Annotated in this window: 46 protein-coding genes; 31 read left to right on the top strand and 15 right to left on the bottom strand. The window is 72.3% G+C overall.

The genetic code is table 11. The annotated features are described in order from the left end of the window. The first annotated feature begins 146 nt into the window (after positions 1-146). The 6 genes from ACFWRV_RS13050 (at position 147) to ACFWRV_RS13025 (ending at position 6,932) form a co-directional block, all read left to right on the top strand. Positions 147-1,817, top strand: coding sequence for a sugar ABC transporter ATP-binding protein (locus ACFWRV_RS13050; protein ID WP_384332726.1), 1,671 nt, complete (start codon positions 147-149; stop codon positions 1,815-1,817). Continuing rightward, positions 1,814-2,788 carry an ABC transporter permease gene (locus ACFWRV_RS13045; protein WP_384332723.1) on the top strand — a complete coding sequence of 325 codons (975 nt, stop codon included), beginning with the start codon at positions 1,814-1,816 and terminating at the stop codon, positions 2,786-2,788. Before ACFWRV_RS13050 ends, ACFWRV_RS13045 begins: the two co-directional genes overlap by 4 nt. Further along, positions 2,785-3,834, top strand: coding sequence for an ABC transporter permease (locus ACFWRV_RS13040; protein WP_384332720.1), 1,050 nt, complete (start codon positions 2,785-2,787; stop codon positions 3,832-3,834). The genes ACFWRV_RS13045 and ACFWRV_RS13040 overlap by 4 nt, the downstream gene beginning before the upstream one ends. Before the next feature lie 43 nt (positions 3,835-3,877). Further along, on the top strand, positions 3,878-4,909 hold the full coding sequence (locus ACFWRV_RS13035; protein WP_384332717.1) for a LacI family DNA-binding transcriptional regulator: 1,032 nt from the start codon (positions 3,878-3,880) through the stop codon (positions 4,907-4,909). A gap of 81 nt (positions 4,910-4,990) precedes the next feature. Then, positions 4,991-6,055, top strand: coding sequence for an aldose epimerase family protein (locus ACFWRV_RS13030; protein ID WP_384332714.1), 1,065 nt, complete (start codon positions 4,991-4,993; stop codon positions 6,053-6,055). A 73-nt stretch (positions 6,056-6,128) separates the two neighbouring features. Beyond that, the gene (locus ACFWRV_RS13025; protein ID WP_384332711.1) at positions 6,129-6,932 is read left to right on the top strand and encodes a hypothetical protein; all 804 of its coding nucleotides are present in this window, start codon (positions 6,129-6,131) and stop codon (positions 6,930-6,932) included. A 69-nt stretch (positions 6,933-7,001) separates the two neighbouring features. Here ACFWRV_RS13025 and ACFWRV_RS13020 read toward each other — a convergent pair whose 3' ends face one another. Then, a complete protein-coding gene (locus tag ACFWRV_RS13020; RefSeq protein WP_384332708.1) occupies positions 7,002-10,031 on the bottom strand; it encodes a carbohydrate binding domain-containing protein in 3,030 nt (1,009 codons plus the stop codon). A gap of 197 nt (positions 10,032-10,228) precedes the next feature. Here ACFWRV_RS13020 and ACFWRV_RS13015 point away from each other — a divergent pair, with 197 nt between their 5' ends. Further along, positions 10,229-10,645 (top strand): acyl-CoA thioesterase, encoded by a 417-nt coding sequence (locus ACFWRV_RS13015; RefSeq protein WP_384332705.1) that lies wholly within the window; start codon positions 10,229-10,231, stop codon positions 10,643-10,645. 67 nt (positions 10,646-10,712) lie between these two features. On the opposite strand, the gene ACFWRV_RS13010 is transcribed toward ACFWRV_RS13015, so the two are convergent. After that, the gene (locus ACFWRV_RS13010) at positions 10,713-11,246 is read right to left on the bottom strand and encodes an EF-hand domain-containing protein (RefSeq protein WP_384332702.1); all 534 of its coding nucleotides are present in this window, start codon (positions 11,244-11,246) and stop codon (positions 10,713-10,715) included. A 291-nt stretch (positions 11,247-11,537) separates the two neighbouring features. Between ACFWRV_RS13010 and ACFWRV_RS13005 the strand changes: the two genes are divergently transcribed. Then, the gene (locus ACFWRV_RS13005; protein ID WP_384332736.1) at positions 11,538-12,311 is read left to right on the top strand and encodes an AraC family transcriptional regulator; all 774 of its coding nucleotides are present in this window, start codon (positions 11,538-11,540) and stop codon (positions 12,309-12,311) included. A 17-nt stretch (positions 12,312-12,328) separates the two neighbouring features. Here ACFWRV_RS13005 and ACFWRV_RS13000 read toward each other — a convergent pair whose 3' ends face one another. Continuing rightward, the gene (locus ACFWRV_RS13000; protein ID WP_384332699.1) at positions 12,329-13,270 is read right to left on the bottom strand and encodes an AraC family transcriptional regulator; all 942 of its coding nucleotides are present in this window, start codon (positions 13,268-13,270) and stop codon (positions 12,329-12,331) included. A gap of 81 nt (positions 13,271-13,351) precedes the next feature. Between ACFWRV_RS13000 and ACFWRV_RS12995 the strand changes: the two genes are divergently transcribed. The 5 genes from ACFWRV_RS12995 to ACFWRV_RS12975 all read left to right on the top strand — a co-directional run bounded on the left by ACFWRV_RS12995 (position 13,352) and on the right by ACFWRV_RS12975 (position 18,377). Further along, positions 13,352-14,185, top strand: a complete 834-nt coding sequence (locus tag ACFWRV_RS12995) for an NmrA family transcriptional regulator (protein ID WP_384332696.1) — start codon at positions 13,352-13,354, stop codon at positions 14,183-14,185. Positions 14,186-14,420: 235 nt separating this feature from the next. Next, entirely contained in the window at positions 14,421-15,452 is a 1,032-nt protein-coding gene (locus tag ACFWRV_RS12990; RefSeq protein WP_384332693.1) for an iron-siderophore ABC transporter substrate-binding protein, read from the top strand. Then, a complete protein-coding gene (locus ACFWRV_RS12985) occupies positions 15,449-16,492 on the top strand; it encodes a FecCD family ABC transporter permease (protein WP_384332690.1) in 1,044 nt (347 codons plus the stop codon). Before ACFWRV_RS12990 ends, ACFWRV_RS12985 begins: the two co-directional genes overlap by 4 nt. Further along, a complete protein-coding gene (locus ACFWRV_RS12980) occupies positions 16,489-17,541 on the top strand; it encodes a FecCD family ABC transporter permease (protein WP_384332687.1) in 1,053 nt (350 codons plus the stop codon). Before ACFWRV_RS12985 ends, ACFWRV_RS12980 begins: the two co-directional genes overlap by 4 nt. Next, entirely contained in the window at positions 17,538-18,377 is an 840-nt protein-coding gene (locus ACFWRV_RS12975; RefSeq protein ID WP_384332684.1) for an ABC transporter ATP-binding protein, read from the top strand. The genes ACFWRV_RS12980 and ACFWRV_RS12975 overlap by 4 nt, the downstream gene beginning before the upstream one ends. A 21-nt stretch (positions 18,378-18,398) precedes the next feature. Here the strand turns inward: ACFWRV_RS12975 and ACFWRV_RS12970 are convergent, their stop codons facing one another. Next, positions 18,399-19,625, bottom strand: coding sequence for a Dyp-type peroxidase (locus tag ACFWRV_RS12970; protein ID WP_384332681.1), 1,227 nt, complete (start codon positions 19,623-19,625; stop codon positions 18,399-18,401). Positions 19,626-19,896: 271 nt separating this feature from the next. Between ACFWRV_RS12970 and ACFWRV_RS12965 the strand changes: the two genes are divergently transcribed. From ACFWRV_RS12965 to ACFWRV_RS12935, 7 genes are all read left to right on the top strand, one after another. Further along, the gene (locus ACFWRV_RS12965) at positions 19,897-21,132 is read left to right on the top strand and encodes a cytochrome P450 (RefSeq protein WP_384332678.1); all 1,236 of its coding nucleotides are present in this window, start codon (positions 19,897-19,899) and stop codon (positions 21,130-21,132) included. Positions 21,133-21,151: 19 nt separating this feature from the next. After that, positions 21,152-22,285 carry a type III polyketide synthase gene (locus ACFWRV_RS12960; RefSeq protein WP_384332735.1) on the top strand — a complete coding sequence of 378 codons (1,134 nt, stop codon included), beginning with the start codon at positions 21,152-21,154 and terminating at the stop codon, positions 22,283-22,285. A 99-nt stretch (positions 22,286-22,384) separates the two neighbouring features. Then, positions 22,385-23,575, top strand: a complete 1,191-nt coding sequence (locus tag ACFWRV_RS12955) for a S8 family peptidase (protein ID WP_384332675.1) — start codon at positions 22,385-22,387, stop codon at positions 23,573-23,575. A gap of 250 nt (positions 23,576-23,825) precedes the next feature. Then, the gene (locus ACFWRV_RS12950; RefSeq protein WP_384332672.1) at positions 23,826-28,115 is read left to right on the top strand and encodes a discoidin domain-containing protein; all 4,290 of its coding nucleotides are present in this window, start codon (positions 23,826-23,828) and stop codon (positions 28,113-28,115) included. Positions 28,116-28,238: 123 nt separating this feature from the next. Beyond that, a complete protein-coding gene (locus ACFWRV_RS12945; RefSeq protein WP_384332669.1) occupies positions 28,239-29,246 on the top strand; it encodes a LacI family DNA-binding transcriptional regulator in 1,008 nt (335 codons plus the stop codon). Between the two features lie 82 nt (positions 29,247-29,328). Beyond that, a complete protein-coding gene (locus ACFWRV_RS12940) occupies positions 29,329-29,646 on the top strand; it encodes a cupin (RefSeq protein ID WP_384332666.1) in 318 nt (105 codons plus the stop codon). 143 nt (positions 29,647-29,789) lie between these two features. After that, complete coding sequence (locus ACFWRV_RS12935) at positions 29,790-30,755, top strand: YihY/virulence factor BrkB family protein (RefSeq protein ID WP_384332663.1); 966 nt, start codon at positions 29,790-29,792, stop codon at positions 30,753-30,755. On the opposite strand, the gene ACFWRV_RS12930 is transcribed toward ACFWRV_RS12935, so the two are convergent. Together ACFWRV_RS12930 and ACFWRV_RS12925 are read right to left on the bottom strand one after the other, a co-directional pair. Next, complete coding sequence (locus tag ACFWRV_RS12930) at positions 30,739-31,749, bottom strand: zinc-binding dehydrogenase (protein WP_384332660.1); 1,011 nt, start codon at positions 31,747-31,749, stop codon at positions 30,739-30,741. The genes ACFWRV_RS12935 and ACFWRV_RS12930 overlap by 17 nt on opposite strands. Positions 31,750-31,870: 121 nt before the next feature. Continuing rightward, entirely contained in the window at positions 31,871-32,707 is an 837-nt protein-coding gene (locus ACFWRV_RS12925; protein WP_384332657.1) for a M12 family metallo-peptidase, read from the bottom strand. A gap of 223 nt (positions 32,708-32,930) precedes the next feature. Here ACFWRV_RS12925 and ACFWRV_RS12920 point away from each other — a divergent pair, with 223 nt between their 5' ends. Beyond that, positions 32,931-33,803, top strand: a complete 873-nt coding sequence (locus ACFWRV_RS12920) for an ABC transporter substrate-binding protein (protein WP_384332654.1) — start codon at positions 32,931-32,933, stop codon at positions 33,801-33,803. A 42-nt stretch (positions 33,804-33,845) separates the two neighbouring features. Here ACFWRV_RS12920 and ACFWRV_RS12915 read toward each other — a convergent pair whose 3' ends face one another. After that, complete coding sequence (locus ACFWRV_RS12915) at positions 33,846-34,271, bottom strand: nuclear transport factor 2 family protein (protein WP_384332651.1); 426 nt, start codon at positions 34,269-34,271, stop codon at positions 33,846-33,848. Positions 34,272-34,436: 165 nt separating this feature from the next. On the opposite strand from ACFWRV_RS12915, the gene ACFWRV_RS12910 reads away from it, so the two are divergent. The 9 genes from ACFWRV_RS12910 (at position 34,437) to ACFWRV_RS12870 (ending at position 44,371) form a co-directional block, all read left to right on the top strand. Further along, positions 34,437-35,006, top strand: coding sequence for a PadR family transcriptional regulator (locus ACFWRV_RS12910; RefSeq protein ID WP_384332649.1), 570 nt, complete (start codon positions 34,437-34,439; stop codon positions 35,004-35,006). Positions 35,007-35,097: 91 nt separating this feature from the next. Continuing rightward, on the top strand, positions 35,098-35,760 hold the full coding sequence (locus ACFWRV_RS12905) for an ArsR/SmtB family transcription factor (protein ID WP_384332646.1): 663 nt from the start codon (positions 35,098-35,100) through the stop codon (positions 35,758-35,760). Further along, complete coding sequence (locus tag ACFWRV_RS12900; protein WP_384332643.1) at positions 35,757-37,205, top strand: MFS transporter; 1,449 nt, start codon at positions 35,757-35,759, stop codon at positions 37,203-37,205. Before ACFWRV_RS12905 ends, ACFWRV_RS12900 begins: the two co-directional genes overlap by 4 nt. Positions 37,206-37,287: 82 nt before the next feature. Further along, positions 37,288-38,232, top strand: coding sequence for a carbohydrate kinase (locus ACFWRV_RS12895; RefSeq protein ID WP_384332640.1), 945 nt, complete (start codon positions 37,288-37,290; stop codon positions 38,230-38,232). 181 nt (positions 38,233-38,413) lie between these two features. Continuing rightward, positions 38,414-39,448 (top strand): beta-ketoacyl-ACP synthase 3, encoded by a 1,035-nt coding sequence (locus ACFWRV_RS12890; protein ID WP_384332637.1) that lies wholly within the window; start codon positions 38,414-38,416, stop codon positions 39,446-39,448. Continuing rightward, positions 39,432-40,688, top strand: a complete 1,257-nt coding sequence (locus ACFWRV_RS12885) for a beta-ketoacyl-[acyl-carrier-protein] synthase family protein (protein WP_384332634.1) — start codon at positions 39,432-39,434, stop codon at positions 40,686-40,688. The genes ACFWRV_RS12890 and ACFWRV_RS12885 overlap by 17 nt, the downstream gene beginning before the upstream one ends. Positions 40,689-40,750: 62 nt before the next feature. Further along, a complete protein-coding gene (locus ACFWRV_RS12880) occupies positions 40,751-42,775 on the top strand; it encodes an acyl-CoA dehydrogenase (protein ID WP_384332631.1) in 2,025 nt (674 codons plus the stop codon). A 100-nt stretch (positions 42,776-42,875) separates the two neighbouring features. Further along, positions 42,876-43,151, top strand: a complete 276-nt coding sequence (locus ACFWRV_RS12875) for an acyl carrier protein (protein ID WP_384332628.1) — start codon at positions 42,876-42,878, stop codon at positions 43,149-43,151. Next, a complete protein-coding gene (locus ACFWRV_RS12870; protein ID WP_384332626.1) occupies positions 43,148-44,371 on the top strand; it encodes a beta-ketoacyl-[acyl-carrier-protein] synthase family protein in 1,224 nt (407 codons plus the stop codon). The genes ACFWRV_RS12875 and ACFWRV_RS12870 overlap by 4 nt, the downstream gene beginning before the upstream one ends. A 319-nt stretch (positions 44,372-44,690) precedes the next feature. On the opposite strand, the gene ACFWRV_RS12865 is transcribed toward ACFWRV_RS12870, so the two are convergent. Beyond that, positions 44,691-45,755: a PRC and DUF2382 domain-containing protein gene (locus ACFWRV_RS12865; RefSeq protein ID WP_384332623.1), complete on the bottom strand. Its 1,065-nt coding sequence runs from the start codon at positions 45,753-45,755 to the stop codon at positions 44,691-44,693. Between the two features lie 228 nt (positions 45,756-45,983). Here ACFWRV_RS12865 and ACFWRV_RS12860 point away from each other — a divergent pair, with 228 nt between their 5' ends. Next, complete coding sequence (locus ACFWRV_RS12860) at positions 45,984-46,733, top strand: adenosylcobinamide amidohydrolase (RefSeq protein WP_384332620.1); 750 nt, start codon at positions 45,984-45,986, stop codon at positions 46,731-46,733. Positions 46,734-46,763: 30 nt separating this feature from the next. Here the strand turns inward: ACFWRV_RS12860 and ACFWRV_RS12855 are convergent, their stop codons facing one another. The 7 genes from ACFWRV_RS12855 to ACFWRV_RS12825 all read right to left on the bottom strand — a co-directional run bounded on the left by ACFWRV_RS12855 (position 46,764) and on the right by ACFWRV_RS12825 (position 54,364). Further along, positions 46,764-48,017, bottom strand: a complete 1,254-nt coding sequence (locus tag ACFWRV_RS12855) for a sulfite oxidase (RefSeq protein WP_384332617.1) — start codon at positions 48,015-48,017, stop codon at positions 46,764-46,766. Beyond that, positions 48,014-49,252 carry a homoserine O-acetyltransferase gene (locus ACFWRV_RS12850; RefSeq protein ID WP_384332732.1) on the bottom strand — a complete coding sequence of 413 codons (1,239 nt, stop codon included), beginning with the start codon at positions 49,250-49,252 and terminating at the stop codon, positions 48,014-48,016. Before ACFWRV_RS12850 ends, ACFWRV_RS12855 begins: the two co-directional genes overlap by 4 nt. Beyond that, positions 49,249-50,610, bottom strand: a complete 1,362-nt coding sequence (locus ACFWRV_RS12845; RefSeq protein WP_384332614.1) for a bifunctional o-acetylhomoserine/o-acetylserine sulfhydrylase — start codon at positions 50,608-50,610, stop codon at positions 49,249-49,251. The genes ACFWRV_RS12850 and ACFWRV_RS12845 overlap by 4 nt, the downstream gene beginning before the upstream one ends. Positions 50,611-50,801: 191 nt before the next feature. After that, positions 50,802-51,356 (bottom strand): thioesterase family protein, encoded by a 555-nt coding sequence (locus ACFWRV_RS12840; RefSeq protein WP_384332611.1) that lies wholly within the window; start codon positions 51,354-51,356, stop codon positions 50,802-50,804. Next, positions 51,353-52,360 carry a 3-hydroxyacyl-CoA dehydrogenase NAD-binding domain-containing protein gene (locus tag ACFWRV_RS12835; protein WP_384332609.1) on the bottom strand — a complete coding sequence of 336 codons (1,008 nt, stop codon included), beginning with the start codon at positions 52,358-52,360 and terminating at the stop codon, positions 51,353-51,355. Before ACFWRV_RS12835 ends, ACFWRV_RS12840 begins: the two co-directional genes overlap by 4 nt. 69 nt (positions 52,361-52,429) lie before the next feature. After that, positions 52,430-53,323, bottom strand: a complete 894-nt coding sequence (locus ACFWRV_RS12830; RefSeq protein WP_384332606.1) for a 3-keto-5-aminohexanoate cleavage protein — start codon at positions 53,321-53,323, stop codon at positions 52,430-52,432. A gap of 120 nt (positions 53,324-53,443) precedes the next feature. Then, positions 53,444-54,364: a TetR family transcriptional regulator C-terminal domain-containing protein gene (locus ACFWRV_RS12825; protein WP_384332603.1), complete on the bottom strand. Its 921-nt coding sequence runs from the start codon at positions 54,362-54,364 to the stop codon at positions 53,444-53,446. Between the last annotated feature and the right edge of the window lie 171 nt (positions 54,365-54,535).

The following is a 54,535-nucleotide window of genomic DNA, read 5'->3' as shown; positions in this document are numbered from 1 at the left end:
GTCTCTCACCCCCCGCCGGGGCGCCCACCACGCCCCCCCCCCGCCCGACCCCCCCGCCCCGCCCCCGCGCGGCCCCCGCCCGGCCCGGCCCCGGCCCCCCCCCCGCGGCCCGGCACCGTTCCCGTACCACCGGAAGGCCAGGATCCATGGCACCGACCCACGCGACACCCCCGCACCCGGAGACCGCCCGGGCCGGGGCCGCTGTCGCCGACCCCGTACTCGAAGCCCGCTCCGTGAGCAAGCGGTTCCCGGGCGTCGTCGCCCTGGATGACGTCTCCTTCGCGCTGCGCGCGGGCGAGGTCCACGCGCTCGTCGGCGAGAACGGGGCCGGCAAGTCCACCCTCATCAAGGTGCTCACCGGCGTCTACCAGAGCGACGAGGGCGAGGTACGCGTGAGCGGCGAACCCGTCCGCTTCGCCCGCCCCTTCGAGGCGCAGCAGGCCGGGATCTCCACCATCTACCAGGAGGTGAACCTCGTCCCGCTGATGAGCGTGGCGCGCAACATCTTCCTGGGCCGGGAGCCGAAGAACCGCTTCGGACTCATCGACTTCCCCCGCATGAACCGCGAGACCACCGAACTCCTCGACGGCTTCGGCGTCCGCGTCGACCCCAAGCGGCCCCTGCACACCCTCGGCATCGGCACCCAGCAGATGGTCGCCCTCGCCCGCGCCGTCTCCGTACAGGCGCAGGTCGTCATCATGGACGAGCCCACCTCGTCGCTGGAGCCGCGCGAGGTCGAGACCCTGTTCCGGGTCATCGAGAACCTGCGCGGCCAGGGCATCGCGGTCCTCTACGTCAGCCACCGCATGGACGAGCTCTACCGCATCTGCGACCGGGTCACGGTCCTGCGCGACGGCCGCCACATCCACACCGGCGAACTCGCCCCGCTGGAACGCATGCAGCTGGTGTCGATGATGCTCGGCCGCGACATGGCCGAGGTCCGCCGCGACGGCCTCACCGGCTTCGCCGCCGAAGGACACGACGCCGCCCGCACCCCTGTCCTCACCGCGACCGGCCTCAACCGACGCCACCAACTGCACCACATATCCGTGGAGTTGTACGCCGGTGAGGTGCTGGGACTCGGCGGCCTTCTGGGCTCCGGGCGCAGCGAGACCGCGAAGGCGCTCACCGGCGCGCTGCCTCTGGACGGCGGGGAGATCACCGTCGACGGCAAGCGCCTCGGCCGTCCCACCCCGGCCGCCGCCATCCGCGCGGGCATCAGCATGCTCCCCGAGGACCGCAAGGCCGAGGGCATCGTCCCCGGCCTCTCCGTCCGCGAGAACATCGTGCTGGCCGCCATGCCCCGGCTCTCCAAGGCCGGCATCGTCTCCCGAGCCAAACAGGACCGCATCGTCGACCTCTTCATGAAGCGGCTGCGGATCAAGGCCTCCAGCCCCGAGCAGAAGGTCGGCGAACTCTCCGGCGGCAACCAGCAGAAGGTGCTGCTCGCCCGCTGGCTCTGCCTGGAGCCCAAGGTGCTGCTGCTCGACGAGCCCACCCGAGGCATCGACGTCGGGGCCAAGGCCGAGGTGCAGTCCCTCATCGACGAACTCGCCCGCGAAGGGCTCGCCGTGCTGCTGATCTCCTCCGACATCGAGGAACTGATCGAGGGCGCCGACCGCATCGTCGTCCTGCGCGGCGGCGCGGTCGCCGGTGAACTCGCCGGCGACGAGGTGGACGAGAGCCGCCTCCTCGAAGTGCTCGCCGACCACAGCCCCGACGCCCTGCCCGCCGACCGCACGCCCGACGCCGCGCCCGGTGACCGCACGCCCGAACCCGGCGGGAAGGTCCCGGCCGGCCAGGAGGACCCCCGATGACCACCCAGGCCACCCTGCCACGCCCCGCGAAGCCGCTGGCACGGCTGCGCGATCCCGCCTGGTACCAGGAGTACGGGGTGTACGCGGCCGTCGCCGTCGTGCTGCTGTTCAACGCCCTGTTCACCGAACACTTCATGACGGCCGACAACCTGCGCACCCAGCTGGTCCAGGTCGCGCCCATCGTGATCGTCGCGCTCGGCATGGCCCTGGTCATCGGCACCGAGGGCATCGACCTCTCCGTCGGCTCCACCATGGCGCTCGCCGCCGCCCTGCTGCCGCTCTACCTCGGTTACGGACTGGTCCCCGCGCTGCTGATCGCGCTGCTCGCCGGGGCGGTGGTCGGTGCGATCAACGGCACGCTCGTGTCCCTCGTCGGGCTGCAACCCATCGTCGCCACGCTCGCCCTGTTCGTCGGCGGCCGGGGGCTCGCCCTCGTCATGGCGGACGGTCAGCTCAAGCAGATCGTCAACGGGGACATCCTGGCGCTCGGCACCGGCTCCTTCCTCGGCATCCCGACGGTCGTCCTCATCGCGGGAGTGCTCGCGCTCGCCGTCGCGTTCCTGGTGCAGCGCACCACCTTCGGCCGGCAGATCGTCGCCATCGGCGGCAACCGCTCGGCCTCCGCGCTGTCCGGACTGCCCGTCAAGCGCGTCCTGATCGGCGTCTACATCCTCTGCGGAGTGATGGCCGCGCTCGCCGGAATCCTCGCCACCGCCCGGCTCACCGCCAGCGACCCGTCCTCGCTCGGCACGCTCATGGAGCTGTCCGCCATCACGGCGGTCGTCGTCGGCGGCACCCCGCTGAACGGCGGCTCCATCCGGGTGCTCGGCACCGTCGCCGGAGCCCTGCTGATGCAGCTCCTGCGCGCCACCCTCGTCAAGCACGACCTGCCCGACTCCACCGCACAGATCGCCCAGGCGGCCATCATCATCGCCGCCGTCTACGTCGCCCGGGAGCGTAGGTCCCGATGAACAAGACCACACCGGCCACCGTGCCCCCTGCCGAGGCCCCGGCGCCCCTCAAGAGCGCCCCCTCGCGCACCGAACCCCGACCCGAGCGCGCCACCGGCTCCCGCGTCGGCGAACTCGTCCAGCGCCAGGGCGTCCTCGCGGTCCTGCTGACCGTGATCCTCATCGCCTCGTTCGTCTACCCGACGTTCGCCAGCGTCGACAACGCCCGGGGCGTCACCGTCCAGGCGTCGTTCCTCGCGATCGTCGCCCTCGGCATGACCCTGGTCATCATCACCGGCGGCATCGACCTCTCCGTCGGCTCCGTCTTCGCCCTCGGCGGTGTCCTCGCCGCCTGGGCCTCGCAATGGGGCTTCTTCGCCGCCCTGCTCGTACCCCTGGTGGTCTGCGGCGCGATCGGCCTGGTCAACGGCCTGCTCATCGCCCGCGCGAACATGGCCCCCTTCATCGTCACGCTCGCGAGCCTCCTCGCGGCGCGCGGCATCCTCCTCGCCTTCACCGACGAGGGGGCCACCACCTACCTGGTGCCCAAGGACTCCGCCTTCGCCGAGCTGGGCCAGGGCAGCGTCTGGGGCTTCGGCTACCCGATCCTCATCGCGCTGGCCCTCTTCGGGGCGGGCGGGCTGCTGCTCCAGCGGACCTCGTTCGGCCAGACGCTGTTCGCGGTCGGCGGCAGCAGCGACGCGGCCACCCTGATGGGCCTGCCCGTCGCCCGGACGAAGATCCTCGTCTACACCCTCAGCGGGCTGCTCGCCGGACTCGCCGGCGCGCTCAACGCCGCCCGCCTCTCCTCCGGCGTCACCATCGTCGGCGTCGGCATGGAACTGGACGCGATCTCCGCCGTCGTCATCGGCGGCACGCTCCTCATCGGCGGAGCGGGCTCGATCAGCGGCACCCTCTGGGGCGTCCTGCTGCTCGCCGTGATCCAGAACCTGATCAACCAGATCGGCTCGCTCAACTCCTCGTACCAGTCGGTGGTCAGCGGCGGCTTCCTTATCGTTGTCGTGGTGGCGCAGCGTTACCTCGCGCGCAGCCGGAGAACCACCTGAACCGCACAGGCCGGGCCGAGTCGAACCAAGTACAAGGAGTGCCGTGGGCGTCAGCCTCAAGGACGTAGCTCAACGGGCGGGCGTGTCCATCAAGACCGTGTCGAACGTGGTCAACAACTATCAGCACGTCACCCCGAAGATGCGGGCCAAGGTCCAGCAGGCGATCGACGAGCTCGGCTACCGGCCGAACCTCACCGCCCGCCATCTGCGCAAGGGCCGCACCGGCATCATCGCGCTGGCCGTCCCCGAGTTCGGCAACCCGTACTTCGCGGAGCTGGCCGGCGAGGTCGTCGACGCGGCGGCCCGGCACGACTACACCGTCCTGGTCGACCACACGGCGGGCCAGCGGGAGAAGGAGCTGCTGGTCTGCCAGGGGTTCCGCTCCCACGTCATCGACGGCCTCATCCTCAGCCCCATCCACCTGGAGACCGAGGACCTGATGGCCCGCGCCGAGACCGCGCCGCTGGTGCTGCTCGGCGAGCGGGAGTACGAGGCCCCGTACGACCACATCGCCATCGACAACGTGGCCGCCGCCCGCGAGGCCGTCGCGCACCTCATCGCGCTGGGCCACCGCAGGATCGCCTTCCTCGGCTCCCGCACCGGCCAGGAACGCCAGCCCGCCCACCTGAGGCTGCGCGGCTGGCGCGAGGAGCTGGCCGCCTCCGGCATCGCACCCGACGAGTCGCTCGTCGTCGTCACCGACGGTTACGGGAGGGAGGACGGGGCCGCCGCCATGGCCTCCCTTCTCGACCGTGGCGAGCGGCCCGACGCCGTCTTCGCGTACAACGACATGATCGCGATCGGGGCCATGCGCACCATCACCGAACGCGGCCTCTCCATCCCGGACGACATCGCCGTCGTCGGCTTCGACGACATCGAGGAGAGCCGGTACGGGGCCACCACCCTCACCACCATCGCCCCGGACAAGGCGGCCATCGCCCGGCTCGCCGTCGACAGCCTCGTCGAGCGCCTCGCCGGCACCCCGCTCGCCGAACCCCGGCGGCCCCGCCCCGGCTACCGCCTCGTCGTCCGCGAGTCCACCACGCCCCGCGAGGCTTCCGGGCCGCCGAGCTGACGCACCCTCGCGAGGTCCTTCCGCACCACCGAAGGACCTGCCGTCGCGAGGCCCTTCCCCGCACCCCCCAAGGAACTCCTCATGCCCACCGTGCACCGCAAACCGTTCGGCCGCGCCCACGGGCAGAGCGAGACCGACCTCTGGACCCTGGACTCCGGCACCGGCGTCCGGGCCGAGATCCTCACGTACGGCGGTGTCCTGCACAGCCTCACCGTGCCGGACACCGCGGGCGACCCCGGCCCGGTCGTCCGCTCGCTGCCCGCGCTCGACGACTACACCGACAAGAACCCGTACTTCGGGGCGATCGTCGGCCGGTACGCCAACCGCATCGCCCACGGCCGCTTCACCCTCGACGGGACCACGCACCACATCCCCGCCAACGACCGGGGCCACGCCCTGCACGGCGGCCCCGACGGCTTCCACACCAAGGTCTGGGAGGCCGCCGGGCACCGCAGCGACACCGCCGCCGTCCTCCGGCTCTCCCTGCACAGCCCCGACGGCGACATGGGCTTCCCCGGAGCGCTCGACGTGAGCGCCACCTACACCCTGGACGCCACCGGGACCCTCGCCGTCGACTACACGGCGGCCACCGACCGGCCCACCGTCGTCAACCTCACCAACCACGCCTACCTCAATCTCGGCGACGACGACATCCTCGGCCACACGCTCCAGGTCGACGCCGACGCCTACCTCCCCGTCGACCCCGGCTCCATCCCCGAGGGCCCGCCCGCCCCGGTCACCGGCACCCCCTTCGACCTCACCGCCCCGCACCGCATCGGCGAACGCCTCGGCCACTCCGACGCCCAACTGGAGCGGGCCGGCGGCTACGACCACTGCTGGGTCCTGCGCTCCGCCGCCCCCGGAGCCCTGCGCCGTGCCGCCCGCCTCACCGCCCCCGGCGACCGGCGCACCCTGGAGCTGTGGACCACCGAACCGGGCCTCCAGGTCTACACCGCCAACCAGCTCGACGGCGCGTTCACCGACGGCACCGGCCGCCGCCACCAACGCCACGGCTCGCTGTGCCTGGAGACCCAGCACCTGCCGGACTCACCCAACCGCCCCGGCCACCCGAGCACGGTGCTGCGCCCCGGCGAAACCCTGCGCAGCCGCACCGAATGGCGCTTCCCGCACCTGCGGGCGGAGTAGGGGATATCCGGGAGACAGGCCGGGTCACCCCCGACGTAGGGTTCGCCCGTACGCAGGTGAACAGGGAGATTTCATGGGTGGGGACCTGATGACGCGTAAGAACGGACGAAGACTGGGGCCGGCGGTGGCTCTGCTGACGGCGATCGGACTGATCTCGGCATGCGGGGAGGCCACCGAGCCCGCCGACGCCGCCAAAAAGCCCGGGACCGCCACGAGCACGGCGGCCGGAAAACCGGCGCAACGCACCGAACCGCTCACCGGCACTCAGCTGAAGGGCGCGCTGCTCACCGCGGAGCAGGCGGTCGGTTTCGAGATCACGGGGAGCAGTGCGCGGGACGGCGCCGAGCCGCCTCCCTCGTACGACGCCAAGCAGGCTGTCTCGCCCAAGGCCTGTCGGCAGGTGTGGGAAGCAACCACGGGCGACGGTGCGGAAGCCGCGGCAGCCTCGTCGACCATGTACCGGGGCAAGAGCGCCGTGGCGCCCAGGAGCACCAACCTGCTGAGCTACCCGGAAGAGGCCGCCCGGACCCGTATGGCGCGACTGCGCGAGGCTCTTGGGACGTGCGACCGGTTCAGGGTCAGCAACGCGTTCGGAAAGGGCACCGTCACGAGCGAGGTGCTCGACGCCCCGGAGCTGGGGGACGACGCCCTGCGGTACCGCACCCTGTCCCGGTGGGACGACGGGGGATTCGCCTGGAAACTGGTGACCGCGATGCGGGTCGGAGGCGTCATCGCGACGATGGACGTCCAGGACATCACCGGACCTCTGCCACCCGAGAAGCTCGCCACGTTCAAGCCGGAGCCCGGCCCCGACGAAGAGGTCATCGCCACACTCATCGAGAACGTCACCGGCATCCTGAGCGCCCGAGGGCGGTGACGCCCCGCCGCACCGCGAGAATTGCCTGCCGCGCGCGGTGCGGCGGATCGTGACGGGTAGGCCGTCCCGCTACTTCAGGTACGGGCCGGCCGCGCCGATCTTCCCCGGTGCGGCGTTCCTGCCGCCGAGGTCCAGGACGTACACGCGCAGGTTCCCCTTCCCGGGGGCCGGGACCGTGAGGGTGCCGCCGGTCACCACCTCGGTGTCGCCCGTGACGGCGTCCTGGTACGTGCCGTTCGGGATGCCGGTGTACGTGGCGCTCCCGGAGACCGTCACCAGGGCGAAGCTGTCCGTGCCGCTCGCCGCGTCGGTGTAGCGCCGCTTGTACGCCATGGAGCCGCTGATGCCCTCCGTGGAGTACTGGCCCATCTGGAGCGCGGGGACCGCTCGCCGGATCTCGTTGAGCCGCTGGAGGTGGCGGGCCAGCGGTGCGGACAGGGTGTCCGCGACCTTTCCGGTGGCCGAGGAGACCTTCCCGAAGTCCGAGGCCGTCACCTCACCGGCCAGCTGGTCGCCGAAGTAGGCGCGCCCGGTCGTCGCCAGCGGACACGTCGGACCGCAGTCGATCTTCTTCCCCTTCTGGAACTCGATCTCGGAGCCGTAGTAGAGCGTCGGGATGCCCCGGAAGGTCCACATCAGCGACATGTTCTCGGCCCAGGCGTCCGTGCCGCCGGTGTAGCGCTCGCTGCTCTTGTTGGGCCCGTAGTCATGGCTGTCGACGTAGACGACGTTGTACGTGGCGTCGTTGGTCGCGTCGTCGGAGTCCTTGCCGTTGTGGAACGCGTTGTTCGCGTCGCCGAAGTTCATGTGCATCCGCATGTCGATGACGTTCATCCCGGAGAACCGGCTGCGGTCGGGCGCGTGGTAGGCGTTGCCCCTCAGGAACGCGTTGTCCGAGACGGGCTGGGACGCGGTGCCCTGCTGCTGCTCGTAGTCGTACATCTCCAGCGCCGCCTTCTGGTCGTCGGCGTTGTACTCCTTGCGCTCCTTCCACGTGAAGAACTGCGCCGAGTGGTTGACCGAGCCGCGGTTCCACTTGTCGTTGACGAAGGCCGCGACCTCGCCGAAGACGAAGAAGTTCTTCGCCGCCTCCGCGCCGAACCGCTGTGTGACGCGCTCCTGGATGGCGGGCAGGAAACGGCGGTTCCAGGTGGTGCGGGGAATGTGCACCGCCGTGTCGAGCCGGAAGCCGTCCACGCCCATGTCGATGTACTTGTCGTACGCGCCGATCAGATAGTTCCGGACCTGGGCGTTCTCGGTGTTGAAGTCGGCGAGGTCGTCGTGCAGCCAGCAGGAGCGGGAGTCCTCGCCCTCCCAGTTGCCGATCCAGCAGTTGTGGTAGAGCGCCTTCGGGAACATCCCCGAAGTCGGACTCGGCCACTGGCAGTTGTAGAGGCGATAGCCCTCCGGCGAGGTCTGCCCGGTGGGCGTGCCCCAGCCCACGCAGGTGTTGCCCGCCGGCTCGGCCGTGGACCACAGGTCCCCGTTGTAGTAGGACTTCCCGGACTTGGGCTCGACGGTGAGGCCGTCGTACGCGAAGCCGTCGTTCCGCTCGTCGTAGTACCAGCTCCACTGGGCGTCTCGGACGCCGTACGTCTTCGGGGTGAACAGACCCTTGGCGCCCCAGCGCGAGGAGTGGTTGTGGACGACGTCCTGGTAGATCTTCATGCCCTTGGCGTGCGCCGCGTCGATGAGGTCCTGGTAGGAGGCTCCGGCGGACTCCAGCCTCGGGTCGACCCGGTAGAAGTCGTAGCCGTGGTAGCCGTGGTAGTCGTAGTCCGAGCTGTTGAGTACGACCGGGGTGATCCAGACCGCGGAGAAGCCGAGCCCCTTGATGTAGTCGAGCTTCTGCACCAGCCCCTTGAAGTCCCCCCGGAACATGGGATCGTCGCCCGCCGCGTTGCCGGACTTCACGTGCTGGCTGCCGCCCCGGTTGTTCGTGGGGTCGCCGTCGTTGAAGCGGGCGGTGAGCACGAAGTAGATCGGGTCCTTGCGGGGGTCGGTGCCCAGCGGTCTGCCCGCCGCCGGGGCGGTGGGCTTCTCGCCGGTGGTGGCGGAGGCCGGAGCGGACCCGGCCGAGACGTTCCCGGCGGCGTCGACGGCCCGGACGGTGTAGCGGTAGGCGGTCTTCGCATCGAGTCCCGTGTCGGAGAGGACGGTCGACGTGGTGTCGGTGACCACCGTGCCCTTCGACCCGCCCGTCCTGAATATCTGATATCCCGTCACGCCCCGGTCGTCCGTCGCGGGTTCCCACGTGACCACGACCGCCACCCCGTCGGCGGCGGCCTTCACCGCGGTGGGCGCGGACGGCGCCTCGCTGTCCGGCTCCTCGGCGGCGCACGGGTCCTTCGCCGAGGCGGTCACCTTGCGGTCCTTCACCGTGGTGAGCCCGGCCGCCAGGGTGTAGTCGTCGCCGTTGTTGTTGTCCCAGACCCCGTTGCCGTTGTTGAACGTCGCCTGGAGGCCGGTGGCGGTGCCGAGATCGACCGTGCGCTTCACCCAGCCGGTACAGGCGCCTTCCATGCCGATGCCGGGGACCGCCGTCCAGGCTCCGCCGTGCGCGCGGTAATGGAGATTGACGGTGGGCCAGCCGACGGTGGAGGTCGCGTAGTAGACGGAGGCGGTGTTCGGCCCGCCAGGCTCCTCCGGCTCCTTTGGCCCCGCGTCCGCGCACGGGTCGCTGTGCGCCACTGCTCCGTCCTGGACCGTGATGTTCCCGGTGCCCAGGTCGTAGTTCTCGCCCGCGTTGTTGTCCCAGGTGCCCGAGCCGTCGGTGAAGGTCGCCTTGAGGCCGGCCGCACTGCCGAGCGGGACCGTCAGCTTGACCCAGTCGGCGCAGGCGGCCCGCATCCGCGTGCCGGGGACGGTGGTCCAGGAGCCGCCGTCGGGGGCGTAATGCAGGTAGTACGCGGACCAGTCGCGGGTCTTCGTGGAGTAGAAGATCGTCGCCGTGGTCCCGGCGGCGGCCGAGGAGGCGACGGGTTCGGTCGCCGGGGCGGGAGGCGCCCCCGGTACGGCGGTGAGGAGTCCCAGCAGCCCGGCCGCTGCCACGGCCGCCGCGAGCAAGCGTCGTGGCGGCCGGTGAGGAGTGCGTCTCATGCGTGTCTCCAGGGGAGGGGAGAACCCTGACGCGCCTCGGGGTTCGGTGGGTGAACACGACCCGGCGGCAAGCCCTGCCGGAATGTTGCTGCAACCTCTTGCGGGGAGGAAGTTACCGGTGCATGACAGGTGCGTAAAGGGACCGGGCAGGCCCGGTCCACCGGAATGGACGGCCGGGCCCAGGCGTTCGCACGGTCATGACCTTCTCCGTTGATGTGACCGTGCGCGGCTACGAGCTCGACACCCAGGGCCACCTGAACCAGGCCGTCTACCTCCAGTACGCGGAGCACGCCCGCTGGGAGTTGCTGCGGGCCGCCGGACTGCCCCAGGAGAAGCTGCTGGCCGACGGAATCGGCCCGGTGCAGCTGGAGGTGACGGTCAAGTACCTCCGGGAGCTGCGGGGCGGCGAGCGCGTACGGGTCACCTGCCGGTTCGACTACGGCACGGGCAAGACGTTCACCGTGGAGCAGCGCATCACCAAGGAGGACGGCACGGTGGCCGCGGAGATCGCCGGAGTGGCCGGCGTCCTCGATCTCGCCGAACGGCGGCTCGTCCCGGACCCGCAGGGCCGCCTGGCCGCGCTGGCGGGCAACCCGGACCTGCTGACCGGCTGACCGCGGGCGGCCCTCCGCCGGCCACGTCCCGACGTGGCCGGCGGTTGCCGCGGGGTGCGTCCGGCGGTCAGACGGCGGTGCCAACGACCAGGTGGTCCCCGGGGATGCCGGCCTTGCCCGGGGCGTAGTAGTCCTTGATCCCGGCGACCCACGTCTCCACCCGGATCCGGTCCCCGTCGGTCGGCTCGAAGGCGTCGAAGAGCGCGTCGATGTTCGCCGGCTCGAACCCGATCGCCCGCATCAGCGCCATGAACACCGGGCGCTCGATCAGCCCGTCGCCGTCCGGGTCGCCCAGTGCGGCCAGCGCCTCGGCGAACACGGCGACGGTGGCGTCGAACCGCTCCGGCGACAGCACGCACGCGGTGAACTCCTCGAAGCTGATCTCGCCGTTCCCATCGGCGTCCAGCTCGGTGAGCAGAGTCGTCCAGTACCGCCTGTACGCCGCGCGCATCGCGTCCTTCGCCGCCTGATCCGACTCGTGCGCCTCGCGGACGACGCGGTCGGCCATGAGATCGAAGTCGTCCTGCTCCAGGACGCCGTTGGCATTCGCGTCGAACAGGGAGAAGACGAGCGCGACCCGCCTGGTGGCCTCAGTTCCCATGAATCCGTCACCTTTCTCCGCACATCACGTTCCGCCGGCCGTGGCCCGGTGCCCCGTCGGCCCACCCACTGTCCGGCCGGGCGGCGGCGTGCGCGGCGAAGGCGGTGATCCCTTCACCTGAAGGACGTACCCGCCTCCGCGTAAACGTCGAGTCGAGGCAGAGGAAGGGGCTCACCGCCGCCGCGCGCCCCCGGCCCTCTAGGCTGGGCGGATGCGCCACCCGTCCGCCGCGAGCGGTTCCCGTGCGACCGAGGTCCGGTCCCCGTGACCGAGGGGACCCTGGCGACCCCCGTGACGAGGGAGACCCGGACGCTGCCCGCGCTCGCGCCCGGTTCGGTGGAGACGCCGTTCGTCATCAGGGACTACGGCGAGGTCGTCGCCCACGACACGCTCTGGGACGCACACTCCCACCCCTTCCACGAACTGCTCTGGAACGAGCGCGGCGCCTCCACGGCGGTGGTCGGCGAACGCGTCTGGACGATCACCCCCGCGCTCGGCCTCTGGATGCCCGCCGGCACGCTGCACACCGGCTCGGCGACCGCCGGAACCTGGCTCCGCGCCAGCTTCTTCGGCTTCCGCACCACCGCGTCGATCTCCGACACCCCGGTCGCCGTCGAGATCACCCCGCTGCTGCGTCTGCTGCTGGAACGGCTCGGCGAACCCGGCCTCGCCGCCGCCTCGCGGGCCGCGACCGAGACGCTGGTGCTCGACGTGCTCACCCCGTCGCCCCGCGAACTGCTCGTGCGGATCCCGACCTCCGACCTGCTGCGCCCGATCGCCGACGCGGTGCGCGAGGACCCCGCCGACCGGCGGACACTGACGGAGTGGGCGTCCGCCCTCGGCGTCAGCGCCCGTACGGTCACCCGGGCGTTCACCGCCGAGACCGACACGAGCTTCGTGCGCTGGGTGGCGGCGGTCCGCGCCCAGCACGCGATCGGCCTGCTGGCCCGCGGGTGGGACGTGGAGAGCGTGGCCGAACAGGTCGGCTACCGCTCGGCGAGCGCGTTCGGCGTCGCCTTCCGGCGTACGACGGGACTCACCCCGGGAACATTCCGGCCGGGGTGAGCCGCCCCGCAGGCCGCTCACCGGGCGGGCGCGGTGCTCCGATGCTCCTGCGGGCTGATCCCGTACACCCTTTTGAAAGCCGCGCTGAGGGCGAATCCGCTGCCGTAGCCGACCTGTCGGGCGACCGTGTTCAGCGTGGCGTCGGACTGGTGCAGCAGGTCGGCGGCCAGGGCCAGGCGCCACTCGGTCAGGTAGGCCATCGGCGGCGTGCCGACGGCGGTGCGGAAGCACTCGGCCAGTGTCGCCCGTGACACGCCGACCTCGGCGGCGACTCTCACCAACGTCCAGTCGCCTGCCGGGTTCTCGTGGAACAGGCGCAGCGCCTCGCCGGCAACCGGATGGTCGTGGGCCCGGTACCAGGCCGGGGCCTCGGTTCCGGGCCGGTCGAACCACACCCGCAGCACCGAGATGAGCAGCAGGTCGAGGAGGCGGTCGAGCATGACGCCCTGGGCCGGCCCCTGTCGGGTGACCTCGCGGGCCAGGACCGGGAGGAGCGTCGAGTCCCACGTGTCGTCCGACACGACCAGCAGCGGCGGCAGCACGTCGAGCAGGCGCTGACCGACGGCGCCGACCTCCTCGTACACGCCGAGCATCATCTGCACCGATCCGTCGGGGTTGCTGCCCCAGGTGCGTACCCCGAGGGACATCCGCTCCCGCAGGTCCACGCCCTCGGGCGTGACGCACCGCTGGCCGGGGTGGACGATGACCTGGGGCGCGGTCGTCGTCCCGTCGCTCATCAGGTAGGGGTCCGTCCCACGGATGATGGCGACGTCCCCCGGGCGCAGCCGCACCGGATCGCCGTGGTCGGGCACGACGTGCGCCTCGCCGCCGAGCATGACGGCGACGCACAGCGGTGATCCGTCCTGCACCCGGATCGACCAGGGGGGATCCAGCAGGATGCGGAGGAGGAAGGCGCCACTGGCCCGCGGGCCCTTGAGTAGCCCTGCGAGTGCGTCCATCCGTGCAGACTAGACGATTGGACATGCATTCCGGCAGCTGAACCATGGAACGTCCAGACCTATGCCGTTCAGACTGCGGGTATGACGACAGACGAGCACACGACGTTGGTCCTCGGTGGTACCGGCCGGGTCGGCCGCCGGGTGACGAAGAGGCTGGTCGAGCGGGGCGTGGACGTCCGGGTCGCCTCCCGCCGCGGCACGCCCCCGTTCGACTGGGAGTCCCCCTCGACCTGGGCCGACGCCTTCACCGGCGTCCGGTCGGCCTACTTGATGTACTACCCCGAGATCGAGTGGCCCGGCGCCGGCGACGCCATCGGCGCCGTGGCCGAACTGGCGGTCGACGCAGGCGTGCGGCGCCTGGTCCTGCTGTCTGCCCGCAATCAGGCCGAGGCCGTCAGGTGCGAGGAGGCCGTGACGAGTCTCCCGGTCGAGTGGACCATCGTCGCCCCGGCCTCGTTCCACCAGAACTTCGACGAGGGCGTGTTCCTGCAGCCGCTGCGCCACGGAGTGCTGGCCCTGCCCGCCGGTGACAACGCCGACCCGTTCGTCGACGCCGACGACATCGCCGACGTCGCGGTGGCAGCCCTCACCGAGGGCGGCCACGCGGGCGAGCGCTACGAGTTGACGGGCCCGCGCCTTTGGACCTTCGCCGAAGGCGTCGAGGAGATCGCCCGAGCGACGGGCCGCTCTCTGCGCTACCAGCCGATCACCCGCGACCAGTTCGCCGACGCCGTCGTCGACGACGGTGCCCCACGCGATGTCGCCGAGCCGCTGGCCACGCTCATCTCCGAGTTCTTCGACGGACGCAACAGCTCGCTGGCCGACGGCGTCGGGCGTGCCCTCAAGCGCGAGCCCCGCGACTTCGCGGACTGGGTGGAGGAGATCGCCCCCACCGGCGTGTGGGACGCCGCCTAGCAGAACTCCCCGCTCCCGTCCCACAAACCGGGAGCGGGGGTTCCGCATGTCTGTATCGCTACAGAGCATGTCCTAAACAGTTGATTGCGACAGTCGGGTCGCTTCTCATAAAGTGCCAAGGCAAGCCTTACCTAAGCCAGTGACGCGCGCGTCGCGCAGCGCTCCACGACGGGCACTCCACCCCGGACGTGCGGGCAGCGCCACCCCCGACATCCGGAAAGCCGGGTACACACCCATGTCTTCACACCGCCTCCGCCTGCTCGTCGTGGCGGCCGCCCTCGTCGGCGTCTCCGCCTGCGGCGGGACCTCCGACTCCGGGAGCAAGGACGAGAGCCGCTCCGACGGCGCGTTCCCCCTGACCGTCGAGCACGCCCTCGGCAAGACCACCATCCCGGCCAAGCCGAAGCGCGTCGCGACCGTCAACTGGGCCAACCACGAAGTGCCGCTCGCGCTCGGCGTCGTGCCGGTCGGCATGGCCGCGGCGAACTTCGGCGACGACAACGACGACGGCGTGCTGCCCTGGGTCGAGGAGAAGCTCGACGACCTGAAGGCGAAGACGCCGGTGCTCTTCGACGAGACCGACGGCATCGACTTCGAGGCGGTCGCCGACACGAAGCCGGACGTCATCCTGGCCGCGTACTCGGGTCTGACCAAGAAGGACTACGAGACCCTCAGCGAGATCGCCCCCGTCGTCGCCTACCCGGACGCCGCCTGGGCGACGCCGTGGCGCGAGATCATCCGGACGAACAGCAAGGCGATCGGGCTGGCCGACGAGGGCGAGAAGCTGATCACGAACCTTGAGGGCGACATAGCGAAGACCGCCGCCAAGTACCCGCAGCTCAAGGGCAAGTCGGCGATGTTCATGACGCACGTCGACCCCAACGACGTCAGCCAGGTCGGCTTCTACACCGCCCACGACACCCGCACCCAGTTCTTCCAGGACCTGGGCATGAAGATCCCCGGGTCCATCGCGAAGGCCTCCGAGGGCACGAAGAAGTTCGCCCTCACCAAGAGCGCCGAGCAGATCGACGCGTTCGACGACGTCGACATCATCACCGGCTACGGCGACGACACCGGTGAGCTGCTGAAGACCATCACCAAGGACCCGCTGCTCTCGAAGATCCCCGCCGTCGAGCGCGGCTCCACCTACCTGCTGCCCGGCACCAGCCCGCTGGCCACCGCCGCCAACCCGACGCCGCTGTCGATCAGCTACGTGCTGGACGACTACGCCGCCGCCCTCGCCGAGGCCGCGGACAAGGTCAAGTGACCACGCTCGACACCCGCACCCCGCCGGACGCCGTCACCACCAGGCGTCCGGCGGGCGTGCGCCTGCTGTGGGTCCTCCTCTCCGTGCTCGCCCTGGCCGCCGTCATGCTGGCCTCCGTCGCCTTCGGCTCCCGCGACGTCCCCTGGTCCGACGTCGTCGCGGCGCTCGGCGGCTCCGACGACACCCTGGGACAGGCGGCCGCGACCAAGCGCATGCCCCGCACGGTCCTCGCCGTCGTCATCGGCGCGGCACTCGGCCTCGCGGGCGGCGTCATGCAGGGCGTGACCCGTAACCCGCTGGCCGACCCGGGCATCCTCGGCGTCAACATGGGGGCCTCCCTCGCCGTCGTCACGGCGGTCGCCTTCTTCGGACTCACCTCGCCGACCGGCTACATCTGGGTCGCCGTCGCGGGCGCCGCCCTCTCCGCGCTGTTCGTGTACACCGTCGGAACGCTCGGCAGGGGAGGGGCCACCCCGCTCAAGCTGGCGCTCGCCGGGGCCGCCACATCGGCCGCCTTCGCCTCGCTCGTCAGCGCGGTCATCCTGCCGCGCAACGACATCGCCGGAAGCTTCAAGCTCTGGCAGATCGGCGGCGTCGGCGGCGCGTCCTTCGAACGCATCGGCCAGGTCGCGCCGTTCCTCGCGGTCGGCTTCGCCGTCTGTCTGCTCTCCGCCCGCGCCCTGAACTCCCTCGCCCTGGGCGACGATTTGGCGGCCGGTCTCGGCGAACGGGTCGCCGTGGCGCGGGCCGTGGCCGCACTCGGAGCCGTCCTGCTGTGCGGAGCGGCCACCGCCGTCGCCGGGCCGATCGGCTTCGTCGGCCTCGTCGTCCCGCACACCTGCCGGCTGCTCGTCGGCGTCGACCACCGCTGGCTCCTGCCGCTCTCGGCGGTGCTCGGCGGGGTCCTGCTCACCGCCGCCGACGTCGTCGGCCGGATCGTGGCACGCCCCTCCGAGATCGACGTCGGCATCGTCACGGCCCTGATCGGGGCCCCGTTCTTCATCTACATCGTCCGCCGACAGAAGGTACGTGCCCTGTGAGCGCCCCTGTCCTCACCCGGCCCTCCTCCGTCGAGGCCGCCACCCGCCGCCGCGTCCGGGGCGCCTCGCGCCGCCGCCGCGTCGTCCTGGTGCTGGTGGTCCTCGTGCTCGCCGCGTTCGCCGTGACCCTCATGGCGGGCCGCACCTACTACCCGCCCGGCGACGTGTTCCGGGTGATCCTCGGCGAGCAGGTGCCGGGCGCGTCGTTCACGGTGGGCCGGCTGCGGCTGCCCCGGGCCGTTCTCGCCCTGGTCGCCGGATTCAGCTTCGGGCTCGCCGGCGTCACCTTCCAGACGATGCTCCGCAACCCGCTCGCCAGCCCCGACATCATCGGCATCAGCTCCGGGGCGAGCGCCGCCGCGGCCATCGCGATCGTGACCCTGTCCCTGGGCGAGGTGCAGGTATCCGTCCTCGCCATCGCCGCCGGACTCGGGGTCGCCCTGCTGGTGTACTCGCTGGCGTTCAAGGGCGGCGTCGCCGGCACCCGGCTCATCCTCATCGGCATCGGGATCTCCGCGATGCTCGACAGCGTCACCTCCTACGTCCTGTCCCAGGCCGCCGAATGGGACCTCCAGGAGGCGATGCGCTGGCTGACCGGCAGCCTCAACGGAGCCGGCTGGGACCAGGTCGTCCCCGCTCTCGTCGCGGCGGCCGTCCTCACTCCGCTGCTGCTGGGCCAGGCCCGCAACCTCTCCGCGCTCCAACTCGGCGACGACACCGCCTCCGCCCTCGGCGTACGCGTCGAACGCACCCGGATCACCGTGATCGTCGCCGCCGTCGGGCTCATCGCCTTCGCCACGGCGGCGGCCGGCCCCATCGCGTTCGTGGCGTTCCTCTCCGGGCCCATCGCCGCCCGGATCGTCGGAGCGGGCGGCTCGCTTCTCGTACCCGCCGGACTCGTCGGCTCGCTGCTCGTCCTCGTCGCCGACTTCACCGGCCAGTTCGCCTTCGGCGAGCGCTACCCGGTCGGCGTCGTCACCGGCGTCCTCGGAGCCCCCTACCTCGTCCACCTGATCATCCGCACCAACCGGGCGGGAGGCTCGCTATGACCACGCACCACCGACTGACCGCCGAAGGACTCACCCTCGGCTACGGCGAACGCACCGTCGTCGACTCCCTCGACCTGGCCGTACCGCCCGGCCGGATCACCGTGATCGTCGGCGCGAACGCCTGCGGCAAGTCGACGCTGCTGCGCTCCATGTCCCGGCTGCTCGCCCCGCGCGCGGGCCGCGTCGTCCTGGACGGCAAGGAGGTGCACCGGCTGCCCGCCAAGGAGCTGGCCCGCACCCTCGGCCTGCTGCCGCAGTCGCCGGTCGCACCCGAGGGCATCACCGTCTCCGATCTCGTCGGCCGAGGCCGCCACCCGCACCAGGGCATCTTCTCCCGCTGGAACGAGAAGGACGACGCCGCCGTGGCCGCCGCCCTGGAGGCCACGCACACCGAACCGCTCGCCGACCGCGCCGTGGACGAACTCTCCGGAGGCCAGCGCCAGCGCGTGTGGATCGCCATGGCGCTCGCCCAGCAGACCGATCTGCTGCTGCTCGACGAGCCGACCACCTTCCTCGACGCCAGCCACCAGATCGAGGTCCTCGACCTCCTCACCGACCTGAATCGCTCGCGCGGCACCACCATCGTCATGGTCCTGCACGACCTCAACCTCGCCGCCCGGTACGCCGACCACCTGATCGCCCTGGCCGACGGCGGGCTCCACGCGTCCGGCGCCCCGGCCGAGGTGCTGACGGAGGAGACCGTACGGGCGGTGTTCGACCTCGACAGCCGGATCATCGAGGACCCCGTCTCGGGGCGGCCCCTGATGCTCCCGATCGGCCGCCACCACGTGCGGGACGCGTCCGGGGCCGTCCCGGCTGCCGGGGCCGCTCGATGACGTACGGCCGGCCCCGCGGGCTCAGGAGCCCAGCAGCTTGGAGCCGTACCAGTCCTTCTTGTCCTTGACTCCGGGCAGGGCCAGGAAGTAGCCGCCGCCCGTCGTCGTGGTGAAGTCCGCCAGCCGCTCGCCCTCCAGCCGCTTCTGAACCGTCTCGAACTGCCGGGCCACGTCCTGCTGGTAGCAGCAGAACGCCAGCCCCAGGTCGAGCGTCCCGTCCGGGGCGAGGCCCTGGTCGACGTTGTAGCTCCGGCGCAGCAGGACGGAATCGGCCGACTGCGGCGTACGGGGGTTCGCCCGGCGGATGTGGGAGTCCAGCGGAGTCACCAGACCCTTGGGATCCTTCGCGTAGTCGGGGACATCACTCTCCTTCTTCCCGCCCAGGGGCGCGCCGCTCGACTTCTGCCGGCCGAACATCTTCTCCTGCTGCGCCGCCGGTACCCGGTCCCAGGCCTCGGCCCGCAGCCGGATGGCGCGGATCACCTGGTAGGTGCCGCCCCGGGCCCAGGCCGGACCGGCGCTCTTGGCCCCGAGCCACACCAGCCGGTCCATCTCACGGGCCGACGCGGTGTCCGGATGGGCCGTGCCGTCCTTGAAGCCCAGGAAGGTGCGTGGCGCACCGGCCGGACGCGGTGGGTTGATGAAGCCGTCGACCCGCCAGCGCGCCCGCATGGCGCCCGCCGCCTCGCGGGCCAGATCGCGCACGACGTGCAGCACGGCGTCGGGATTGTCCGCGCACACCTGCACCGACAGGTCGCCGTGGCAGGTCCGCATCTCCAGCCGGTCTCCGGGGAACGACGGCATGCGGGTGAGGCCGGGGGGCCGGGCGGCGGCGAGGCCGAACCGTTCGTCGAAGAGGGAGGCGCCCACCCCCAGGGTGATGGTCAGCCGGTCCCGGGGCCGCTCGGTGCCTCCCTCCTGCGGCGTCTTCGGCTTGAGGCCCGCCGTGAGGGTCCTTGCGCGCTCCGTCAGCTTCCGGAACAGCGCGGTCAGTTCCGCCCGGTCGCCGCACGTCACATCGAAGGCCGCGAAGCCGCCGAACCGCTGCTGCGGCGTGAGGATTCCGGCCTGGTGGACGCCGTGGAACGGCACCTGTCCATCGCTCGCCGGGCTGGGCGCGGCCACCGGCCGGGCGAGGGCGAAGGCATCCGGCCCTGACGCCGCTACGGTCCCCGCCAGCGTGGCGGCTCCCAGGGCGAACGTGCTGCGACGGGTCCGCAGACCCCCGTGGTGATTACTTTCTGTCATCAGCGTGCCTCGTCCGCGTTTCCTCGTCGGCCTGATGGTGTCCCCTGCACTGCTACCAGCACAGGCCGCTCTTCAGCGGAATTTCATCCGTGCGGGGCGGATGACTCGGCCCGACGGCCCTCCCGACTGGCCCGGTCCCCGTCTGATCGGCTGACTGCGGAGGGTGAGTGACATGTTTCACGGCTCCACGGGGGACACAGCGGAGGTCTGTTCCCGGACCCGGAGCCGGCACGCCCAGAAATTTCCGAACCGGATCATTGGGAGAGCCTCGGTGGACAACACCTCGGTGCAGAACGCCTCGGTGCACGACAAGGAAACCGTACGGAGCTGCCCCTTCGACTTCGCACAGCAACTGGAGTTCGACCCCCAGCTCAAGGAACTGCTGACCGAGGAGCCCGTCTCCCGCATCCGGATGGCGTACGGAGAGGGCGAGGCATGGCTCGTCACCCGGTACGAGGACGTCCGGACGGTCACCACCGACCGGCGCTTCAGCCGCAGCGCCGTACTCGGGCGGGACTTTCCCCGGATGACCCCGGAGCCGATCGTCCAGGCCGAGTCCATCAACCTCATGGACCCGCCGGCCAGCAGCCGGCTGCGCAGCCTGGTGGCCAAGAGCTTCACCCCGCGCCGCGTCGACCAGATGCGGGAGGGGACCCAGCGCATCGTCGACCAGCTGCTGGACGACATGGAGGACGAAGGTGCCCCGGCCGATTTCGTGGCCCGTCTCTCCTCACCGCTGCCGCTGATCACCATCTGCGAGGCGCTCGACATCCCCGAGGCCGACCGCCCCTGGCTCCGCGCCCACGCCCTGACGATGATGAACGTCGGGGCCGCCGGCAAGGAGGACGCCGTACGGGCCAAGGCCGAACTGCGCGGCTACTTCACCGAGCTGACCGCGGAGCGCCGCCGCTCCCCGGGCGAGGACCTCATCAGCACCCTGGCCACCGCCCGGGACGGCGCCGAACTGCTCGACGACAACGAACTGGCCGTCATGGCCATGGTCCTGCTCATCACCGGCCAGGACACCACGACCTACCAGCTCGGCAACATGGCCCACACCCTGCTCACCCGGCCCGGGCTGCTCAAGACGCTGCAGGCCGAACCGGAGAGGCTGCCCCGCACGATCGAGGAGCTGCTGCGGTACATCCCCTTCCGCAAGGGCGTCGGCATCCCCCGCATCGTCACCGAGGACCTGGAACTCGGCGGGGTCGCCATGAAGGCGGGCGACGTGGTCCATGTGTCGTACCTGACGGCCAACCGGGACGCCGCCAAGTTCGACCGCCCCGACGAGCTGGACCCCGACCGGCCGTCCATCCCGCACATGACGTTCGGCTGGGGCGCACACCACTGCCTGGGTGCGCCGCTCGCCACCATGGAGCTGGAGGTCGCCTTCTCCACACTGCTGGCCCGTTTCCCGGCCCTGCGTCTCGACGCGGAGCCCGAGGACATCCGGTGGAACACGACGTCCATCTGGCGTTACCCGCTCGCCCTGCCCGTCACGTGGTGACGAGAGCCTCCGCTCCCAGATACGAGGAGAACCCATGGCGACCCTGTGCCGACCGGCCATCGCTGTGCCCGAACACGTCATCACGATGCAGCAGACCCTGGAGCTGGCCCGGGAGACCCACGCCGGCCACCCCCAGCGCGACCTCGTCCTGAGACTCATCCAGAACACCGGTGTCCAGACCCGGCACCTGGTGCAGCCCATCGAGGAGACCCTCAAGCACCCCGGATTCGAGCTGCGCAACCGGGTGTACGAGGCCGAGGCCAAGCGCAGGGTCCCCGAAGTCGTCCGGCAGGCCCTCGCGAACGCCGAGACCGATCCGGCCGACATCGACCTGATCGTCTACGTCTCCTGCACGGGCTTCATGATGCCCTCGCTGACCGCGTGGATCATCAACACCATGGGCTTCAGGGCCGAGACCCGCCAACTCCCCATCGCCCAGCTCGGCTGCGCGGCCGGCGGCGCGGCCATCAACCGCGCGCACGACTTCTGCGTGGCCTACCCCGAGGCCAACGTCCTCATCGTCTCCTGCGAGTTCTGCTCGCTCTGCTACCAGCCCACCGACATCGGCGTCGGCTCGCTGCTCTCCAACGGGCTCTTCGGCGACGCCCTCTCGGCCGCCGTCGTCCGGGGGCAGGGCGGCACCGGCATGCGGCTGGAACGCAACGGCTCGCACCTGGTGCCCGACACCGAGGACTGGATCTCCTACGCGGTCCGCGACACCGGCTTCCACTTCCTGCTGGACAAGCGGGTCCCCGGCACCATGGAGATGCTCGCCCCCGTCCTCCAGGACCTGGTCGACCTGCACGGCTGGTCCGTCCCCGACATGGACTTCTTCATCGTCCACGCGGGCGGACCGCGCATCCTGGACGACCTCTGCCACTTCCTGAAGCTGCCGCCGGAGATGTTCCGCTACAGCCGGGCCACCCTCACCGAACGCGGCAACATCGCCAGCTCCGTCGTCTTCGACGCGCTGGCCAGGCTCTTCGACGACGGGGGAGTCGCCGAGTCCGCCCAGGGCCTCATCGCCGGCTTCGGGCCCGGCATCACCGCCGAGGTGGCCGTGGGCAGTTGGACGAACGACGACCTCCGCCCGTCCGTCGAGCACGACCTCGACGCGCTGGAGCTGACCGGCGGCGTTGCGCTGTCCGGCTGAACCGGCTAAGGCGACCGGCGGACGGGGACGAAGGAACGGGTGTTCGCGCTTCGCGGATGCACTCGCTCCGCGAACGGATCCCCACCCCGAGGAGAATGCATGCGCCTGCCTGCCCGATGGGCCACGGCCGCCCTGCTGCTGATCGCCCCGATGATCGCCACCACCGCCCCGGCCTCGGCCGACAACGGACCGGAAGGGGTCGCGGTGGAGCAGTCCACCCGGGCCGTACCCGGGCAGTACATCGTCACCCTGGAGCCCGAACTCTCGCCGGACACCGTCCTGCGGGAGCTCGGGCTCGACCCGTTGTTCCGCTACGGAAACGTCCTGCACGGCTTCGCCGCCACGCTCACCGCCGCCGAACTCGAAGCGGTACGGACCGTTCCCGGCGTCCTCGCCGTGGAGGAGAACGCCGAGGTGGCCGTGGAGGCGCCCCGAACGGGGAGCCTCTTCCGCGCCCCCGCGGCCGGCTGGGGCACGGACCGCATCGACCAGCGCACCCTGCCGCTGGACGACACCTTCACCACCACGGCCACCGGCGAGGGCGTGAAGGTCTACGTCGTCGACACCGGGATCGACGCCGCGCACAGCGAGTTCGGCGGCCGGGTGGTGAACGGCTACGACGCCGTCGGGGACGGCCGCGACGGCATGGACTGCAACGGACACGGCACCCACGTCGCGGGCACCGCGGGCGGCGTGACCTCCGGCGTGGCCGAGGACGCCTCGCTGGTCAACGTACGTGTCCTGAACTGCGAGGGCCGGGGCACCTGGGCCGGCATCCTCGCCGGGTTCGACTGGGTCGCCAAGGACGCCGCCCGCACCAAGGCCCCCGCCGTGCTGAACGCCTCGCTCGGCGGCGCCCGCTCCACCGCGGTCGACGCGGCGGTCGAGTCCGTCGCCGACGCGGGCGTGCTGCCCGTCGTGGCCGCCGGGAACGACGACCGGGACGCCTGCGACGTCTCCCCGGCCGCCGCCGACGGCGTGGTCACGGTCGGCGCGAGCGACCGGCAGGACCGGGAGACCTCCTTCAGCAACTGGGGCTCCTGCCTCGCGCTGTACGCCCCCGGGGCCGACATCGTCTCCGCGCGGCTCGGCGGCGGCACCGTCTCGCTGAACGGCACGTCCATGGCCAGCCCGCACGTCGCGGGCGTCGCCGCCCTCTACAAGCAGGGGAACCCCTCGGCCTCGCCCGCCGCCGTCGCGCGGTGGCTTGAGGACACGGCCACCCCGGACGTGCTCACCGGCCTCGGCCAGGGCTCGCCCGACCGGCTGCTGTACACCGGCGGCCTCTGACGATCCGTCGGACGGCCTGTCCGGCTCCCCGCCACGGGGCCGGGGAGCGGTGACCGCGCGGCGGAATCCGCTCCCCGGCCCGGCCGCCCGGCTGTTGTCGGAACGGTGGACGGTCTCTCATTTCTCTGCAACTCTCTGACGGCACAACGCAAAACAGGCCGCAGCATACGCAGAAATCCGTGTTCCCTGGCTGCGGTCACAGAGCCGCGCCCTCGACGCGCCCTGCGCCGAGGCCGAAGATCGGGGAGCTATGAGAGCCCAACGCTGGAGATGGCGGGCGATATCCGCCTTGGTCACGACCAGTCTTCTGATGATCGGCGTACCGTCGCTCGCCGCAGCGGCGGCCGCCGGTCCCAACCTCGCCGCGGGGCGGGCCGCGGCCGCGAGCAGCGCCCACGCCGAGTACGGCGCGTCCAACATCACCGACGGCAACCGGTCGACGTACTGGGAGAGCGCCGGAGGCGGACTGCCCCAGTGGGTCCAGACCGACCTGGGCGCGGGCGCCCGCGTCGACGAGGTCAAGCTGACGCTCCCGGCGGGCTGGGAGACCCGCACCCAGACGCTGTCGCTCCAAGGCAGCGCGGACGGCACGAGCTTCGCGACCCTGAAGAACTCCGCGACATACACCTTCGCCCCGGGAGCGGCGAACGAGGTCACCATCGCGTTCCCGGCCACCCTGACCCGGTTCGTACGGGTCAACATCACCGCCAACACCGGCTGGCAGGCCGCCCAGCTCTCCGAGTTGGAGGTCCGTGGGGCCGGCGAGTCCTCGGCCGACCTGGCGGCGGGCAAGACCCTCACCGCCAGCAGCAGCAACGGTTCGCAGACCCCGGCCAACGCCAACGACGGAAACCGCGACAGCTACTGGGCGAGCCGCAACGACCAGTTCCCGCAGTGGATCCAGGCCGACCTGGGCGCGTCGCTGGGCGTGGACCGGGTGGTGCTGCGGCTGCCCGACGGCTGGGCCGCGCGGAGCCAGACGCTGAAGCTCCAGGGCAGCACCAACGGCTCGGACTTCACCGATCTCACCGCCTCCAGGGCCTACCGCTTCGACGCGGCGGGCGGACAGTCGGCGACGATCACCTTCGACGCCACGACGACGCGCTACGTCCGTGCCCTGATCACCGCCAACACCGGTGCATCGGCAGCCCAGTTGGCCGAGCTGGAGGTCTACGGACCCACCACCGGGGACACGCAGGCGCCGACCGCGCCGGCGAACCTCGCGTTCACCGAGCCCGCCACCGGCCAGATCCGGCTGACCTGGAAGGCCGCGACGGACGACACGGGCGTCACCGGCTACGACGTCTACGCCGACGGCACCCTGCTCACCAGTGTCGCGGGCAACGTCACCACGTACACCGACTCCCGCCCGGCCGGGCAGAGCGTCAGCTACTTCGTCCGCGCCAAGGACGCGGCGGGCAACGTCTCGGCCAACAGCAACACCGTCACCCGTAGCGGCGACACCGGCGACACCCAGGCCCCCACCGCACCCACCGCGCTGGCGTACACCGAGCCGGCCGGCGGTTCGGTCAAGCTGACGTGGCAGGCGTCCACCGACAACAAGGGCGTGACCGGCTACGACGTCTACGCCAACAACGTGCTGCGCGGCAGCGTCGCGGGCAACGTGCTGACGTACACCGACACCCAGTCGGCGTCCACCACGGTCAGCTACGTCGTGCGCGCGAAGGACGCGGCGGGCAACGTCTCCGGCGACAGCAACACCGTCACCCGCAACGGGCAGAGCGGCTCCGCCTCCAACCTCGCCGTGAACAAGCCGATCACCGCCTCCTCGGTGGTCCACACCTACGTCGCACAGAACGCCAACGACAACAGCACCTCCACCTACTGGGAGGGCGCGGGCGGCAGTTACCCGAACACGCTCACCGTGAAGCTCGGCTCCAACGCCGACACCGAGAACGTCGTCGTCAAGCTCAACCCCGACAGCAGCTGGGGTCCGCGCACCCAGCGCATCGAGGTCCTGGGCAGGGAACAGAGCTCCTCGTCCTTCAACTCCCTGGCCGCCGCCAAGGATTACGCCTTCAGTCCCGCCTCCGGCAACACGGTGACCATCCCGGTCCCCGCCCGCGTCGCGGACGTCCAGCTGAAGTTCACCGCCAACAGCGGCTCCGGCGCGGGCCGGGTCGCCGAATTCCAGGTGCTGGGCGCTCCGGCGGCCAACCCCGACCTCCAGGTCACCGGCATCACCGCCGCGCCCGCCGCCCCGGTCGAGACGGACGAGATCACCCTGACCGCGACCGTCCGCAACGCCGGAGCGCTCGCCGCCCCGGCCAGCAAGGTCGAGCTACGGCTCGGCTCCACCAAGGTCGCCACCGCCTCGGTCGGCGCCCTCGCATCGGGCGCCTCCACACAGGTCAGCGCCTCCATCGGGGCCCGGAACGCGGGCAGTTACGAGCTGAGCGCGGTCGCCGACCCGGCGGGCGAGGTCATCGAGCAGAACGAGACCAACAACACCTACAGCAGCGCCTCCCCGCTGGTCGTGAAGCCGGTCTCCAGCTCGGACCTGGTGGCCGCCGCGGTCACCACCTCACCCTCGGCCGCCTCCGCGGGCGACACGGTCACCTTCTCGGTCGCTCTGAAGAACCAGGGCACGGTGGCCTCGGCGGCCGGCGCCCACGGCGTCACGCTGACCCTCGTCGACAGCAAGGGCGCCACGGTGAAGACCCTCACCGGCGCCCACAACGGGGTCATCGCGGCGGGCGCCACCACCGCACCCGTCCCGCTGGGCACCTGGACCGCGGCCAACGGCTCGTACACCGTACGGACCGTGATCGCGGCCGACGCCAACGAACTCCCGGTCAAGCGCGAGAACAACACCTCCACGCAGGCGCTCTTCATCGGACGCGGCGCCAACATGCCGTACGACATGTACGAGGCGGAGGACGGCGCGACCGGCGGCGGCGCACAGGTCGTCGGTCCGAACCGGACCGTCGGCGACATCGCGGGCGAAGCCTCGGGGCGCAAGGCCGTCACGCTCAACAACACCGGCAACTACGTCGAGTTCACCACCCGGGCCTCGACCAACACCCTGGTCACCCGGTTCTCCATCCCCGACGCCCCGGGCGGCGGAGGCATCGACTCCACGCTGAACGTCTACGTCGACGGCGTCTTCCTGAAGAAGATCGACCTCACCTCGAAATTCGCCTGGCTGTACGGGAACGAGGCCGCGCCCGGCAACTCCCCGGGCTCCGGTGCGCCCCGTCACATCTACGACGAGGCGAACGTGCTGCTGGGCAAGACGGTCCCGGCGGGGTCCAGGATCCGGCTCCAGAAGGACAGCGCCAACACGAGCACGTACGCGATCGACTTCATCAACCTGGAGCAGGTCGCACCGGTCGCCAACCCGAACCCCGCCACGTACACCGTGCCGGCGGGCTTCACCCACCAGGACGTCCAGAACGCCCTGGACAAGGTCCGCATGGACACCACCGGCACGCTGGTGGGCGTCTACCTCCCGGCGGGGGAGTACAGCACGGCGAGCAAGTTCCAGGTCTACGGCAAGGCCGTCAAGGTGGTCGGGGCCGGCCCCTGGTACACCCGCTTCAACGCCCCGTCCACGCAGGACAACACCGATGTCGGCTTCCGGGCCGAGGCCGCCGCCAAGGGGTCGTCGTTCGCGAACTTCGCGTACTTCGGCAACTACGCGTCCCGGATCGACGGGCCCGGCAAGGTCTTCGACTTCTCGAACGTGTCGGACATCGTCATCGACAACATCTGGAACGAGCACATGGTGTGCCTCTACTGGGGCGCGAACACCGACAACGTCACCATCAAGAACTCCCGGATCCGCAACATGTTCGCCGACGGCGTCAACATGACCAACGGGTCCACCGACAACCTCGTGGCCAACAACGAGGCGCGGGCCACCGGTGACGACAGCTTCGCGCTCTTCTCGGCGATCGACGCCGGGGGAGCGGACATGAAGAACAACGTCTACGAGAACCTGACCTCGATCCTCACCTGGCGCGCGGCGGGCATCGCCGTCTACGGCGGGTACGACAACACCTTCCGCAACATCCACATCGCCGACACCCTGGTGTACTCCGGGATCACGGTCAGCTCACTGGACTTCGGCTATCCGATGAACGGCTTCGGGACCGGACCGACGAAGATCGAGAACGTCTCGATCGTGCGCGCGGGCGGTCACTTCTGGGGAGCGCAGACCTTCCCCGGGATCTGGCTCTTCTCGGCGTCGAAGGTGTTCCAGGGCATCCGGATCTCGGACGTCGACATCGTCGATCCCACCTACAGCGGGATCATGTTCCAGACGAACTACGTCGGCGGACAGCCCCAGTTCCCGATCAAGGACACCGTGCTCAGCGACATCTCCATCTCGGGGGCGCGCAAGAGCGGTGACGCGTTCGACGCCAAGTCCGGCTTCGGGCTGTGGGCCAACGAGATGCCGGAGGCCGGTCAGGGTCCCGCCGTCGGCGAGGTCACCTTCAACGGCCTGAAGCTCAGCGACAACGCCCAGGACATCAGGAACACCACACCCGGCTTCAAGATCAACATCAACCCGTAGCCCGGAGAGGAGGCCGAAGGGCCCGCAAAGGGAGCGCTTCCCACTGGCCGGGAAGCGCCCCTATGCGTGCAATCCTTGCGTTGATAAGTCAATTGCTTGCAGTGCTTACGTTAGTCTTGCGACATGACGCGACGACTTGCTCAGGTTGCCAAGAAGGTTGGGGTCAGCGAGGCCACGGTGAGCCGGGTGCTGAACGGCAAGCCCGGGGTGTCCCGGACCACCCGGCAGTCCGTGCTGACGGCCCTGGACGTCCTCGGCTACGAGCGGCCCACCCAACTGCGGGGCGAGCGCGCCCGACTCGTCGGCCTCGTGCTGCCCGAACTGCAGAACCCGATCTTCCCCGCCTTCGCGGAGGTGATCGGCGGCGCCCTCGCCCAGCAGGGGCTCACCCCCGTCCTGTGCACCCAGACCAAGGGCGGTGTCTCCGAAGCGGACTACGTGGACCTCCTGCTCCAGCAGCAGGTCTCCGGCGTGGTCTTCGCCGGCGGCCTGTTCGCCCAGGCGGACGAGGCCCATGAGCACTACCACCGCCTCGCCGAGCGCCGCATCCCCGTCGTGCTGATCAACGCCCCCATAGAAGGGCTCGACTTCCCCTGCGTCTCCTGTGACGACGCCGTCGCGATCGAGCGCGCCTGGCGCCACCTCGCCTCCCTCGGCCACGAGCGCATCGGCGTGGTGATGGGCCCCTCCGACCACGTGCCCTCCCGCCGCAAACTCGCCGCGGCCCGGTCCGTTGCGTCGGCCACCGGCGGCGAGCTGACCGAGGCGCACGTCGAGCGCTCGATGTTCTCCCTGGAGGGCGGCCAGGCGGCGGCCTCCCGACTGCTGGAGCGGGGCGTCACCGGGATCATCTGCGCCAGCGACCCCCTGGCGCTCGGCGCCGTCCGCGCGGCCCGCAGGCGCGGCCTCGGGGTGCCGTCCGACATCTCGGTCGTCGGCTACGACGACTCGGCGTTCATGAACTGCACCGAACCCCCGCTCACCACCATCCGCCAGCCCATCGAGGCCATGGGCCGGGCCGCCGTCGAACTGCTCTGCGCGGGCATCCAGGGCGGGACGCTCCCGCCGGACGAGCTGCTGTTCGAGCCGGAGCTGGTGGTACGGGGCTCCACCGCGAAGGCGCCCCGCTGAGTCCGGGCCGCCAGGGCGGCCCGGACGCCGTCCGGGCACGTCAGGATCGCGGGGCGCGTGCGGCTGCGGCACAGTGGGGCACATGGACGACCTCAACGCACTCGCCGAGGAACACCTGACCGCCGCCCGCGCCTCCGCCCACGGCCGCAGCGCCCACCTCCTGCTCCAGCAGCCCCCCTTGCGCCAGACGGTGATCGCCCTCACCGAGGGGACCGCGCTCGACGAGCACAACGCGCCGCCCGCCGCTTCGCTCCTCGTCCTGCGCGGCAGCGTCCGCCTCACCGCCGGGTCCGGCGACGCGGAGCTTCCCGCCGGAACCCTGCACCCGATTCCGCAGGAACGGCACGGGCTGCTGGCGCTCAGCGACGCGGTGGTCCTGCTCACGGCCGTCAACGACTGACCCGCCCGGATCGACAGGGCACGCCCCCCAGGTGTGCTTCGGCCGCGACGTGGCAGGAGAGGATCGTGCGGGGTCGGCACGTCCGGGCACGGGCAGGTCACCCCACCCCCCCCCGCGTTCGCCCACGTCCCCGGAGTACCAGCTTGCCCACCCAGACCGCGTCCGCCGCGGACAGCACCGCCCCCACCGCCGGACCCGCCGCACCACCCCGCCGCTGGCGCACCGCTCTGCGCCGCACCCCGGTCTCCCTGTGGAACGACGACGTCACCGACTGGGCCGCCGCCCTGACGTACTACGCCATCCTCGCCCTGCTCCCGGCGCTCCTGGTCACCGTGTCCGTGATCGGGCTCGCCAACCCCGATGCGACCGGCGCCCTCATCGCCGACATCACCGCGTTCGCCCCCGCCGAGTCCGGCGACGCGCTGCGCAAGCCGCTGGAGGCGGCCACCGAGCAGCGCTCCGCCGTCTGGCTGCTCGTCGCGACCGGATCCGTGAGCGCCGTGTGGTCCGCGTGCAGCTACCTCGCGGTCTTCCGCCGGGCCCTGCACGCGATGTACGGCGTCCGGGAGACGCGCCCGCCCCTGCGGCAGGCGCACATCATCGTCGTCTCGGCGATCGGCCTGCTCCTCCTGCTCATGACCAGCGCGTTCGCCCTCGTCATGACCGGTCCGCTGGCCCGCTGGCTCGGCCGCGGCATCGGCCTCCCGCACGAGGGGGAGACCCTGTGGGCGGCACTGAAGTGGCCGCTCCTCGTCTGCCTCGTCGCCTGCCTGATCATGGTCCTCTTCAGCACGGGTCCCCGCTCCGCACGCGGTATCCGCCGGGGCCTGCCCGGTGGGATCCTCGCCGCGTTCCTCTGGCTCACCGCATCGGCGCTGTTCGCCCTCTACGCGACCCAGGTCGGCAGCTACAGCAGGCTGTACGGGTCGCTCGCCGGGCTCGTCGTCTTCCTCATCTGGGTGTGGTTCGCCAACCTGTCGCTGCTGGCCGGAGCCCAGTTCAACGTCGAGCTGGCGAGGAGCGGGCCGGAGCGGGAAGCCGGCGCGGGTGCGAAGGAGGCGGGCGGGTCCGGCACCGCGGCGGGCGGGGCCGTCACGGCCGCAGGATGAGCCGGACCGGGTCGCCCTCCTTGGTCTCCATCCGCTCCACCGCCGACGCCACCTCGTCCAGCGGCAGGACATCGGTGACCGACCGGGAGAAGTCCAGCCGGCCGCCCTCCGCGAGCCGGACGAGCTGCTCCACATGGTGGCCCTCCGAGCCGTAGTGGCCCAGGATCCGGTGCTGGAGGAAGCTGAACAGCGTGCCGTGGGGCACGACAAGCGGCTGGTCGGTCAGCCCCACCAGCACCAGCCGCCCCTTCGGGGCCAGTACGGTCAGCGCCTGCTCACGGACCGGGGGTACCCCGGCGAAGTCGAACGCCGCCGCCAGGCCCGCACCGCCCGTCGCCCCGAGCACGCGCTCGCGGAAGGTCGGATCGGCGGGGTCCAGCGCCAGGTCGGCCCCGAACTCCAGGGCCCGCCGACGGGCCGCCGGGGCGGGGTCCACCGCGACGACCGGGTGCGCGCCCACGGTCCGCAGCAGCTGCACGGCGTGCGCGCCGAGCCCGCCCGCGCCCCAGACGCCCACGGCCTCGGCGGCCCGGACGTCGCCGGTGGCGGTCACCGCCGCCCACGGCGTCGAGACCGCGTCCGGGATGATCGCCGCCTGTTCGAAGGGAATCGAGTCGGGCAGGGCGACGAGGGTCGACACGGTGGCGAGGGCGTACTCGGCCCAGCCGCCGTCGTAGTCGACGCCCCGGGTGTGCGTCCGGCCCCGACGCGTCTCGCCGGCCTGGAGGACCACCCGGTCACCGACCGCCCACCCCGCGGCGTCCGGTCCCGCCTCCGCGACGGTCCCGGCCACCTCGTGGCCCAGGGTGACCGTGTCCCCCTCCAGGTACAGCGGGGTCAACGTGCCGTCGACGAGGTGCACGTCGGAGAGGCACACCCCCGCGGCCCTCACCCTCACCAGCACCTCGCCGGGGCCGGGCACGGGCCTGTCCACCTCCGCCACGGCGAGGGTGCGGCTGGGGAGGTGGAGACGCGCGGCGCGCATGCGTTCCATGGCGGGTCCTTAGACGTTCGGATCGACGACCTGTCGCGAGTCGCCCTGCTGTGAACGTAGACCCGGCCCGGTGACGGCCCGAGCGGCGGGGTGCGGAAACCTCCCGGGGCGTGGCGCGGTATCAGCCCCTGGTGCGATACCCGGCGACGATCGGCATGGTCTCGCGCAGCACCCGTACGCCGTCGTTGTCCGCGTCGCCCAGCCGGTGGCCCTCCCACGTTCCCGTCGCGCTGGAGAACCGGCTGATCCGCCGGCAGTGGTCCCCGCACGCGGAGCGGTACGCCATGATCGTGTAGCGCGTGCCGTCCTCGGTGATCCAGCCGGTGTTGTACGGGCGGTTCCGGCTCACGCTCATCGAGCCGTCCGCCTTGCCCGCCAGCGTCGTACGGTCGTGGGCGAGGCCCAGGTTGTGGCCGATCTCGTGGCTCGCCGAATCCAGGTCGATCCCGTCGACGTCGACGACCGCGTAGGCGTACTCGTCCGTGGAACCGTCGAGCGCGGGCGTGTAGTCCGCCGTGCCGCCGCCCCGCTCCGGCCGGTCCACGACCAGGGTGACCAGATCGGCGCCGTACCGCGCCCGCTGTTCGTGCACCTGCCGTCCGAGCCCCGCCGACGCGTGGTCCTTGAGGAGGGCGTACGCGGCACGGAACTCCTCCGACCCCTCGTAGTCGGTCGCCGTGTACGGGTGGACGACGCGGATGATGCCGCAGAGACCGCCCCCGGCCAGGGACCGGTTCATCCGCGTCGCGATCCGCTGGGCCGAGGCGGGCACCCGGTGCGCGCCGCCGACCTGCTTGGCGGCCTTCGGTGTGTGGACGACCAGCACATCGACCACGGGGCACGCCGCCCTCGCCGCTTCCTCCGCCGAACGCGCCGTGGCCGGAGCGGTGGCCGAGGCTGCGCAGAGCGCCGCACCGACGCCGACGGCCAGGGCTGCCTTCACGAGGGTCGCGTGCACGGTGAGTCGGCTCCGTCCGGAAGGGGACGGCCGGACGCCACCCCATAGCTGAAAGTGACTTATTCATAACACTGGGTGACGTGACTCGCCCGTCGTGCCCGCACCCGCCCGGCGGCTGTTTGTTCCCTGGCCAGAGGGGTGTGGCGGCGAGGAGGTGGGCAGGTACACGTGTACGAACTCGCACGAATGGAACGGCAGTCGGCGGCAGAGGGGCGTGTGTGACGTGACGGAACAGAGCGAATGGCGGTTCTCCGACGACCGGGGTCAGCAGTCGACGGCGCCCCGGCCGCCGGGGCGGGTGCTGGCCTACGTTCAGGCCGGGGCCACCCTGTGGGATCTCGGAATCCGGCCGGTGGGGATCTTCGGCTCCGACCACGACGGGCCCGACCCCGACACGGCGAAGACCGGGACCCTGCCGCTGGAGGAGGTCGCGTACGCCGGTGCGGGCAGCACCCTCGACGTCGAGCGGCTGCTGAGCGATTCGCCGGACCTCGTGGTGGCCGTCAGCTACGGCGGCGGCCATGTCTACGGGCTGGCACCCGAGACGGCCAAGCCGCTGGAGGAGCGGGTCCCGGTGGTCGTCCTCGACGTCAGCCAGGCCCGTACGTTCGGTGAGATCGGCGACCGGTTCGCCGAACTGGCCCGCTCGCTCGGCGCCCCGGACCGGCCGGGCGCGGACCGCGACCTGGACGCCGCCCGGGAGCGGCTGCGCGCCGTCGTCGCCGCCACCTCCGGCGACGCGCCCCGGGTGCTCGCCCTCTCCCCGGCCGGCCCGGACCAGGCGCATGTCGCACGCCCGAAGATGTGGCCCGAGCTGCGGGTGCTCACCGAACTGGGCGTCCGGCTCGTGGAGCCCGCCGAGGGCCCGGGGGCCAACTGGTCCACGCTCGACCGCACCGACACCTTCGCGCTGCGCCCCGAGGTGATCCTGACCGACATCCGCGCCCACGCCGCCCCCCTGGAAGAGCTGCGCGGGAGCGAGGGCGTGCCGACGCCCGTCGTCCCGTGGAACCCCGAGCCCCTCTACGGGCCCCGCGACCACGCCCGGTTCCTGGGCCTGGTCGCGGACGCCCTGGAGACGGCGCGGCCGAGCTGAGCCGGAGCACCGTGACGGAGCGCTGTCGCGGGGTGGGCGCGCTTACGGGGCGGGGGCCAGTCCGTCGGCGACCAGTCCGGCGAGCACCGCCTCGCCCAGCGCCTGGACGGCGGAGGCGGGGCGGACCATCACGGTGAACTCCTTGACGCGTCCGTCCTCGTCCAGGTGCAGGAGGTCGATGCCATGGATCTCCTTGCCGCCGACCGTCGCCCGGAAGAGCAGAACCGCCGACTGGGCCTCGGTCCCGTCGGCGCTGGTCTGCGAGGCGCCCGCGAACTCGCCGACGTAGCGGAAGTCCTCGAAGGTGCGCAGCAGGACGCCGAACAGTCCCAGCACCGCCGGCCTGCCCTCGAACGGGGTGAACTTCACCGGGCTGTAGAGCCGGACGTCCTCGGTGAACAGATCGTCCAGGGCGCCGAGGTCGCGGCTGTCGACGGCGGCGCGGAAACGGTCCACTGCGTCGGTCATGTGTCCTCCTTGGTGAGGTGCGCCCTCGTTGAGAAGCGCCGCATAGTCATGAAAGTGACTAGTCACTTTCATGACTATCATGAGGGTCGGTGTTCCGGACAGGGGTGGACGGGGATCCGCTCGGACCTGGCCGGACCCGGACACGGCTGAGAGGGAGGCGGTCCGATGGCGTTGCGCCACGCGGTGCTGGCGGCGCTGCTCGACGAGGAGCTGAGCGGCTATCAGGTGACGAAGGCGTTCGCGGCGGGCGTCGCGAATTTCTGGCACGCCCTGCCGCAGCAGGTCTACGCGGAGCTGGCCAGGCTGGAGAAGGAAGGTCTGGTCGCGGGGCGCGAGGTCGTCCAGGAGGCGCGCCCCAACAAGCGGCTGTTCCGGGTCACCGGCGAGGGGCTGGCCGAGCTGGAGAGCTTCGCGTCCGCCACGGCCAAACCCGCCTTCCTCCGGGAGGACCTGCTGGTCCAGGTCCAGGCGGCCGACCACCTCGACGCCGGCGTACTGATCGATCGGCTCACCGAGCGGTACGCGTTCGCCGAAGCCAAGGCCGCGCTGTTCGAGGAGCAGTTGCGCAGGATGCGCGGAGGACTGGACGAAGCGGAGTTCCTGCTCCGGGGTGCGCGCGTCGGCCCGTATCTCACCTGCCGCCGAGGGCGGGACTTCGAGCGCGCCAATCGTGACTGGTGCCGCGACGTGATGGAGGTTCTGCGGGCGCGGAGGCAGGCCCGGGGGGAGGCCTGACGGGCGTCGGTCGGGGTTCCCCGCCAGGTTTCCAAAAAATATTCTGCAAAAATACTTTGGGAAAGTGCTCCCGCCGCTCTACGCTGCGGTCATGGACAGCGAAGACGGTCGTCGCGTACTCGATCCGGAGCGGGACGGGGCCGCCCTCAAGGCGCTCACCCACCCCCTGCGCCTCACCCTGCTCGGGCTGCTGCGACAGCACGGACCGGCCACCGCCAGTGAACTCGCGGTGAGGACGGAGGAGTCCTCCGCCTCCACCAGCTACCACCTGCGGGTGCTCGCCAAGTACGGGTTCGTCGCCGAGGCCGACCACCGTGACGGCCGGGAACGGCGCTGGAAGTCCGTGCACGACGTCACCTCGTGGAGCAATGAGGCGATGCACCGCAGCCCCGGCGGCAGCGTGATCCTCAGTGTCCTGCACCGTCGGCAGATCGAGCACCTCCAGCAGTCCCTGGACCGCCACGAGGCGGACCTGGAAAGCGGCCGGCTGGGCCGGGAGTGGCAGGAGCCGTCGGGTGTCAGCGACCTGATGCCCCGGCTCACGCCGGAGTCCCTCGCCGAGCTGTGGGAGGCGTTCCGCGCGAAGACGGACGAGCTGACGGCCCGGGACGCCGAAGACCCCCGGGCCGAGCAGGTCGTGCTGTTCACCGCCGGACTCCCGCTGGCCCCGGAGCAGGAGACCGGTACGGAGCCGGAGACGGGTACGGAAACGGCGGCCGACCAGGACGCCCCCGCCGCCGGAGACGCCCCATGACCGGCGGGTCGGTCCGCGCCACCGACGCCCCGGGGCACAGAGGCCTCGACGAGGCGACCGCGCGCCGCCGGTACGTCGCGGTCTCGTTCCTCTTCTGGCTCCCCATCGGCATGTCCATCGCGACGGGAGTGCTCCTCTTCACCGAACGGGGCATGGGCCTCGCCGCCATCGCCGGCTTCTACGCCGCGCACTCCCTCACGGCCGCCGCGATGGAACTGCCCACCGGCGGACTCTCCGACGTCATCGGGAGACGCCCCGTCCTGGCCGTCGCCGGGCTGCTCAACCTCACCGCCTTCACCCTCATCGGCCTCGGCGCGGCGGGCTGGGCCATCGCCCTCGGCATGGGCCTGATGGGTCTCGCCCGCGCCCTGTCCAGCGGTCCCGCCGAGGCCTGGTACGTCGACACCGTCCACGCCCACGCGGGACGCGGCGCCGATCTGCGTACGGGACTGGCGCGCGGCAGCGCCGCCACCTCGGCCGCCCTCGCGCTCGGCACCCTGCTCGGCGGCGGGCTGCCCTGGCTGCTCGGCCTCGCCCCCGGCGCGGGGGAGTGGCTGGCCGCAACGACCGGCGGGCTCGTGATCCCGCTCTCCGTGCCCGCCCTGCTCGGCGCGCTGGTCGAGGTCGTCTTCGTCCTCTCCGTCCTGAGCGCCCTGCCCGAACCGCCCCGGCCCCGCACCACCGTGCGCCGGGTCGTGGGCGGCGTGCCCGCCGCGATCGCCGCCGGGCTCCGGCTCGGCGCCCGGGACGCCCTGATCCGGCGCATCCTGCTGACCGCGAGCGCCGCCGGGGCCGCCCTCGCGGCCGTCGAGCTCCTCACCCCGGGCCGGGCCGCCGCCCTCATGGGGACGGCCGAATCCGGGGCCCTGGTCTTCGCCGGGCTGGCCTGCGCCGGGTTCCTCTGCTCCGCCCTCGGCAGCCAACTCGCGCCGCTCGTAGCCCGGTTCGCCGGCAGCAGCGAGCGGGCGGTCCTCGCGAGCCTCGGGCTGGTGGGGCTGGGGCTGACCCTGCTCGGGCTCACCGCGCACACGATGAGCACCCTCGCCACGGCGGCCGCCGTCACCGGCTACGGGCTGGTGTACCTCGGCCTCGGGGCGGCGGGACCCAACGAGAGAGATCTGCTGCACCGCCGGGTCGACACCTCGGGCCGGGCCACCGCCCTCTCCGTCCAGTCGCTCTCGCTGCAACTGGTCGCCGCCGGCGCCGGACTGGCCGCGGGCACCCTGCCCACGGGCCCGCTGCCCTGGCTGCTGGCCGCCGCCGCCGTGCTGGCCGGAGCGCTGCTCTGGGTCCGCCGCGCCGCCCCCGTGAAGCCGCTCCCGGACTCCGCGCCGCGCACGGAGACCGCAGCTCCCGAACCGGAGCGGGCCCACCCGTCGAAACCTCGTCCGGCAGACCTCCTGACACCGCTGGCCACCGACGGGCCCGGATCGAGGACACAGTGAGCCCGGGCTCACCCGGCCGTGTTCCGAGGCCGCGCCGCCTACCAGGACACCCATGTCACGGCAGTTGAGGAGAACCGCCCCCATGCTCGACCACAGCGAACTGCTGGTCATCGGTGAATGCGTCGCCGACATCGTCCGGCTGCCGGACGAGGCCCCCCGGGTCCACCCGGGCGGCAGCCCCGCCAACGTCGCGTACGGCCTGGCCCGCCTCGGCCACCGCGCCGTCCTTCTCACCCAGCTCGGCCCGGACGAGAACGGACGGCTCATCCGGGAGCATCTGGCCTCCGGCGGCGTCGACGTCCGCACCGACGGCTCCACCGCGCCCACCCCGTCGGCCGCCGTCACCCTGGACGAGGCGGGGCAGGCCTCGTACGCCTTCGACGTCGGCTGGACCCTCGCCCCGGTCGCCGTCGAACCCGCGCCGGCCCATGTGCACACCGGGTCGATCGGTGCGGTGGTGGAGCCCGGATCGGCCGCCGTCCTGGACCTCGTGCGCGCCGCCCGGCCCACCGCGACCGTCAGTTACGACCCCAATGTGCGGCCCGCCCTCATGGGCGACCGCGCCGCGGCCGTCCGCCGGGTCGAGGAGTGCGTGGGGCTGAGCGACCTGGTCAAGGCGAGCGACGAGGACCTGGAGTGGCTGTACCCGGGGGAGGAGCCGGAGCGGGTCGCCCGACGCTGGCTGGAGCTCGGGCCCGCCGTGGTGCTCGTGACCCGGGGCGGCGACGGGGCGCTGGCCGTTCTGCCGGATGGCCGGATCACGGTACAGGCCCCGCCCGTCGACGTCGCCGACACCGTGGGCGCGGGCGACGCGTTCATGTCGGGGACGCTCCACGCCCTCGCCGTGCAGGGGCTCTTGGGCCCGGACGCCCGGGACCGGCTGCGCGCCGTGGACCGGGAGACCCTTGCCGGCGTCCTGCGCCACGCGGTCGCCTCCGCCGCCGTGACCGTCTCCCGGGCCGGGGCCAACCCGCCCGGCACGGACGAGCTCCGGGCGGCCCTCGGGAGTGTCCTGCCCCCCAACTGACGCCTCGTCATGACCCGTTCGGCGCAGTCGAACGCACCCTCGTGAGACGTTCCGCCGTTCGTCAACCCGATGCAGTACGACAACGGGATCGGGGCGACGGGTGGCGAGGAGACGGACGGCCGAGGGTGGTACGGAGCCGGGGGCGCGGGCGGGCGTCTTAGCGGCCGGGGTGCGCACGGCGGTGCTGCAGAGCGTGGCGGGCTGGGTGCCGGGGGAACCGGTCGGCAACGACCGGCTGCCCGCCGACTGGGAGGTGGATGACGCCTGGGTGCGCCGCCGCACCGGCATCGGCAGCCGGCACCGGGCCGGACCGGGCGTCGCCACCGGTGACCTCGCCTTCGAGGCGGCCTCGCGGCTGCTGGCCCGCGCCCCGGCGGCGGGCGAGGTGGACGCGGTGGTCCTCGCCACCGCCACCCCCGACCACCTCTGCCCCGGCACCGCCCCCGCGCTCGCGGCCCGGCTCGGGCTCGGCACCGTACCGGCGCTGGACATCGCCGCCGTGTGCAGCGGCTTCGTCTACGGACTCGCCGTCTGCCACGGGCTGGTCGCCTCGGGCCTCTACGGGCGGATCCTGCTCGTCGGCGCCGACGTCTACTCGACCTGGCTCGACCCGGCCGACCGCTCGGCGGGCGTCGTCTTCGGCGACGGGGCGGGCGCCGCCCTGGTGGCGGCCGGGCGCTCCGGCGACCCCGGGGAACTGCTCGCGTTCGACCTGGGCAGCGACGGCACGGGCTACGACCTGATCACCGTCCCCGGCGGCGGTGCCCGCGCCCGGGCGAGCGGAAAGCCGCCGGGGCTGGGCGACGGGTTCTTCCGGATGCGGGGCGGCACCGTCTACCAGCACGCCGTCGAGCGGATGACCGGCTCCTGCCGGACGCTCCTGGACCGGGTCGGCTGGGACCCGGCGGAGGTCGACCGCTTCGTGCCGCACCAGGCCAACGCCCGGATCCTGCGCGCCGTCGCCGAGCGGGTCGGCATCGCACCGCAGCGCTGTGTCACCCATCTGGAGCGGGTCGGCAACACCGGCGCCGCCTCCATCCCGCTGGCCCTGGCCGACGCGGCGGACGAGGGCCGCCTCCGCGCCGGCGACCGGGTGCTGCTCACCGCGTTCGGGGGCGGACTGACCTGGGGTTCGGCGGCACTTCGCTGGCCGGGGACCCCGCAGACCATGTGCACGGATTCTATGGAAGGAACACAGCATGACGCTCCCCGCTGATCAGGGCACCGAGGCCCGAGCCGGCACCGCCGTCGCGGTGACGGGGATCGGCCTGGTGACACCCGCAGGGGCGGACGAGCACAGCTTCTGGGAGGGGTTGTGCTCCGGGCGGTCCACCGCCCGGCGGTGCGAGGAACTGGCCGGTCTGCCGGTCGACTTCGCCTGTCCGGTCGACGGCATCGACCTGGACGCGGCGGTGGGCGGCCGGTCGGTGTGGCGGATGGCCCGGTTCGTGAAGCTGGCCCTGGTGGCCGCCCGGCAGGCCGTCGCCGACGCCGGCCTCGACCCAGCCCGGTGGGACGGCACCCGGGTCGGCGTGGTGCTCGGCGTGGGCGTCGGCGGCGTCTCCGTACTCGTCGACAACGCGGCCAGGCTGGCGGCCTCGGGCCCCGAGGCGGTCTCCCCGCTGCTCGTCCCGATGATGATCCCCAACGCGGCGGCGGGCGAGGTCGCCATCGCGCTGAAGGCGGGCGGGCCGAGCCTCGCCCCCGCCACCGCCTGCGCCTCCGGGGCCACCGCCGTCGCCGTCGCCCGCGATCTGCTGCTCGGCGACAGCTGCGACGTGGTCGTGGCGGGCGGTGCGGAGTCGGTGCTGACCCCGCTGGTGGTCACCGCCTTCGCCCGGATGGGTGCGCTGTCCACGCGCGCCGGCGACCCGGCGGCCGCCTCCCGCCCGTTCGCCGCCGACCGGGACGGCTTCGTCATCGGCGAGGGCGCCGCCATGCTCGTCCTGGAGCGCGAGGAGAAGGCCCGCGCCCGGGGCCGTCGCCCGCGCGCCCTGCTCACCGGGGCCGGTTCCAGCACGGACGCCCACCACCCCACCGCCCCGGCCCCCGACGGACACGGCGCCCAGCGGGCGGTCCAGGCGGCGCTGCACCAGTCGGGCTGGACGCCGGGCGATGTCGACCACATCAACGCCCATGGCACCTCCACGCCCCTCAACGACGCCATGGAGACCACCCTCATCTCCCGGCTCTTCCCGCACCGGCCGCCGGTGACCGCCCCCAAGGGCGTCATCGGTCACACCCTGGCGGCGGCGGGCGCGATCGAGGCGGTGGCCACCGTCCTGACGCTGGAACGTTCCGCCGTTCCGCCGATCGCCAACCTGGACGCGCTCCCCGACGCCTTCCCGCTCGACTGTGTGACGAAGGAGCCCCGTCACCAGCGGGTCGAGACGGCGCTGAGCCACTCCTTCGGCTTCGGCGGCCACAACGTCGTCCTCGCCTTCCAACGCGCCTGATATACGGGGGCATTTCGGGACGGCGAGGGGTGTCCTCGCCGTTCCTTGATCGTTAATTTGTTGTGACCGTAACCACGAATGACGCGGCCCCGCCGTCCGCCAACGATTCGCTGACCGCAGCTCTCTTCGGGTCGAACTTCCGCGAGGAGCACGGATTCTGGCGTCGACTACTCACAACAGAACCGTTTCGTCGTCCCGGCGGCGGCACCCCGGACGAACGACTCGCCCTCTCCTACCACCGCCTGCGCATTCTCAACAACGCGCTCGACAGCGGCGCGCGACTGGCCGCCGACCCCCGGGCGCTGGCCGCCCTGCACGAGTGGCTCGGCCCCGTCGACCCGGCGCTGACCACCGTGGCGGGCATCCACTACAACCTCTTCCTCGGCAGCCTCCTCGACCACGACGCGGGCACGCTGCGCGACTTGTCGGACTTCCTCGCCCTGCGGCGCGTGGGAACCTTCCTCTGTACGGAGGTGGCGCACGGCAACGACGCGGCGGCCATCGAGACGACCGCGACGTACGACCGCGAACGCGACGGCTTCCTCCTGCACACCCCGCACGCCGGGGCGCAGAAGTTCATGCCCAACACCAGCCCGGCCGGGGGCCCCAAGTCCGGTGTGGTCGCGGCCCGGTTGCTCGTCGACGGCGCCGACCACGGGGTCTTCCTCTTCCTCGCCCCGCTCACCGACGCCCACCGCGCCCTGCCCGGCGTCCGGGTGCGGCGGCTGCCCGCCCGGATGGGTTCCCCGGTCGACCACTGCCTGACCTCCTTCGACCGCTGCTTCGTCCCGCGTGACGCGCTGCTCGCCGGACAGCAGGGGCGGATCGACGACGACGGCCGGTTCCGCAGTGAAGTGCCCAACCGCAGAAGGCGGTTCCTCGCCTCCATCGGCCGGGTCACCCCCGGCAAGCTCTCCATGAGCGCCTGCGCGGTCGGCTCCGCCCGGGTCACCCTCGCCATCGCCGTCCGGTACGCCGGACACCGGATGATCTCGGGATCGCGCGCCGCGCGGCGGGTCCCGGTGTACGCGCACCGCACCCACCACGGGCCGCTGGCCGCAGCGATGGCCACCGTCTACGCGATGAGCCTGCTGCACCGCAGGGCCCTGCACCGCTGGGAGTCGGCCCCGGAGACCGGGAGGGGCGAGGCGGAGCGCCTGGTGGCCGTCGCCAAGGGGTGGATCACCTGGCAGGCGCGCGCCGTCATCGTCGAGTGCCGCGAACGGTGCGGAGCCCAGGGGCTGTTGGAGAACAACGGGATGACCGAGCTGTTCACCGGCATCGAGGGCGCGATCACCGCCGAGGGCGACAATCTCGCCGTGCACGCCAAGGCCGCAGCCGAGATGCTCTTCCGTGTCACCGACCGGGACGAGGCGATGAGCGACGGCCCCGGCGACCTGGACGATCCCGCCTTCCTCGGCCGGCTGATCGCGGCCGTCGAGGACCTCTGGTTCGCCCGTGCCCGCGAGCGGATGAGCGCCGCCCCGCCCGGCGACCCGCTCGGCCGCTGGAACGCCGCGTCGTCGGCCGCGCTGCGCGGCGTCGAGGCCTACGCCTACCGGCAGGCGGACGAGGCGTACGCCGAGGCCGTCGCCGCCACGCCCGAGGGCGGGGCGCGCGAACGGCTGACCGAGCTGCGCAGGCTCTTCGCGCTCCGGTGGACCGCCCGCAACAGCGGTGACCTGCTCGCCTCCGGACGGCTGACCGCCGATCAGGTCACCTCTCTGCCCGACGCGGTGGAGGAGGCGACCGTCGTCGTGGCCGAACACACCCCCGCCCTGGTGGCGTCCTTCGCGCTTCCCGAGCGCCTGATGTCGGACTGGCCGATCGCCGGACCCGGTTACGCGGAGGTCTACGACGACCCCGAGGGGCCCTGGCACCGGGGCCGCCGGGCGGGCATCCGGGGCCGCGCGGCGGAGTTCCGGCAGCCCGTCTGCGGCAGCCGGAGGCGCCCGCTGCGGGAGAAGGTCGCGGCGCTCGGCACCCGCGGGGTTCTGCTGGCGTACTGGGGAACCACATCGGTGCTCTCCCGATGGTTCGAGAAGCCGCAGGTGAGCGTAGACGAATCGGTTCGCCGCAAGGCGTAACCGGAAGATCGTCATCCAGTTATTTCGGGCGATGGGTCGCCGCGTTCGCCCACCCGCCGCTCAGCGAGAAGCCGACCGGACGCCGATGAGAGGAATCACCATGCAGACCATTCACCCCAAGATCACCGAGGTGCTCACCGGGACGTTCAAGGTGCCCGCCGCCGAGATCCTGCCGGATTCCACCATGGACAGCCTGGAGATGGACTCCCTCGCGGTCGCCGAGTTCGCCGTCATCATCAAGGAGACCCTGGGCGTCGACGCCGACTCCGAGAAGCTCTACAAGGACGCCACGCTGGCCGACATCTCCGCGTACATCGACGCGGCCGTCGGCCCCGCGGCGGCCGAGGCGACGGTGCCGGTGAGCAACACCCGATGAAGCGACCCGCCATCGCCGTGACAGGACTGGGGATGATCACCCCGGTCGGCCACACCACCGACACCACCTGGGACGGCGTCTGCGCGGGCCTCTCGCCCGCCCGCACCGTCCCCGAACTGCGCGGCTGCGCGGTCGACTTCGCCTGTACCGTCTCCGGCATCGACCTCGACGAAGCGGTCGGCGGCCGGACCGCGTTCCGGATGGGCCGGTACGTCAAGTTCGCCCTCCTGGCCGCCCGGGAGGCGGTCGCCGACGCCGGGCTCGACCCGGAGCGCTGGGACGGCGCCCGGGTCGCCGTCGTGGTCGGCACCAGCAGCGGAGGGTCCGCCGGACTCACCGAACAGGCCGTCGCCCTGGAGCGGCGCGGTCCCGAGGCCACCTCACCCTCGGGCATCCTGCTGACCATCCCGAACATGCCCGCGGCCGAGATCGCCATCGCGATGAGGGCCACCGGGCCCAGCCTGGCCCCGTGCACGGCCTGTTCGTCCGGGGTGACCGCCCTGTCGGTGGCCCGGGACATGCTGACCCTGGGCCAGTGCGACATCGCCATTGCCGGGGCCACCGAGTCGATCGTGTTCCCGGTCGCCATGACCGGCTTCGCCCGCTCCGGCGCGGCGGCACCGCGGGACGGCGACCCCGCCCGCCTCTGCCGCCCCTTCGCCGCCGACCGGGCCGGAATCGTCATGGGCGAGGGCGCGGCCGTCATGGTCCTGGAGCGGGCCGACGACGCCCGCGCCAGAGGAGCCGCCCCCCGGGCGCTGATCGCGGGCACCGGCGCCACCACCGACGCCCACCACCCCACCAGCCCGCACCCTTCGGGGGACGTCGCACGGGCCGCCGTCGACGCCGCGCTGCGCGACGCGGGCTGGCAGGCCGAGGACGTCGACCACGTCAACGCCCACGGGACGTCGACCCCCCTCAACGACGCCACCGAAGCCGCCCTCATCGGCCGGGCCTATCCGCACCGGCCGCCCGTCACCGCCCCGAAGGGCGTACTGGGCCACTGCATGGGAGCGGCCGGCGCCATCGAAGCGGGCCTGACGATCCTCACGCTCCAGCACGGGATCATCCCGCCGATCGCGAACCTGGACGCCCCCGAGCCAGGGTTCGCCCTCGACTGCGTCACCAAGGTCCCGCGCGAGGTGCCCGTACGACGGGCCGTCAGTCATTCCTTCGGCTTCGGCGGCCAGAACGCGGTGATCGCTCTCCAGGCTCCGTAGCGCCGGACGGAATCCGCGGGGCCGGGCGGCGGGCCGGTCCCGCGGTTCGTCGGTCCGCCAGGAGCAGTTCACGGGGCAGCTGGGCCAGGGTGCGGGGTGCTCCCGTGGCCGTGGCCCCGCCCGTCCGCCTCACCGCTGCGCGTCAGTTCCGGATGCGCACCGGATTCCCTGACCCCGGGCCCCGGCAAGCGATCACGCGACTTCACGCGGATCGGACGCGGTGCGGCCCCGGACAGCCCGCCGGGCGGACTCGAAGGTACGAGCCCGCCCGGCGGCCGAGGACTGGGAGCGGCCGTGTGGCCACCTGAGGATGTGCGGGTCAGCGGCGTCGACCCTTGCCGAACTCGCCACCGGCGTCCTTGCCGGTGCCCATGTCCTTGCCGTCCGCGTAGTCGATCTTCTCCTTGCGGACCTCGGCGGAGACTTCCTTCTGCTCGGTGACCCGGTTGGTCTCCAGCCGGACCCGCTCCACCGGCACAGCCTCCTTGCGTACGGTGGCGCGCTCCGCGTGCAGCGTGACCTCGACGTCCTGCTCGCCGAAGTCGCTGGTCCCGGTGGTCTTCTCACCGGGCTGGACCGGCTCACGGATCACCCGGACCTCTTCGTGGGACACCGGCACGGTCCGGGTGACCTCCTCGGTCACCACGTACTTGTGCAACCGGGCCTTGCCGCTCTCGTACTCCTCCTTGCCGACGTGCAGCTGCTCCTCGGAGCGGATCATCTCCTCCTTGCCGCTCATGTCGGCCGCCCGGGACGTGCCCGCCCCGGCGCCCGCCAGCGGGCGTGCCGTGGTGGAGGCGTCCGTATCGCGGTGCCTGCCCGTACCGCTGCCCGCTCCTGCCATGCCCGCTGCTCCCGTCGTCGCGGCGCCGGCGCTGGTGCCCGCCGTGGTCGCCTTCCCGGTCGCCTTGGCACCGGGGGTCGTACCGCCCCCACGGGACGTGCCCGCGGCACCCGCGGCACCAGCGGCACCCGCGGCGCCCGCGGCGCCCATCGCCCCGGTTCCGGCGGTGGTCGGCGCGTCCATGCCGGCCGGCCGGTTCTCACCGAGATTGCCGGACTTCCTGGTCAGGCCGTAGTGCCGGTACAGCTCCTCCTCCTCGGCGACGGAGAGGTGCGCGTCCGCGTCCACCCGCGGCGCGTCCTTGACGCTCTCCTTCGGATGGGCGAGGTGCAGGTCGGAGCCCACTCGACGGGCTCCGGCGAGCGGGACGAAGCTCTCCTTCATGCCGAACAGGCCGGTCTTGACCGTGACCCAGTCGGGCTTGCCGGTGTCGTCGTCGACGTACACCCGGCCCACACTGCCGACCTTCTCGCCGTCGTTGTCGTACACGGTCAGACCGTCGAGTTCTCCGGAATCCGTGAAACCGTCAGCGGCTCCCATAACCGATTCCTCCTCTCGGGCACGCCCTGTGGTTGGCTCCACCGGAGGTGGCGCGTCCGGATTCCATCGCGCCTCACCCGCATGGACGCTGCAACCGCCCGCCCGCCCGGATCGCGGCCCCCGGAAGCCCGGTGCGGGGCCCCGGCCCCGTGCGGCGGCACCGGGCCGCCCCGGAGCCCGTTAGGCCAATCGGGTGAGGGTCCGGGCCCCGCATATGATCGGCGGACCGTGGCGGCCGCAGGACGGACCACCGCCGACCAGCCGAGCCACCAGGGGTGCGCCATCTCTTCCGTACGCTTCCGGCTGCCCGCGCAACGCGGCGATGCGCGCGCGGACCTTCGCGACCGGAACGAGGAGGGGCACCATCTCCACCACCTCGTGTGGCGGCTGGGGCCCGGCGTGCGGGTGTGCAGCAGCGCGGTCCTCGGCGGCGGCATCGGCCCTCGGGCCTGGATCCTCAACGCCCAGGTCCCCGGCGGCTACCCGCGCCTCGACCCGGACCGCCACCTCGCCGAGATCGCCGCCGCGGAGGGGCTCACGGGCCCGGGCGCCGGGCTGATGACCGCGGCCGACGTCGCCGCGTACACGACCGCCCACGACAGCGGTGTCACGGCGACCGTCACGGCGGGCCTCGGCGTACGGGGCTGGGCGGCGGCCCCCGACACCACCCGGCATGAGGACGTCCCGGCGGCCCCGTTCCGGCCCGGCACGGTCAACATCGTCGTCACGCTGCCCGTCGCGCTCTCCGACGCCGCCCTCGTCAACGCCGTCGCCACCGCCACCGAGGCCAAGGTCCAGGCCCTCCTCGACGCCGGACTCGACTGCTCGGGCACCCCCACGGACGCGGTGTGCGTCGCGGCCCCCGAACCGGGGCCCGGCGGAGGCGAACCCTTCGCCGGACCCCGCTCCACCTGGGGCGCGCGGATCGCCCGCGCCGTGCACAGCGCCGTACTGGCAGGGGCCCGCACGGCACCGTGACGGGGCCGGCCCACCACCGCGTGCCGTGGTTCAGCTCACCGTCACCGGGTGGCGCACCACCGCGTCGAACAGATAGCCCTGGGTGTTGTGCGCGGTCGCCACCGGCTGCGCACGCCCCGAGCGGTCCGTCGCCCGCGCCAGCAGCACGGCAGGACCTCGCTCCCTCGGCACCCAGTCGGCCGTCCAGCGCACCCAGCTCCCGGACCGCGGCTCGTCCCGCAGCCGGGCCGCCCGCCAACGCGCACCCCCGTCCGTGCTGACCTCCACAGCCCGCACGGGCGCCCCGCCCGACCAGGAACGCCCGGTGAGCAGCGCGCGCCGGTGAGCGCGGAACGAGGCCCCCGGAACCAGTTCGAAGGCGCTCTTCAGCGTCTGCCGGGTCAGCGGCGGACCGCCCTCCGGCGGATGCCCGGGGCCGAACAGCCGGTAGAGGCCCGTGTTCCACGGCGTGAGCAGCGGCTCGGCGCTCACCTCGATGTCGCCGACCCACTTGATGTTGGCGATGCCGACCCACGACGGCACGATCAGCCGGACGGGGTAGCCGTGGTCGGGCGGCAGCGGCTCGCCGTTCATCTCGTACGCGAGCAGCACGTCGTCCAGAGCCTTCGCCACCGGCAGCGGACGGCGCACCCGCCCGAGCTTCACCCCGTCGGTGACGACCTCGGCGTCCAGGCCGCGCGGCAGGACGTCCACCGCCTGCCGCCCGACCCCCGCCCGGCGCAGGACGTCCGCCAGCCGCACCCCGCGCCAGCGGGCCGTCCCGATCGCCCCGAGTGTCCAGGCGGTGCCGCTGACCGCCTGGCCCTGCTGCGAGGTGAAGAAGCTGCGGCCGTTCCCCGCGCACTCCACGAACGCGGTACGCGTCACCGGGGGCAGGGCCAGCAGATCGGCGAGGGCGAAGTCCACCGGGCCGCCCCGCAGCCCGTCACCCCACACCGTCAGTTTCCAGTCGGCCCGGTCGATGCGCGGCGTGGCGGTGTGGTTGCGCACGAAGAACCGGTCGGCGGGGGTGAGCAGGCCGGTGTCCCGCAGGGCGGCGAAGTTCGTCTCCGCGTTGGTGCCGCGCAGCGTGAACAGCTCCGCGGGCAGCGGCTTGACCACCCCGGGCAGCCCGTCGGCCGCGCGGGCCGGTGCGGCGACCGAGGCCAGCGGCACGGCGGCGGAGGCCGCCGCGAGGAGCTTCAGCAGATCGCGGCGCTCGATCCCGGCGGAGCGTGCCCGGCCGCGGGACCACTGCCGCATCCGTATCCGGTCGTAGACGTCCTCGGTCGGAAGGGGGCTCATGGCTGCTCCTCGCGGGTCAGGTGATGAAGAGGGAGGTGGGAGGGGCGGGCTGGTGCGGGGGCGGCCGGGTGCGGCTGTGGTGCTCGCGCGAGCAACTCCCGTACGAGCGCGCCCACCTGGTCCGTCTCGATGAGGAACCCGTCGTGCCCGCAGGGCGAGGCGATGGTGCGCGCGCCCTCCGCCCCCGGCAGCAGCGCGGCCAGCCGTTCCTGCTGCGCCAGGGGGTACAGCCGGTCCGAGTCGACCCCCGCGACCAGGGCGGGCAGCTCCGCCCGGCGCAGCGCCCGGGCGGTCCCGCCCCGCCCCCGGCCGACGTCGTGGCCGTTCATCGCCTCGGTGAGCGTCACGTAACTGCCGGCGTCGAACCGGCGCACCAGCTTGTCCGCGTGGTGGTCGAGGTAGGACTCCACCCGGTAGCGGCCGCCGTGCGCGGGCTCCTCCCCGGGCTGTGCCCGCCCGCCGAAGCGCGAGTTCAGCTCGGGTTCGCCGCGGTACGTGATGTGGGCGATGCGACGCGCCTGCCCGAGGCCCCGGTGCGGGCCGTCGCCCGGGGGCGCGTGGTGGTAGTCGCCGCCCCGCCAGCCCGGGTCGGAGCGGATCGCGCCGATCTGCACCGAGCCCCAGGCGATCTGGTCGGCGGACGCGGCCGCCGGGGCGGCGAGCACGAGCAGCGAACCGGTGCGCTCGGGCCTGCTCACCGCCCATTCCAGGGCCCGCATCCCGCCCATCGACCCGCCGACGACGGCCGCCCACCGGTCGATGCCCAGCACATCGGCGAGCGCGGCCTCCGCCGTCACCTGGTCCCGGACGCTCAGATACGGGAACAGGGACCCCCACGGCGTGCCGTCGGGCCCGGGGGACGAGGGGCCGGTGCTGCCCTGGCAGCCGCCGAGGACGTTGGGCGCGACGACGAACCAGCGGTCGGTGTCGAGCGCCCGGCCCGGGCCGACCAGCGCGTCCCACCAGCCGGGCGTCGGATGCCCCGGACCGGCGGGACCGGCCACATGGCTGTCGCCCGTCAGCGCGTGCAGCACCAGCACGGCGTTCGATCCGTCGGCCGCCCGCTGCCCCCAGGTCTCGTACGCCAGGCGCACCCCCGGCAGCCTGATCCCGGACTCCAGGGGCAGCGGGTCCTCGATCGCCGCCCAGCGGCGGCGACCGGGCGGGTCCCCCTCCTTCCGGCCGCCGGAGGCCGGCAGGAGGGGGAGCGCGTGGTGCGGGGCCGTCCGGTTCAGGACGCCGCCTTCGCCGCCCGGAAACCCGCCTCCAGGTCCGCCTTGAGGTCGTCCAGGTTCTCCAGCCCCACCGACAGCCGCACCAGACCGGGCGTGGCGCCGGTGGCGATCAGCTGCTCCTCGGTGAGCTGGCTGTGCGTGGTGGAGGCCGGGTGGATGATCAGGCTCCGTACGTCACCGATGTTGGCCAGGTGGCTGAAGAGTTCGACCGCGTCCACGAACTGCCGGCCCGCCTCGGTCCCGCCCTTCAGCTCGAAGGCCAGCACGGCCCCGGCTCCGCGCGGCAGATAGCGCTGCCCGGCCTCGTACCAGCGGTTCGACTCCAGACCGGCGTAGTGCACGGTCTCCACCTCGTCCCGCCGCTCCAGCCAGCGGGCGAGCTCCAGCGCGTTGGAGGTGTGCCGCTCCAGCCGCAGGCTCAGCGTCTCGATGCCCTGGAGCAGCAGGAACGCCGAGTGCGGCGAGAGGGCGGGCCCCAGGTCGCGCAGCAACTGCACCCGGAGCTTCACCGCGAACGCGCCCGGGCCGAGGTCCGGCCAGTAGCGCAGCCCGTGATAGCTCGGGTCGGGCTCGTGGAACTCGGGGAAGCGCTCGGCGTGCGCCCCGAAGTCGAACGTACCGGCGTCCACGACCACCCCGCCGATCGTCGTGCCGTGCCCGCCGAGGAACTTGGTCGCCGAGTGGACCACGATGTCCGCGCCGTGCTCGATCGGCCGGAGCAGGAAAGGCGTGGGCACGGTGTTGTCGACGATGAGCGGCACCCCGGCCTCGTGCGCGGTGTCCGCGACGCCTCGGACGTCCAGCACGTCACCGCGCGGGTTGCCGAGCGTCTCGGCGAAGAACGCCTTCGTGTTGGGCCGGACCGCCGCCCGCCAGGCCGCCAGATCCTCCGGGTCCTCGACGAACGTCACCTCGATGCCGAAGCGGGGAAGCGTGTGGCGGAAGAGGTTGTACGTGCCGCCGTACAGCGACGGGGAGGAGACGATGTGGTCCCCGGCCCCGGCCAGCGTCAGGATCGCCAGCGTCTCGGCGGCCTGGCCCGAGGCCAGCGCGACGGCGGCGGCCCCGCCCTCCAGCGCGGCGATGCGCTGCTCCAGGACGTCCTGGGTGGGGTTGTGGATGCGGGTGTAGATGTTTCCCGGCTCGGCCAGCGAGAACACGTCGGCCGCATGCTGCGTGTCGCGGAAGACGAAGGACGTCGACTGGTAGATCGGCACCGCGCGGGCGCCGGTCGTCGGGTCCGGGGCGGCGCCGGAGTGGATCTGCTTGGTCTCGAACGACCAGGCGGCGCCGGGGTCCTGCCGGTCCTGGTCCTCGGGGGTGTGGCCTGCGGTGACGGAGTCGAGGGGCTGGCTCATGTGGTTCCTCGCACGGGGCGGCGACGGGCTGAATACGGACCGTAGGCCGCACCGCGCACCCTCGGAAGCGTGTCGCCCGCCCGGCCATGAACCCGCAACGGCCCGTCATGCCCGGCAACACGGCGGCAACGGAGGCGCCACACCCGCCGCACGGCTCGGCCCGAGCCGTGCGGCGGGTACGGCGTCCGCGGTCAGCGGACCGCCGGGACCTCGGCGATCGAACGACCGGCCCACGCGGGCGCCGGCTCGACGAGCGCGGCCAGCCGCTCCCGTACGGAATCCGGGAACGGGACGGTGCGGCCCGCCCGTTGGTCCACGTGGAGCGCCAGCAGTTCGCTCGTCGCCACCGGGGCGGCCTCCGGCTCCGGTACGTCGCCGGGGGCGTCGACCACGTACAGCTCGTGGCTGAAGCGCGCCTTCTTCGCGTCCACGCCCAACAGGCTGGTGCGGACGGCGAGATGGGATCCTTCGGCCACGTCGCGGAGATAGCGCAGATGCGACTCTACGGTGTAGAGCGAGCAGCCGGTGCTCTCCCGGTACCCGGCGTGCAGACCGGTCTCGATCATCATCGCGTCGGTGGCGTACCCGAAGACCAGGACGTAGAACGCCTCGCTCATATGGCCGTTGTAGTCGATCCACTCGGGCCGTACGGTCCGGTGGACCAGGGGAAGCGACACGGCGTCGTCCTCGGTCACGGTCGGCTCCTCGGCCACGGTCGTCTCCTCGTACGTCTGCTGCTCGCTCATCGGGTCGCCTCCTCGGCGGACCGGGGCAGGCGGCCCGTCGCGCGCAGGACGTCGATGACGCCCCGGTCCCGCTCGGCGACGAGATCGGCGATGCTCCGGCCGTCCGCCGCCTCCTCGCAGCCGGCCACCACCGCCTCGTACAGGGCCCGGTCCAGTTCGGGTGCTTCCAGCCGGGTCCAGGGTGACTTCAGCGACGGGCCGAAGTGGTCGAGCATGTGGGCCATCCCGCCCTCGCCGCCCGCGAGCGCGAACGTGAGCATCGGCCCCATCACGGCCCAGCGGAGCCCCGGCCCCTCGGTGATCGACGCGTCGATCTCCGCCACCGTCGCCTCTCCGGCCGCGACCATGTGCAGCGCTTCGCGCCACAGGGCCTCCTGGAGCCGGTTGGCTATGAAGCCGGGCACCTCGCGGTCCATGGTGATCACGGACTTGCCCGCGACGGCGTAGAAGCGCGAGGCCCACTCGACCGCGGCGGGCGCGGTCCGTTCCCCGCCGACGACCTCGACCAGGGGAATGAGGTAGGGCGGGTTGAAGGGATGCCCGACGACGAGCCGCCCGGGGTCGGCGGCCTGCGTCTGCATGTCGGACATCGGGTAGCCGGAGGTCGACGAGGCGATCACCGTGCCGGCGGGCGCGGCGGCGTCCAGGCGGGCCAGCAGATCGCGCTTGAGGTCCAGCTTCTCGGGGGCGCTCTCCTGGACGAACTGGGCATCGGCCACGGCCTCTTCGAGGGTCGCGGTGACGGTCAGCCGGTCCTGGGACGCTCCGTCGGCCAGGCCGAGCTGTTCCAGCGCGGGCCACGCGGCGGCGATGAGCCTGCGCAGCCGGACGGCCGCGTCGGGGGCCGGGTCCCAGGCGGTGACGTCGTAGCCGCGAGCGAGGAAGTGGGCGGCCCAGCCGCCGCCGATCACCCCGGCCCCGACGCACGCCACACGGCGTACGTCCTCCGGGGCACAGGGTGCGGGGGGACCGGGGGGCGGGGTGGGGGAGGGGATGACGGTCACGGGGGCACTCCGGAAAGACGGTGAGGGGGAGGAGTCGGGGGTTCTGGGGAAGGCGAGGGGCGCGGCTGATCAGGCGCGCGGGCGCAGGCCGAGCTTCTGGCGCGCCTCGTCCGGCGTGGCGACCCGGGACCCCAGGGATTCGGTGATCTGCACCGCGCGCTCCACCAACTGGCCGTTGGTGGCCTTGACGCCCTTGCCCAGATAGAGGTTGTCCTCCAGGCCGACCCGGACGTGTCCGCCGAGCAGGATCGACTGGGCGACCCAGGGCATCTGCATCCGGCCGAGCGCGAAGCTCGCCCACTGGGCGCCCGGGGGAAGCATGTTGACCATCGACAGCAGGACGCCCGGGTCGGCGGGCGCGCCCCACGGAATGCCCATGCAGAGCTGGAAGACCGTGGGATCGTCGAGCAGCCCCTCGGCGAGCAGCTGCTTGGCGAACCACAGCTGCCCGGTGTCGAAGATCTCCAGCTCGGGCCGGACCCCGAGCTCCTGGATGCGCTTCGCGCCGGTGCGCAGCATGTCGGGGGTCGAGACGTAGAGGTTGCTGCCGTCGCCGAAGTTGAGCGAACCGCAGTCGAGGGTGCAGATGTCCGGGAGCAGGTCCTCCACGTGCGGCAGCCGGTCCAGACCGCTCACCAGGTCGGTGCCCGGGAGCTGACGGAGCGGGGCTTCCGGGTCGATGACCAGGTCCCCGCCCATTCCGGCGGTCAGGTTGATGACGACATCGGTGCCGGTCTCCCGGATCCGCTCGACGACCTCCCGGTAGAGCCGGGGGTCGCGGGAGGGCGCACCCGTATCCGGCTCGCGGACGTGGATGTGGACCACGGCCGCGCCGGCCCCGGCGGCCTCGACGGCGGAGGCGGCGATCTGCTCGGGCGTCACCGGGACATGGGGGCTGCGGCCGACGGTGTCGCCGGCTCCGGTGAGGGCGCAGGTGATGATGACGTCCTGGTTCACGGGCATGCGGGAACGTCTCCTCTCGGGGAGTCAGGGGAGCTAGGGGAGTCAGGGGAGTCAGGGGAGCTAGGGGAGTTCGGGATTTCGGGTTCAGGAAGGGACGGGTGTACGGGGTCGGCGCGGGCGTCAGCCGGCCGTGGGCGCCGTCAGGCAGGCGTCCACGTGGGCGATCAGCGCGTCGTGCATGGCCTCCGCGCCCGTGCCCGGGAGGCCGCTGCCCGGAGGGCCGGGTTCGGTGGCCAGGACCTGGGAGGCCAGCCCGTCGATCAGCGCGGTGAGGGCGAGGGCAGCGCCGTCCGCGTCGACCGGACGGAACACGCCCTGCTCGACGCCGCGCCGGATCACGTCGGCGACCGTCCCCCGCCACTGGCGGTAGTACTCCACGTGGAGTCGTCCGACCGTGGTGGACCGGGCGGCCTCGGCCCACAGGTCGAGCCAGACGCACCACTGCCGCCGTTGCTGTTCGGTCCGGGGCGTCTGGAGGTCGATCAGCAGGCGCAGTTCGTCCCCGGCGTGACGGGTGCCGGCCGTGGCGTCGGCACGCCGACGGGTGTCCTCGTCCATGCACCAGCGGACCGCGGCCTCCAGCAGTTCGTCACGGCCGGGGAAGTGGTAGTGGATCGCCGCCGTGCTGGTGTGGCAGGCCGCGGCGATGTCCGCGACCCGGACGGCATGGAAACCGCGCTCGGCGATGAGCCGGACGGTCTCGCGCACGATCTGCAAGGGCCTGCCGCCCTCCGGTGAGGGCGAAGGCGGGCGAGGCGGCGACGAGGGGCGCACGGGGGACGGCGTCGATGCCGCACCGCCCGCCGCACCGCCGGCCGCAGCACCCGCCGCACCGGCCGTCGTACCGATCAGCCGGCCGACGTCCACGCCGCCGATGTCCGCGATCCGGGCCAGTTCGGCGGCGGTGAAGCGTCGTGTGCCGTTCAGGGACCGGGACAGCTTCGACGGATCGATGACGATCCGCCGCGCGAACTCGCGCGCGCTCACCCCCGCCGCGTCGATCACCTGTCGGACCCGTGCGGCCACCTCGTCCTGCTGCATGGTCAGCCACCGTAGCCATGTGTTGAGAAAACCTCAACACAAGTAGGTGTATCCCATGGAAAAAGGGAGGTGTTGTGGGGGGGTTTGGGGGTTACATGGATAAAACACAACAACCCACAAACCCGTTAATCGGGGCCCGGCGCGGCGGCCACAAGGGCGACAAAAGCCACT

Origin of the sequence: Streptomyces sp. NPDC058576 (genome assembly GCF_042718715.1) — a bacterium.
GTDB lineage: Bacteria > Actinomycetota > Actinomycetes > Streptomycetales > Streptomycetaceae > Streptomyces.
The sequence above is the reverse complement of the archived record's forward strand: the minus strand, read 5'-3'. Positions and strand labels throughout refer to the sequence as shown.

Coding starts and splice junctions, on each gene's coding strand:
- ACFWRV_RS12905 (WP_384332646.1), top strand. CDS start 35,098: ATGGACAGCGAAGACGGTCGTCGCGTACTCGATCCGGAGCGGGACGGG.
- ACFWRV_RS12870 (WP_384332626.1), top strand. CDS start 43,148: ATGAAGCGACCCGCCATCGCCGTGACAGGACTGGGGATGATCACCCCG.
- ACFWRV_RS12865 (WP_384332623.1), bottom strand. CDS start 45,755: ATGGGAGCCGCTGACGGTTTCACGGATTCCGGAGAACTCGACGGTCTG.
- ACFWRV_RS12855 (WP_384332617.1), bottom strand. CDS start 48,017: ATGAGCCCCCTTCCGACCGAGGACGTCTACGACCGGATACGGATGCGG.
- ACFWRV_RS12910 (WP_384332649.1), top strand. CDS start 34,437: ATGGCGTTGCGCCACGCGGTGCTGGCGGCGCTGCTCGACGAGGAGCTG.
- ACFWRV_RS12945 (WP_384332669.1), top strand. CDS start 28,239: ATGACGCGACGACTTGCTCAGGTTGCCAAGAAGGTTGGGGTCAGCGAG.
- ACFWRV_RS13015 (WP_384332705.1), top strand. CDS start 10,229: ATGACCTTCTCCGTTGATGTGACCGTGCGCGGCTACGAGCTCGACACC.
- ACFWRV_RS12825 (WP_384332603.1), bottom strand. CDS start 54,364: ATGCAGCAGGACGAGGTGGCCGCACGGGTCCGACAGGTGATCGACGCG.
- ACFWRV_RS13020 (WP_384332708.1), bottom strand. CDS start 10,031: ATGAGACGCACTCCTCACCGGCCGCCACGACGCTTGCTCGCGGCGGCC.
- ACFWRV_RS12955 (WP_384332675.1), top strand. CDS start 22,385: ATGCGCCTGCCTGCCCGATGGGCCACGGCCGCCCTGCTGCTGATCGCC.
- ACFWRV_RS12940 (WP_384332666.1), top strand. CDS start 29,329: ATGGACGACCTCAACGCACTCGCCGAGGAACACCTGACCGCCGCCCGC.
- ACFWRV_RS12830 (WP_384332606.1), bottom strand. CDS start 53,323: ATGCCCGTGAACCAGGACGTCATCATCACCTGCGCCCTCACCGGAGCC.
- ACFWRV_RS13010 (WP_384332702.1), bottom strand. CDS start 11,246: ATGGGAACTGAGGCCACCAGGCGGGTCGCGCTCGTCTTCTCCCTGTTC.
- ACFWRV_RS12950 (WP_384332672.1), top strand. CDS start 23,826: ATGAGAGCCCAACGCTGGAGATGGCGGGCGATATCCGCCTTGGTCACG.
- ACFWRV_RS12915 (WP_384332651.1), bottom strand. CDS start 34,271: ATGACCGACGCAGTGGACCGTTTCCGCGCCGCCGTCGACAGCCGCGAC.
- ACFWRV_RS13040 (WP_384332720.1), top strand. CDS start 2,785: ATGAACAAGACCACACCGGCCACCGTGCCCCCTGCCGAGGCCCCGGCG.
- ACFWRV_RS13000 (WP_384332699.1), bottom strand. CDS start 13,270: ATGGACGCACTCGCAGGGCTACTCAAGGGCCCGCGGGCCAGTGGCGCC.
- ACFWRV_RS13045 (WP_384332723.1), top strand. CDS start 1,814: ATGACCACCCAGGCCACCCTGCCACGCCCCGCGAAGCCGCTGGCACGG.
- ACFWRV_RS12840 (WP_384332611.1), bottom strand. CDS start 51,356: ATGAGCGAGCAGCAGACGTACGAGGAGACGACCGTGGCCGAGGAGCCG.
- ACFWRV_RS12845 (WP_384332614.1), bottom strand. CDS start 50,610: ATGAGCCAGCCCCTCGACTCCGTCACCGCAGGCCACACCCCCGAGGAC.
- ACFWRV_RS13030 (WP_384332714.1), top strand. CDS start 4,991: ATGCCCACCGTGCACCGCAAACCGTTCGGCCGCGCCCACGGGCAGAGC.
- ACFWRV_RS12975 (WP_384332684.1), top strand. CDS start 17,538: ATGACCACGCACCACCGACTGACCGCCGAAGGACTCACCCTCGGCTAC.
- ACFWRV_RS12875 (WP_384332628.1), top strand. CDS start 42,876: ATGCAGACCATTCACCCCAAGATCACCGAGGTGCTCACCGGGACGTTC.
- ACFWRV_RS12895 (WP_384332640.1), top strand. CDS start 37,288: ATGCTCGACCACAGCGAACTGCTGGTCATCGGTGAATGCGTCGCCGAC.
- ACFWRV_RS13050 (WP_384332726.1), top strand. CDS start 147: ATGGCACCGACCCACGCGACACCCCCGCACCCGGAGACCGCCCGGGCC.
- ACFWRV_RS12990 (WP_384332693.1), top strand. CDS start 14,421: ATGTCTTCACACCGCCTCCGCCTGCTCGTCGTGGCGGCCGCCCTCGTC.
- ACFWRV_RS12885 (WP_384332634.1), top strand. CDS start 39,432: ATGACGCTCCCCGCTGATCAGGGCACCGAGGCCCGAGCCGGCACCGCC.
- ACFWRV_RS13025 (WP_384332711.1), top strand. CDS start 6,129: ATGGGTGGGGACCTGATGACGCGTAAGAACGGACGAAGACTGGGGCCG.
- ACFWRV_RS12930 (WP_384332660.1), bottom strand. CDS start 31,749: ATGGAACGCATGCGCGCCGCGCGTCTCCACCTCCCCAGCCGCACCCTC.
- ACFWRV_RS12900 (WP_384332643.1), top strand. CDS start 35,757: ATGACCGGCGGGTCGGTCCGCGCCACCGACGCCCCGGGGCACAGAGGC.
- ACFWRV_RS12995 (WP_384332696.1), top strand. CDS start 13,352: ATGACGACAGACGAGCACACGACGTTGGTCCTCGGTGGTACCGGCCGG.
- ACFWRV_RS12970 (WP_384332681.1), bottom strand. CDS start 19,625: ATGACAGAAAGTAATCACCACGGGGGTCTGCGGACCCGTCGCAGCACG.